Consider the following 57,671-nt stretch of genomic DNA (forward strand, 5'->3'; position numbering starts at 1 on the left):
CTAATTTAGGCAACAACGCCAGCGTAAAGCGTTGATCTTCGAGTATGTTGGCTTGATTGGTGTGTTTGTCGGTTATGGTTTGGTGCAAAGCGCGGCGGCACTTTACGTGATCGATCACCTGTTCTTTGCATTGGCGCTGGCGATCAAAACTTACTTCCAGAAAATCGCAGACCCGGCAGACATGGCATCAACTGCTGGTGTCTCTTTCACCATCAATCATATTGCAGCGGTCGCTATTCCAGTGGTGTTTGGTGTGATTTGGTTGTCTTCTCCTGCAACGGTTTTCTATATTGGTGCAGTGATGGCCGTGGTTTCTCTAGCGCTATCTTTAAACATTCCGAAGAAACCTGAAGAGGGCAACGAAGTGCGAATGTTTAGCTGGCGTTTATGTGGGATATGTATATCTAATCCGCAAAATAGGTTTCACGCGGATCAGTTTCTTACGGTTTTTAATTCGGTACGCAGCTTGAAGATTCCCTTTGGTGCTTTGGTTAGCAGGATGCCGCAAAGTAGAGGAATCATCATTACAAGTGACTGTTCAGATAGAACCTCACCATTGATGTAACAAGAGATCAGTAGTGCAACCACAGGGAAAATTAGGAAGCAGATAGATGCTTGGAAAGGTGTCGAAACCTGACCTAATTTAAAGTAAGCAACAATGCCGCCAACACTCGCCACAAAGCCTAGGTAAACCACAGCAGAGATTGAATCCCAAGTGAAAGATTCAATATTCACGTTTTCACCTATAGCTGAAACAGCGAACAAGAATAGAGCTGCAATTAAGCTTGGTACGGCGTTGTAGGTCAGTACTTCAATACCTTTGCAGTGCTTTTGAACCAGCACATACATCACTGCGTGAATCGCAACAGCAAGGCCTAAGCAAACCGTGCCAATTAGGTAGTCATCGCCACCCATCTGCATTTCATTACCAAGGATTAGACATAGGCTCACAACAGCAGCGATCAACCCGAATATCTGGTGCTTCGCTAGTCGTAGACCTAAGAATAAGCCAGACATCAACATCACAGCCACAGGCATGTTGGCGAAGATGATCGACGCTAAACCTGAAGAGATGTATTGCTCGCCATAGATCATCAACGTAAACGGAATCGCGAAATACATCAACGCAACAATAAGCAGCCATTGGCGCTTACCTTTAGGGAACAGCAGTGGTTGGTTGAAGACTTTCGCCAATACTGCAAGCAGAGGTGCTGCAAGTAAAAAGCGCAACGCAGTAGCAAAAATAGGTGGGATAGAATGCAATGCTACTTCCATAGCGAACCAAGTGGTTCCCCAAATTAAGCAAACAGAGACAAAAAGCAAAATAGTTAGCGACTTCGAATTCATGGTGACTACTCATTAATAATTATTTTAAATCATAGGCTTGTAGCGCCTTAATGACGTGGCACAGTATAGAAAGGTAGTCGGAGAAAGGTTTTGTCTTTTTATCTATAATTTGAGTTTTTTGTGGAAATTAAATCTCTAGGATGATTATGTTATAGAAAATAAATTCGCTTTAGATAGTTAAAGTAAAGTCATTGTTCTTTGTGAGGTTTAATTTAACTTAAGGAATGGTCAACTCAACGAGTATGGCTGTTGGGTTATTGCTGTTAGCGTAGCAACAAAAAACGCGCCCTCAATGAGGCGCGTTTTTGAACAATACGTTTAAGAGGCTGCGTCTACTGCGTAACAGGCTTGACTTGTTTGGATTGTCTTACCGCAAGGATAAGTTGTGGTAGCAGTGACATCACTATCATGCCGGTCATTAGTGAGTATTGTACTGCAGTGAATGATTCACCCATCAACACCATACCGGTCACGATGCCAGCTACTGGGTTTGCGATGCCACCGAAGGTGAAATCAACCACCGACATACGTTGTAGCAACCACACATACATGCCGTAACCCAGCGCTGTGTTTAGGCCAATCACCCACACGAGTCCCATAGCATTACGAGTATCGAAATGAGTCACGGCATTAACATAAGGCTGCGGGTCGATGAATGCATGAACGCCAGACGCGACAGACAAAATCGTACCACCCAGAATCAACTGCCACGTTAATACCTTCCACCAGTGCATGCGGTTACCCAGTGACTTGGTAATGCTGCTGCCGATGACAATACACATTATTGCGGCGAACATTGCGCCTAAACCGATTGGGTTCAGAGCAATTTGGCTTGGGTTAAACAGTATCCACGCTAAGGTGATCAAGCCAATACCCGAAAGGGCTTGAATCAGATGCGGGCGCTGTTTTTTCACTACCCAGTGGAAGATCATCGCGAACACTGGCACAGAGATCATACCCACACCAGAGATTGCCGAAGGCAGCGTTAGCGCCATCACGAAGATCAAGCCAAAGAAGGTCGCGATATTGATAAGGCCCAGTGTGAAAATGATTTGCCACTCGCCTTTTTTAGGCAGTGTTGGTTTTACTGCTAGCAATAACAAACCAGCAGGTAACGCACGCAAAGCACCCAATAATAATGGTGGCCACTCCTGTAGCGTAAATTGCGTCACTGCATAGGTTGTTCCCCAAAAGAACGCGGGGATCATTGCTAATAATATGTTCATTTAAAATATCTTTACGTTAAGATAACTATTGTGTGAACTGTATACTGAGAACTAGTGGTTGTAAAGTATCTTTATGTTAAACTAGTTTGAAGTAATCAGACTAACAACGGAGCGAGATTGCAAATGGATGCTATCGACCGCGTAGTAGAGCAATGGGCAAAGGAAAAGCCCGAACTAGATACTGAGCCTATGGCAATGATGGGTCGGATTATGCGTATTGCCAAGTATATGGAGACGCAAGTTGCCGAGCTTCATAAAAAATACGACATGAAGCTGGGTGAGTTTGATGTGCTGGCGACGTTGCGACGTTCTGGGAAGCCTTACCGACTGACGCCATCTGAACTGATTGGATCCATGATGCTGACATCTGGCGCGATGACCAATCGCCTTGATAAGCTAGAAGCGAAAGGGCTGATCAGTCGTGAGCACAGTAAAGAAGACAGACGCAGCGTGAGTGTTCAGTTAACAAAAGATGGTCTTATTCTTATTGACCAAATGATGACTGAGCATGTTGAAACGCAGAAGAAGCTTGTGAAATCTCTGTCTGCGAGCCAGAAGAAAAATACTAACCAGCTGCTGAAAACATGGTTGAGTGCGTACGAGTAGTTTTTCTGATCTTCCTTTAGATTCAATAAAAAACCGAAGCTTAATCGCTTCGGTTTTTTTGTGCTTGTTTAAGAACTTCAAGTACAGCGAATTGGCGAGTTAAGCTTGCAGCATCTCGTCACTGAACAGTTCTGCGCAGCCAATGCCGTTGATGGCGCAGCTTTCATCGATGTCTGAGATGTCACCGCTGACCCCGATAGCACCCAATACCGTTTTATCCTTGTCTCGAATCAGTAGCCCCCCTGGTACTGGCACCATGTTTCCGTGTGCGAGCACGTTTACGGCGGAGATGAATGCTGGTCGGTTGTCAGCATCTTGGGCGAGTTTTCTAGAGGAACAACCCAGTGCGAGTGCCCCCCACGCTTTAGCGATCGCGATGTCTGGTCGCATCATGCTAGAGCCGTCTTGACGTTGCAGAGAAATCAGCTTGCCACCGCTGTCTAAGACGGCGACCGTCAAAGGTTCTGTGTGGATCTTGTTTCCTGCTTTTAAGGTGCCATCAATGATGGTTAACGCTTGTTGTAGAGTCAAACTTCCCATGTTATCTCCTAGTTTTTCAAGGGGCCGTGTACCAAGCTAAGTCAGCCAATCATTACGCTTGTTGTGAATATCATTGACTGATTCAGCTCGGTACAAGAGTCCTAACTGGACTCTTGTAATAGCCCATAGCTGGGTAAAGTTAGGAAGGCAGCGAACTCTTCGGCTGTAGAAAGTTGATAGAAAAGATCAGCTGTCTCTTCAAATCGACCTGCTGCATAGCGCGAGTCTCCGACTTCATGTTTTATGGTGTCTAGCTCTTGGTAAAGCCAAGAGTGGAATAGTGATTTGGTAAAGGTTTGGCCATCATCGAGTGTTACCCCGTGGTGGATCCATTGCCAAATATTGGCTCTTGAGATCTCTGCGGTGGCGGCATCTTCCATAAGGCCGTAGATAGGTACACAGCCGTAGCCTTGAATCCAAGCTTCGATGTAATACAGCGCAATGCGTATATTCTTACGTACTCCTGCTTCGTCGCGACTGCCTTCACAAGGCTTTAGCAACGTGTCGGCATTGATCACATGCTCCGGGCTTTGAAAATCCATTTGGTTTACTTTGCCATCTAAGTGCTTATCGAATATCGACATTGCCAAATCAACCAGTGCAGGGTGCGCGACCCATGTGCCATCGTGTCCGTTTTGAGATTCTCTCTGTTTGTCTTCAATGACTTTGGCCGTCACTCGCGCCATTTCTTGCGGGTCTTTTGCTGGAATAAAGGCTGACATCCCACCCATTGCTAATGCGCCACGAGCGTGACAAGTGCGCACCAACAGTTGGCTATAGGCGTTGAGGAATTCTTGATCCATGCCGATCCCGTGGCGGTCTGGCAAGATGCGGTCTTTATGGTTTTTCAGCGTTTTGATGTAGCTGAAGATGTAATCCCAACGGCCACAGTTCATCGCTACGATATGATCACGCATGGCGTATAAGATCTCTTCCATTTGGAATACGGCTGGCAGAGTTTCAATCAACACGGTCGCACGAATGGTGCCTTTGGGTACGTGGAAATAGTTTTCGGTGAAGCTGAAAATATCGTCCCACCACTGTGCTTCTTCCATGCTCTCAAGCTTGGGAATGTAGTAGTAAACCCCTAAACCTTGTTGTGCTCGTGATTGATAGTTATGGAAAAAGTACAAGGCGAAGTCCATCAAGCAACCGCCGATAGGCTGATTGTTGAATTGGATGGATTGCTCAGGAAGGTGGATCCCTCGTGGGCGTGCGATCAGCAGTGCAGGATCGTCGTTTAATTGGTAACGCTTCTGCTTATTCTCATCGAAATAACTAATGGTGCCAAGGTTGGCGTCTCTTAGGTTGATTTGCCCTTCGACCATATTGGCCCAAGTCGGGGAAGACGCATCTTCAAAGCAGCACATGAAGACTTTCGCGCCTGAGTTTAGCGCGTTGATCACCATCTTTCTTTCGATAGGTCCGGTGATCTCTACTCGGCGATCCAGTAGCTCTGGTGGCGGTGTCGCCACTTTCCACTCTTTATTCTGGCGAATGGAAATGGTGTCTTTTCTGAAATTGGGTAACTCACCCTCGTCATATTGAGCTTGTTTTACGTCGCGGTCACTTAGCAGGGCATGACGGCGATCTCCAAACTTATTGACGAGAGCTTCTAAGAATTTTAATGCATCTTTAGACAAGATCTCTTTGTACTCGGAGTTGTCCATCTTCCCAAGTACCTGCATACACAGCACATCTTTTCTCTCTTTCACGTCATTCATCATTGCTTGTCTCCTTTACACAATACGATGTCATTTTGTATACAAAATTCTCTTTTTAAGGATATTTATATGGTAGAAATTGTAAACAAGCAAACGGTATTTAACATTTATTTATCATTTGATCTTTTTGTAATTTATTTTCACGTAAAGATATTTTATGTAAAGCAATGAATTGTAAGCTTTTCAGGGTAGGTGCGTACTTAATGTGATGGGTTGATGTAACAAAATTGTTTCATTCTGGGGTTGATAAATAGCGAGGATGGTTCATAGTACACAAAAGTTAGTTTAATTGTATACAATCTGAACTGGAGGTTCGAATGGCAATTATGAAAGCGATTGAAGCAGCGGTAGAAGTGCTTAAACGTGAAGGCGTAGACATCGTATTTGGTGTTCCCGGCGCAGCAATAAACCCTATGTATGCGGCTATGAAAAAACTCGGAGGAATCGACCACGTCTTAGCTCGTCATGTAGAGGGTGCATCTCATATGGCTGAAGGGTACACGCGTACCAATCAAGGCAATCTAGGTGTGTGTATTGGTACTTCTGGTCCTGCGGGAACGGACATGATCACGGGTCTTTATTCTGCGTCTGCAGATTCGATTCCAATTCTATGCATCACAGGCCAAGCGCCACGTGCTCGTCTTCACAAAGAAGATTTCCAAGCGGTCGACATTGAATCTATCGCTAAGCCTGTGACTAAGTGGGCAACCACGGTACTGGAACCTGCTCAAGTGCCACGCGCATTTCAAAAAGCCTTTCATTTAATGCGTTCGGGTCGTCCGGGTCCAATCCTGATTGATCTACCGATTGATGTTCAGTTGGCTGAGATTGAATTTGATATCGATACCTATGAACCGCTAGAACCTTATAAGCCACAAGCGACACGCGCGCAGGTTGAGAAAGCGTTAACCATGATGTCTCAATCGGAAAAACCGCTGATTGTATCCGGTGGTGGCGTGATTAACGCTGGCGCATCTGAATTGTTGCAACAGTTTGCCGAGATCACTGGTGTTCCTGTGATCCCAACCTTAATGGGGTGGGGTTCTATCCCTGATGACCACGAGTTAATGGCAGGTATGGTGGGGCTACAAACCTCTCACCGTTACGGTAATGAAACCATGCTTAATTCTGATTTCGTGTTTGGTGTGGGTAACCGCTGGGCTAACCGTCATACCGGTTCTGTGGATGTTTATACCGAAGGCCGCAAGTTCGTACACGTCGACATTGAACCGACGCAAATTGGACGCGTGTTCTGTCCTGATTTAGGCATTGTCTCTGATGCGAAAGCAGCACTAGAGCTAATGGTTGAAGTGGCGCAAGAGTGGCGTGATGCTGGCAAGCTGCCGAACCGAAATGCTTGGGCAAGTGAGTGTCAGGAACGCAAGTCGACCATGCTGCGTAAAACTAATTTCGATGAAGCGCCAATGAAACCGATGCGTGTTTATGAAGAGATGAACAAGGCATTTGGTCGTGACACTTGTTATGTGAGCACCATTGGTTTGTCGCAAATTGCTGCCGCTCAGTTCCTGCATGTTTATAAGCCGCGTAACTGGATCAACTGTGGTCAAGCTGGCCCATTGGGTTGGACAACACCAGCCGCATTGGGTGTACGAGCGGCCGATCCAAATCGCGATATTGTCGCTATCTCTGGTGACTATGATTTCCAATTCATGATTGAAGAACTGGCCGTCGGCGCGCAATTCAATCTGCCATACATCCATGTGTTGGTGAACAACTCGTATCTAGGTTTGATTCGCCAAGCACAGCGCCAATTTGATATCGACTATTGTGTACAACTGGCGTTCGATAACCAGAATGCACCAGAGCTTGAAGGCTACGGTGTTGACCATGTTGCCGTTGTTGAAGGCCTAGGTTGTAAGGCAATTCGAGTTCGTGAACCAGAGCAAATTGCGGCAGCGTTTGAGCAAGCCAAAGAGCTGATGAACAAGCACAAGGTGCCAGTGGTCGTTGAGCTGATTCTTGAGCGAGTAACCAACATTGCGATGGGCGTAGAGATCAATGCCATCAACGAATTTGAGCCACTTGCCGAAAGCCGCGGCGATGCCCCAACAGCGTTAGCGTACAAGTAATCATTAAGTAATGTGTATCCGTAGAGCTGAGGTTTAGCTCTACGGAAAGTCTCCAATAGAGCGAGGCTTACTAAGCAACCGTAGCTCCACCAAATAACCGTTGCTTCACTAAACAGTCATAGTTTCACCAAATAAAGAATAAGGACAGAGTCATGGCAAAATTTGCAGCAAACTTGTCAATGTTATTCACGGAAGTTGATTTTATGGACCGCTTTGAAGCTGCCGCAGAAGCGGGCTTTCAAGGTGTCGAATATCTTTTCCCTTACGCCTTTGATGCTCAGGCAATCAAAGAAAAACTCGATGCTAATAACCTAGAGCAAGTGCTATTCAACCTGCCCGCGGGTGATTGGGACGCTGGCGACCGTGGTATCGCGGTCGACCCTGCACGAGTTGAAGAGTTTCAAGCGGGCGTACCTAAAGCCATCGCTTACGCAAAAGCACTGGGTTGTACTCAAGTGAATTGCTTGGCCGGGATTGTTCCGCAAGGTGTGACCCAACAAGATGCGCAATCGGCGTTTGTGATTAACCTGCATTACGCGGCGAACGCGCTAGCAGCAGAAGGCATCAGCTTAGTGATAGAAGCGATCAATACACGCGATATTCCGGGCTTCTTCTTGAGCACGACTGAGCAAGCCAAAGCGATCATCAAAGAGGTAGGGAGCGATAACCTTTCTATCCAATACGATATTTATCACATGCAAATTATGGAAGGCGATCTCACGCCGACCATGCAACAGAACATTGGTCAAATCGCACACGTGCAACTGGCGGATAATCCAGGCCGACACGAACCGGGTACCGGCGAAATCAATTACCCGTTCGTGCTCAACTATCTTGATGAGCTTGGCTATCAAGGCTGGGTTGGCTGCGAATACAAACCAAAAACAACGACGACAGAAGGCCTTGGTTGGCTGCACCAGTACCGTTAATTGCGTCTGGTAACCCTCAAACGTTAAGGAGAACAACATGTCTAAAATTGCATTTATCGGAACTGGCATCATGGGTAAACCTATGGCGAGTAACCTTCAAAAAGCAGGTCACGATTTGATTCTGTCGGATCACTTTAATGCAGCACCTGCCAATCTTGTGGCAGCGGGTGCAACGGTCTGTCATTCACCCGCGGAAGCGGCTGAAGCAGCAGACATCGTTATCTTAATGGTGCCGAATACACCACAAGTTGAAGATGTCCTGTTTGGTGACAACGGTGTTGAGAAAGGGCTAACAGCGGGCGGTGCAGCTGGAAAACTGGTTATCGACATGAGTTCGATCTCGCCAATCGCGACCAAAGCAATCGCAGCGCGAATCAACGAAGGCGGGGCGTCATACCTTGATGCACCGGTATCAGGTGGCGAAGTAGGCGCGATTAATGCGGCGCTGACTATCATGGTTGGCGGTGAGCAAGAAGCCTTTGATAAAGCACGACCTCTGTTCGAAATCATGGGTAAGAACATTACGCTAGTAGGCGACAACGGTGCGGGTCAAACCTGTAAGGTCGCAAATCAAATCATCGTTGCTCTGAATATCGAAGCCGTGTCTGAGGCGTTAGTATTTGCTTCAAAAGCTGGTGCTGATCCAGCACGTGTACGTCAGGCTCTATTGGGCGGCTTTGCTAACTCTAAGATCTTGGAAGTGCATGGCGAGCGCATGGTTGAAGGTACATTTGATCCTGGATTTAGAATCTCGCTTCACCAGAAAGACCTGAATCTTGCGCTAACGGGCGCACAAGAATTAGGTGTCGCACTACCGAATACGGCTAACGCTCAAGAGCTATTTGGCGAGTGCGCCGAAATGGGCGGTGAAGGTTGGGACCACTCTGCGCTTATCCAAGCGATTGAGAAACGTTCTGACCACTCGATTCGTTAATTAATTAGGGCTGCTATCGATTCGTAGCCCAACAGTTTCAAACAGTTTGTTTATAAATCGCGTAGTTTCGTCTCCTTTTATACGCGTTCCTGATACGAGGCAGAGGCTGAAGTTGTTCCTTTCCAACTTGATCTTAGCAGGCACCCTTTGGCCTTGTATCGGGGTTCTTTTTTTCTCCGTCAACTAAGGAGTGGCTGATGGACATTGATGCTAAGCAGTTTCTACAAACCCTTTTCTCAAGTGCTGTTAATCAGGCGCTACCTAAAAATCACATCGAACCTTTTCTTCCTCAAGACATTTTTTATCGCTCTGCTAATCAAGCCGGGCGTACTGTGGTGATAGGAGCAGGTAAAGCGGCCGCGTCAATGGCAGCAGAGCTTGAAGCGGTTTGGCAGGCAAAAAAACAACAAGACCTAGCACTGCGTGATCTTGAAGGCTTAGTCGTGACCCGCTACGAACACACCGCACCTTGCGAACACATTGAGGTGATTGAAGCAGCGCACCCCGTGCCAGATGCGATGGGCTTAGAAGTAAGCCAACGTATGCTGCAATTGGTGAGTGGCTTGAGCGCAGACGACACGGTTATTTGTCTATTGTCGGGTGGCGGCTCTGCACTATTAAGCTTACCCGGTGGTGACATCAGCCTAGCAGAGAAGCAACAAATCAATAAGGCGCTGCTTAAATCAGGCGCCGCCATTGATGAGATGAACTGCGTTCGCAAGCATTTATCTTCGATAAAAGGCGGTCGACTTGCTAAAGCGGCGTATCCTGCAAGGGTTGTGTCACTGGCGATTTCTGATGTGCCGGGCGATGACATTAGTGTGATTGCATCGGGCCCAACCGTACCCGACACCACCACGCGTTTTGATGCGATGGCCATTTTAGAACGTTATCAAATAGAAACACCACGCTCGGCATTTGAATGGCTAAATAATCCAGAATCAGAGACGGTTAAACCAGATGACGTATGTTGGAAGAACGCCGAGCACCATATTATCGCGACACCAATGTCGGCATTGGAATCCGCTGCTGCAGAAGCTGAAGGCTTAGGCATTCCGGCTTATGTGTTGAGTGATTGTATAGAGGGAGAAGCGCGAGATGTTGCGAAAGTTCACGCTGCGTTGGCTAAGCAAGTGGCCAATCGCAAGCACCCATTTGAGACGCCTTGCGTGATACTTTCCGGTGGCGAAACCACGGTAACCGTTAAAGGGAATGGTCGCGGTGGGCGTAACTGTGAGTTCTTGTTGAGCTTGTATAACGAGCTTAAAGGCCAAGACAACATATTTGCATTGGCTGCTGATACCGACGGGATTGATGGTGTTGAAGACAATGCGGGAGCATGGATCGCGCCTCAAACATGGCAACTAGGTTCGAGCCTGTCGCTTAAAGCGCAAGACTATCTCGATGCGAACAACAGCTACGATTTTTTCAAGCAAGTCGATGTGCTTCTAACCACGGGGCCAACGCTGACCAATGTGAATGACTTCCGCGCGATATTGATTCTTTAACTTGAACAGTTCAAAAACACGGTATGGAATGGTCGCTTCTTAACAAATAGAGCGACCATTTTATTGTTATCAATGCGGTGACCTTGAGTTCTGAGATTATCTTCTGGACTAATGAAGCACGTTGATTACTATGATTTTAGTAACGAGCTGTAAAGGATGCAATATGTCTAGGATCAGACAAAAGAATCAAGATTTAATCATCGAAGTCGCGTGTGAACAATTCGCCACTCATGGTTATGCCGCAACAAAAATGGCTGATATCGCAAAAGCGGCCGACATTCCCAAACCCAACGTCTTCTACTATTTCAGCTCAAAAGATAAGCTCTACAACGCTGTGCTTGAAACCGTCACTCAGCCTTTACTAGAAGCGTCTCGTCCGATTGAAGAGTTGAGCGATCCTGTTGAAGCCTTGTCTCAATATATTCAAACCAAGCTGATCATTTCTCGCGACCATCCACATGCTTCTAAGGTATTTGCCAATGAAGTGATGTCTGGCGCTAAAGTATTGCCGAAAGAGATTGGTGACGAGCTGTATAAGCAATCCCAGATGATTCTTGATAAGTTCTCGACATGGTCGGCGCAGGGCCTAATGGACGATGTTCCCGCTCATCACCTGATGTTTACCATCTGGGCGGCAACTCAAACCTACGCCGATTTTGGCTGGCAGATTTGCAGCGTGATGCAGAAGGACCAACTCGATGATAAAGACTATGCCGATGCCGCTCAGTTCATCACACAGTTAGTGATTAAAGGCTGTGGTGTGAAAAGCTAATGTTGTTTGAACGTTTATCTAGGTGTGTGAGTGACTATAAGCACAGAACCTCTTTTGTGACCTGTTGTGCAATAACTCATTTATCTTGAATTCGGTTCGATTAGGTATGCCATTTTATTTAAATGACAGGTTATAGTATCGCGAAAATTGGCGGCACTTACTCTTCTGAAAAGCGAAAAGCTGGAAACTTATAGATGAAGCCGCTAACAATATTACACGCACAACATTAAGGTTTAGCAATGACGCTTAAAAGCTTGGCATGCACCATCAGCGCAGTTCTGCTTGCAGGTTGCGGTTCAACGGTCGCGACGCAAACATACAACGCTGATCTGATCATCACCAACGGACAGGTTCTCACCATCAATTCAGAAATGGATGTGATTGAAGATGGTGTTGTTGTAGTGAAAAACGACCAGATCATCGCAGTCGGTACCGAGGATTTAATGACTCAATATCGCGCAGAAAAAGTGATTGATGCTCAAGATGGAATCGTCATGCCGGGTATGGTGAACGCGCACAACCATTTACCGATGATCGCGTTTCGTGGCTTAGGGGAAGAGGGTATTTCGAATCGTCTGTTCGCTTACTTCTTCCCTCTAGAAGCCGAAAAGCTAAGCCGTGAACTGATTTACAACGCAACCAAGCTTGGCTCTATCGAACTAGCACAAAGCGGTGTAACCACTTATGCCGATATGTATTACCACATGGATGAAATGGCCAAGGCGACCAAAGAAGTCGGCTTACGCGCTGTGCTCGGCGAAACCGTGATTAAGTTCCCAGTGGTCGATGCCAAAGAACCTTACGGCGGCATTGAATACGCCAAAGGCTTTATCGAACAATACAAAAACGATGAGCTAATCACGCCTGCTTATGCGCCACATGCGGTGTACACCGTGAGCAAAGATAAGCTGCAAGAAATCAACAAGCTGTCTGCTCAATACGATGTGCCGGTGCTGATTCACGTTGCTGAATTCCCAAATGAAGAGAAACGCATCAAAGATGAAACTAAGGCAACATCGCCAGTCGAATACATGGATGAAATTGGTGTGCTGGACGAGCGCGTAGTCATTGCTCACGGTATCCATCTTTCGGAGAACGATCAAAAGCTTCTAAAGCAAGCTGACGCAGGGATCTCATACAACCCAATGGCGAACGCTAAAGGTGCAACTGGCATCGCACCAGCATGGGATATGTACCGTGCTGACATGCGAGTAGGCTTAGGAACAGATGGCCCAATGAGCTCTAACCAAGTCGATATCATGCGCACATTAAGCTACGCAGCGAACATGCAACGTTTAAAGCATTCTGACCGCACTATCATGATTCCTGAGCAAGTTATCGAGATGGCGACATTAGGTGGCGCGAAAGCCCTACACATGGAAGATCAAATCGGTTCTCTTGAAGCGGGTAAGAAGGCAGACATCGTGATTGTAGAGACAACATCAGCGAACATGATGCCAAATTACGACCCTTACGCGACCTTGGTTTACCAAGCGAACCCAAGCAACATCGACACGACGATTGTGAACGGCCAAATCGTAATGGAAAACCGTGTAATGCAAACCGTTCAACTGGATGAAATCCGCCAAAGCGTCGATGAGTTTGAAACAGATATCAAAGCCTTTGCCAAAGAGCTTTCTAAGAAGGCGATTAAGTCGAAGAGCTTGATGGATTAAGATGTAAATCGGTTTCTAAAAATCGAACTGAATGAACAAGGCCGACATCATGTCGGCCTTTTTGTTTTCGCTTTTCTAGTTGGCGTGTACCTAGTTATTCATCGCCAGTTTACCTAGCTTCATTGCAGCTGCATGGTGGCGGTGCATTAGTTGTTCCATGTCTACGCCAATCACAGCGCCATCGTTCACTCGCCACTTACCTGCAACCATCACTTTATCCGCTTGTTGAGCACCACAAAGTAGTAATGCGGCCAGTGGGTCGTGGCTGCCAGAAAAACGAATATCATCGAGCTTGAACATCGCGATATCGGCTTGTTTGCCAACCTCTAGTGTACCAATGTCGGTTCTGCCCATTGCCGCGGCAGAACCGGATGTCGCCCAGCGCAATGCATCAAAGTGTGAAACGTTGGCGGAACCATACTGCAGGCGCTGTAGATACATCGCCATGCGTACTTCGGCAATCATATTTGAGCCGTCATTAGAGGCAGAACCATCCACACCTAGCCCGACTTTTACGCCTGCTGCTTCTAGATCGTTGTTTTTACAAATACCGGAAGCCAACATCATATTGGAAGTTGGGCAGTGACTGATACCAATACCTGCTTTACCCAAACGTTTGATCTCTTCTGGATTGAAGTGAATACCATGAGCGAGCCAAGTGCGCTCGTTCAGCCAACCCACATCTTCTAGGTAATCAACTGGGCGCAAGCCAAACTTCTCTATACAGAAGTCTTCTTCATCGAGCGTTTCGCATAGGTGCGTGTGCATCATGACGTTTTCACGCTCACTGATCTTGGCGGTCTCTTTCATCAGGTCGGTAGTGACTGAGAACGGCGAACAAGGTGCGAGCGCGATTTGAATCATCGCCCCTTCATCACGCTGGTGGTAATCACGAATCAAGCGCTGGCTGTCATCAATGATGGTTTGTTCGGTTTGAATGGTGTGTCTTGGTGGCAATCCACCCTCATCTTCCCCTAGGCTCATGGAACCTCGGGTAAATATCGCTCTAACGCCCAGTTTCTCTGCGGCCTCGACTTGCAAATCAATAGCGTGCTCAAGCCCGTCTGGTAGCAAGTAATGGTGATCGGAAGCAGTGGTACAGCCCGACATCATCAGCTCAACCAGAGCAAGCTCTGTTGCGAGGCTCATCATCTCCGAATCGAGGTTGGCCCAAACTGGGTAGAGGCTTTGTAGCCAATGGAAGAGTTCTTTATTGAGTGCGCCGGGGTAGGCTCGCGTTAGGGTTTGATAGAAGTGGTGGTGCGCATTGATAAGCCCAGGAGTCACAACATGACGAGAGGCGTCGACGCTGTAATCTACGGGTAAGGTAGGCTCTTTGTGTTTGCCAACCAGTTCAATGATTTTATTACCTTTTATGACGATTCCGCCTTCTGCATCAGCCTGCGAGCCAGTGTAGATTGCGAGAGGATTCTTAATCCAGATGGTTTCCATTCATAGTAGTCCTTAGCCATCTCAGCCTTTTCAGGGAAGAGGGTCTTTATTTGGTATTTGTTGTTGAAAGATAAATTCAAATCAAGGGCGATGAGACATTCACTGTTATCGTTACGCCCGTGATTCTACGGAAATCGGTTTTACGCTCGTTAGCGATTTATCTAGTTCGTTTTTGGCTCAGGGTTATCTGATGCCGTTTGAACTTCAGTTTCTGTTGTTGCTTGTTGAATTTCTAATTGCTCGTTTGAGTGTAGTTCTTCTTCTGCTTGTTCTTTCATTTCTAGCTCAACTTGCGCTTGGCTTTCGGTCAGTGCTTCTTGCTCTTCTGCTCGTGAAGACTTTGGTAAAACAAGGTTCAATAGCACCGTCATGATAGTACCGGTAGTGATGCCTGAGTGAAGAAAGTTCGCTAGATCATGCGGCAAGTGTTGCAGCAATCTTGGTTCGAAGGTGACGGCTAAGCCAGACGCTAAACCTACACAGATTACTAAGGCATTTCGCTTGGTGTCTGCGGCCTTGATCAACATGCGGATACCCGCGTAAGCAATCATCCCGAACATCACAAAGCCCACACCACCCAAAACAGGTTTCGGAATCGTGACGGCAATAGCGGCTAATTTCGGGAATAAACCACCTAAAATTAACAAACCACCGGTTGCAGCTACTACATAGCGACTTGCTACACCTGTGATACCCACAATACCGACGTTTTGGCTGAATGACGCCAGTGGCATCGCTGTTAAAATCGAAGACAAGGTACTACCAAGACCATCGCCTAGCAGTCCACGTTTTAGATCTTTACCGCTGACTTGGGTTTGGCAGTTGTTGCCAAGCGCCATGAAGTCACCGGTTGCTTCAGCGATAACCACGATGTACACCAAGCTCATGCTGATGATGGCACTAGCAGAAAACGTAAAGCCATACTTAAATGGTTCTGGGCCACCGACCCAAGCAGCAGAGCTGATCTGCTCAAGATCGACCATGCCGAGTGACAGCGCCACAATGTAACCGCCTGCTAGGCCAATCACGATAGCGGAGGCCGCAACCGCGCCTTTACAGTAAACCGATACGCCAATCACTATCCCCAAAGAGACCAGTGCGAGAAACAGTTTAGGTAGAGTGGCGAATTGTTCCGTGTTGGCAGGAGAATCGCCAACCCAGTTCATGGCAACCGGTAAAATGGTTAAGCCGATTAGGGTAACCACCACACCACTTACCACGGTCGGGAACAGCTTGCGAACCTTGTCCATGTAGAAGCTGGCACCAATTACCACGAATGAGCCGATAAGTGCTGAGCCCATGATAGCGGCGACACCACCTTCGTTACCGATGGAAATAGCCACACCTAAAAAGGCAAAGCTTGAGCCCATTACAACAGGCAGTCGAATACCAACAGGGCCAAAACCGAGACATTGCGCGACAGTCACAATACCAGAAGCCAATAGCGCCGCATTGATCAGTGAAACGATCTCTGTGTTAGGTAGGCCGATAGAAGCACCGACAATAAGCGGGACAGCGACGATGCCACCAATCGAGGCGAGCATGTGTTGTAAAGCAAGTAGAAGGGTTAGCCCATGGGGCGGTCTTTCATTAAGGGTGTACAGAAGTTTCATTTGATATTCCTCTGCCTGCGTTTCCGTTTACAGGCGATTGGCGGTCAAATAATGACTTCTACAAACTGCGTAGGGTCATAAAAAAGTGCACTGAATCGGTAGGGTTTCTGCTCTCTCGTCATCAATGCAATTAGCTTTCTTAAAAATCATGTTGTTGCTTGGCTTGCGAACCAGCCAAGCAACGTTGTGAGCAATCAAGAAATGACTGCTCAGGAGCTTTAGGGTTAACCGATGAACACTAGCTTGGCGATGAAGATAGCCGCTAGGAAGTACATCGAGATAGACACATCTTTGGTTTTACCTGTCGCCAACTTAAGCACTGTGTAGGTAATGAAACCCAGTGCGATACCGTTCGCGATAGAGAAGGTCAGTGGCATCATTAGTGCGGTAATCGCGGCTGGAGCACCGTTAGTGAAGTCTTTCCAATCGACGTGCTGCATGCTGCTCATCATCACGAATGCGACGTAAATAAGAGCACCAGACGTTGCGTAAGCGGGGATCATGCCTGCAAGCGGTGATAGGAAAATTGCCGCTAAGAACAACACACCAACCACGATTGCTGAAAGACCTGTACGTGCGCCTGCTGCAACACCGGCTGCACTCTCTACATAACTGGTTACTGGCGGACAGCCTACACACGCACCTGCCACGCTTGAAATACTGTCGGCTTTCAGTGCTTTGCTTAGGCCTTCAATCTTGCCGGTTTCAGGGTTAGTGAGGTTTGCACGCTCAGCTACGCCCATCAAGGTACCAGCCGTATCGAACATGTTTACAAAAAGGAAAGCCAAGATAACGCTGATCATCGATACATTCAGTGCACCTGCGATATCCATTGCCATAAAGGTAGGCGCTAGGCTTGGTGGTGCAGCGAAGAAGCCATCGTAGTGAACTAAGCCAAGCATCATGCCGACGAGTGTTACACTCAAAATACCGATAAGTACCGCACCAAACACTTTACGTTCACTCAGAACCGCAATGATCAAGAATGCAATAGCAGCGAGCAGAGCTTCTGGTTTGGTGAAGTCACCCAATGAAACCAAAGTTGCTGGGTTTTCGACGACGATACCCGCTGTTTTTAAGCCAATGAGACCTAAGAACAAACCAACACCTGCAGTCATGGAATAGCGCAAGCTCTCAGGAATACTCTCGATGATCCATTGGCGGACTTTGTAAAAGCTCATCCCGACGAACAAGATACCGGAGATAAACACCGCACCTAGCGCGACTTCCCAGCTGTAGCCCATTTCGCTTACTACCGTGAATGAGAAGAAGGCATTCAAGCCCATGCCCGGTGCAAGGCCGACAGGCCAGTTCGCAAATAGTCCCATTAACAAACAACCGATCGCAGCACCAATACAGGTTGCGACGAATACCGCCCCTGCATCCATACCCGATGCGGCCATAATTTGTGGGTTAACGAAGATGATGTAAGCCATGGTTGCGAAGGTGGTGACACCGCCGACCAACTCATTTTTTACGCTGCTTCCGTGTGCCTTAATCTTAAAGAGTTTCTCTAAAATTCCGTTGTTCGCATCTTGGTTGAGTATTTCTGTTTTACTCTCACTCATGTCTGCAAGTCCTTTTATGTTGTGATCCATTTATTGAATACAGCGAGATTTCAATATTAAGTTTTAAGATTTTTCCTAGCTCTAACTCGTTATGAATAAGCTTTTCGTGGCTCATTTTTTAACTGTTAACGTTGTTAGTATTTTTATGTGAGCGTGCTTAATGAGCGCGCATCTTTTTAGATGCACGCATGAATCTGTTTATTATTGGGTGATAGAGCCTAGATCGGGATTCTAAGCATCGGGACTAACTGCCCCGATAGGTTGAGAAACTGTAAGGCGAGACGAGAAGAGGAACGTGATAATGCGCTTCTGGATCATCTAGACCAAAGCGAATAACCACATCGTCTAGGAAAGGCACGCCATCCAATTCCACGCCTTTACTTCTGTAGTAATCGGCTACGTAAAACACCAATTGATATTTCCCCGGTCGGAAATCATTCCCTGCCAGAATCGGCGCATCGGTTCGGCCATCGGAGTTAGTAATTACCGTCGCCAACTTTTCTGTTGAGTCTTCATTGACCTTATAAAGCTCTACCTTGATCTCTGCACCCGGTAAGCCGTGAGTTGTGTCTAATACGTGTGTTGTTAATCTTCCCATAGTCCTTTAATAGCGCTTTTGGCGCTCCTCTGTTCCGTGGTTTATCTGTCTGTTTCGACCTTGCAAAGAACGCAACTGGTCACTTTGTTATCACTAACTATGTACGAACTGTACACAATTAGTAAAGCTAATTGTTGGAAAAATGTTAACTATTGTGTCGTTTTTTCTGACTTTATAGATCTTGATTATCGTTTTTTGGTGAGTTTTTGTTTTATTAAGTTGTTGTTTTTAATTTTAAATAGTGCGTAAATTTAACTTGAATAACAAAATCTTTACATTGAGATAAATAATTGTATACAATAAATGTACAGGGGTAAGGTTGCTCTGTTTATCGAGAATCCATTTGGTTGAATCATTTGGTGACTTACTTAAAGAGCGGCTAAGCCAACCACTTATGTTAGGAGTACTTGGATGAATAAGGATTATTCAAGAAATTTGATCGGTTACGGAGTTAACCCTCCAAACCCTCAATGGCCAGGTAATGCGCGCGTCGCGGTTTCTTTTGTATTGAACTATGAAGAGGGCGGTGAGCGTTGTTTGTTACATGGAGACGACGAGTCTGAAGCTTTTCTTTCAGAGATCCCGTCAGCACAGCCGATCAAAGGCGAACGTCACATGAGCATGGAGTCCATCTATGAATATGGTAGCCGTGCGGGTGTATGGCGTGTTCTTCGCTTGTTCGATGAATATGAAATCCCACTGACCGTCTTTGCGGTTGCAATGGCGATTGAGCGTCATCCTGACGTTGCTAAAGCCATGGTCGAAGCGGGGCACGAAATCTGTAGCCACGGTTATCGCTGGATAGACTATCAATACATTGATGAGTCTGAAGAGCGCGACCACATGACCAAAGCGATCGAGATCATCCAACAAGTGACGGGTCAACGCCCAAAAGGTTGGTACACAGGTCGAACTGGGCCAAATACGCGTCGCTTGGTTGCAGAAGAGGGCGGTTTTCTTTATGACTCAGATGCCTATGATGATGACCTGCCTTATTGGCACACCGAGACTGGTCATCCGCAATTGGTGATCCCTTATACACTTGATGTGAACGACATGCGTTTTTCAACGGCGCAAGGCTTTAACTCTGGTGAGCAGTTCTTCCAATATCTGAAAGACACGTTTGACACCCTTTATATGGAAGGCGAAACCGCACCGAAAATGATGTCGGTTGGGTTGCATTGTCGTCTGATTGGTCGCCCCGGTCGTATTGCTGCATTAAGACGTTTCTTAGATTACGTAAAACAGCACGACAGCGTGTGGTTATGTCGTCGAATCGATATCGCCAACCACTGGCACCAACATCATCCATATCAACCAAATAACGCTAATCATCAACAGCAAAAGTAGCAGTGAAGCAAGGAGGCTTAACGTGACTGAATTTCGATCTTGCCAACCAACAACCATGAACCGCGATACCTTTGTCGCGCACTTTGCTGATGTGTACGAACACAGCCCATGGGTTGCTGAAGCGGTTTATGACCAAGGTTTGAATGCCGAAGATGATCATATCGAGAATCTTCATCTAAAAATGGCATCAACCTTGTTAAATGCCGACCAAGGCAAACAGTTGGCTTTGATCAATGCTCACCCAGATTTAGCGGGCAGAGCAGCAGTAAACGGCGAACTCACCGAGTCGTCGACCAAAGAACAAGCGGGGGCGGGCATCGACCAGTGCAGCGCCGAAGAATTTGAAAAATTCACTTCTTACAACAACAGCTACAAAAGTCGCTTCAATTTCCCTTTTATCATGGCGGTGAAGGGAGCCAATCGTTACCAAATTCTTGAGTCGTTCGAGATGCGATTAGGAAATGATAGTGAAACTGAGTTTGCTACGGCGATTCAAGAGATCAATAAGATCGCGATGTTTCGTCTCTGGGATATGTAAGTTAACGGAGTTAACAGCTATCTCAGCCCAGTCTTAGTGCCTAAAGGTTTGATTTGTAAAAACATAAGCCACTAAGTTCTCATTTTATTATTACTTGATTAATTTCATAGGATTACACGGAAATGACCCATAAATTTGAACAGTACATAAACCTTGCAGACGAAAAACTCGGCGCAGAAGCTATCTTCGCAACAGACGATTTTTTCGCCGATAAAAGTCGTCTACTCAGCCACGCAGCACCAGAGTGGAAAGACGACTTATATGACGACAACGGCAAGTGGATGGACGGCTGGGAAAGCAGACGTAAACGCGGCGAAGGTTACGACTACTGTGTCGTTCGCCTTGGTCTAGCTGGCACCATTGCTGGCGTTGATATTGATACCTCATTCTTCACAGGTAACTTCCCACCTTCGGCATCAATCGACGCGTGTTATTCACCACAAGGTGAGCCAACAGATTCAACAGAGTGGCAAGAAATTCTGCCTTCAATGGCACTACAGGGTGATCATCATCATCTTGAAGACATCGAAAGTGACCAAGTATTTACGCACCTACGTTTGAACATCTACCCAGACGGCGGTGTCGCACGTCTACGTGTTTATGGCCGACCAAGCGTGGATTGGGACGCAATAGATTCTCAGCAACAAGTTGACCTAGCAGCCGTTGAACACGGTGGCCGAGCACTCGCATGTAGCGATGAGCACTACGGTAACAAAGCCAACATCTTAGGCCCAGGCCGTGGTGAAAACATGGGTGATGGCTGGGAAACAGCACGTCGTCGCACACCGGGTAACGATTGGGTAATCGTGGCATTAGGCCACCCAGGTAATATCGAACGTATCGTTGTGGATACGGCACACTTCAAAGGTAACTACCCAGACAGCTGCTCAATCCAAGCGGCTTACGTGAAAGGTGGCACCGACGACCAAGTGGAAACACAAAGCCTATTTTGGCGTGAACTGTTGCCAGCACAAAAGCTGCAAGCGCATGAGATTCACGAATTCATTTCTGAGGTAAACGACCTTGGTGCGATTACCCACGTACGTGCAAACATATTCCCAGATGGTGGTATCAGCCGTTTGCGTCTGTTTGGTACGAAAGCGAAATAGGTAAGGAAATGAGTATGAGTAATGGAATACGTCGTTTATCTATCGAACCGTTAACCAAGCAGGCTTTTGCAGAGTTTGGGGATGTTATCGAGTCCGATAATAGTGATTTCTTCATGATCAACAGTGGATCAACACGTCGCTACCACAAGCTAGCGACAACGGATGTGCAAGACCAAGACGGAGAAGCCATCATCAGCATCTTCCAAGCCACACCGTTGAGCTACCCACTGACCATCAAAATGTTAGAGCGTCATCCACTTGGCTCTCAGGCATTCATTCCATTACTTGGTCAACCCTATTTAATTGTTGTTGCGCCAAAAGGCGACGATCCTACATTAGCCAATAGCCGAGCTTTCTTGAGCAACGGTCGTCAAGGAGTGAACTATCACAAAGGGGTGTGGCATCACCCAGTTCTCGCCCTCACCGAGCAAGACCAGTTCTTGATCGTCGATAGAGGCGGCGAAGGACACAACTGTGACGAAGTTTATTTCGACAGCGACCGAGTGGCGTTGCATTTGGACGATCTGCCAACGGACGACAATAAGGAAGATCAACGCTTAGCTAAAGCGTTGTGATACAGGAGTTTATTATGGATCCGCATATTACAGAATGGTTGAATCTAGCAATACGCTGGGCTCACATGATTGTTGGTGTTGCGTGGATAGGCGCATCATTTTACTTTGTTTGGTTAGAGAACAACCTTAACCGAGTAAACCCAAAAACGGGCCTTTCAGGCGACTTATGGGCAATTCACGGCGGTGGTATTTATCACCTAGAAAAGTACAAACTTGCGCCACCAGAGATGCCAGAGCACCTGCACTGGTTTAAATGGGAAGCTTACTTCACGTGGATCACAGGTGTGTGTCTACTGGGTGTGGTCTACTACCTCAACGCTGAAATCTACCTGATTGCACCGGGCTCTGGTCTTGATTCAACAACGGCAATCGCGATTGGTATTGGTTCATTCGTTGCTGGTTGGTTTATCTACGACTTACTGTGTGACTCGCCTTTAGGTAAAACCCCCGTGTTGCTTGGCGTTGTGCTGTTTTTGCTGCTCGTCGCTGCGACGTACGGCCTAACTCAAGTGTTCAGTGGCCGTGGTGCTTACATTCATGTGGGTGCAATCATTGGTACCATCATGGTGGGTAACGTATTCCGCGTTATCATGCCTGCACAACGTAACTTGGTGAAAGCGATTGAAGAGAAGCGCGAACCGGATCCGGCATTGCCAGCGAAAGGTCTACTGCGTTCTCGTCACAACAACTACATGACCCTGCCAGTGCTGTTCATCATGATCAGTAACCACTTCCCAAGCACTTATGGCTCGGAATACAACTGGCTGATCCTTGCTGGGCTAGCGATTTTCAGTATCTTGGTGCGCCACTACTTCAATACCCGTCACGGTAGTCAGAAGTTTGCATGGACAGTGCCAGTCGCGGCATTGGGTATGATCACGCTTGCGTTTGTTACTTCACCTTACGCGAAAAAGCAGATGAATCCGGTTGTACAAGCGCCAGTGGTTCAAGAAGTGCAAGTAAGCGCGACTGAATCAGCGACAGAAGAACTTGCTGCAAACGACACCGCTTCAACGACTAGTTCTCAGGCCGCACCAGCAGACCACGCAATGCAAACGGCTAGCGCAGGTGTAAGCTTTGAAACCATTAACAAAGTCATTCAAGAGCGCTGTTCTGTGTGTCATTCATCAACCCCGAGCCACGCCGCTTTTGCTGCTGCGCCAGCCGGTGTGATGTTTGATACCCCTGAAGAGATTAAAGCCAACGTCCCAAGGATTGTTGCTCAAACCGTAACAACCAAGGTGATGCCGCTCGGCAACATGACTCAAATGACCGACGAAGAACGCGCACTCATCGGCACTTGGGTAGAGCAAGGCGCTACGCTTCAATAATCATACTTTGTAATAAAAGTACTCAGCATCCTTTACCTAAGAGCATGAGTCTTAGGTGAGGCTTGGGGAGAGTTTGGTTTACGGGCACGCGCCAAACTCATCCCACCCTGTTTCCCCGGTTCCTATAACCGGGGCTTTTTGTTGTTTTTGGACAAAGGCATATTAGAAACTTTATTAGTATGCATCCTTAATAGTTTTATGAACCCACCGACGTGAGTTCGATATTTGCGTTACATGACATATTTAGTTGCATATAAATTGTTGTTGGTCATGAAATTTAGGCTGTATGTTTGGTATGTGTATGTTCTGAAAGGAAAGCTTGTTGAAATTCAAAGCTTTTGATTGCGAATATTCACAAAGAACTAGTTAGATACCCAAGTATAAATTTCATAAAAAATAAGGAAATATAGTAATGAAATCAGTTTTTTCGTTCGACTCAATGTTAACTCCTAAGTTAGTTACTGGCCTATATTGGTTGTTGTTGCTAATCGCTGTAGTTTCAGGACTAGCAACCATGTTTGGAGGATATGGAGGCGTAACATTTGAGAAGTTTATTCTTGGTGCGTTTACGATATTAGGCGGCGCTATAGGTGCGAGAATTTGGTGTGAATTGATGATAGTTATCTTCAAAATTAATGAAAACCTGCAGTCTCTAAAGGACTTAAAAGGCGAGACTGAAGCCTAGTATTCAGATGCGTGACAGCTAACACTTCGATGTTAGCTGTCTAACATGCCGAAGCTGCAATTCACTATGTTGCGCCTGTTGGTGAGAAAGAAGACTCTGTGAATCATTGCATGTCGATAGTAAGTACTTACGTTTAAACTGATTCATTGCGTGCGCAGTCCTGTATAAGGTTCTTGATATGAATCTCTACCCATGGCATTTTTAGTCCAAATTGACTTTACTTAGGACAAAAAATGGAAGACTTGATAGTCGCGTATTTTAGGGCATTGAGCTCATTCTTTAGGTATCTGTTTCAGTCGATCTTGATTGAGTTCATTGGTTACGGAGCTGGCTGGATAGTCTGTAAAGTATTCACACTAGGGCGCTTTCCCCCATTGATTCCAACCGACAAAGAGCGAACCAGAATCTCTTATATCGGAGCTATTAGTATCGTGTTGCTTCTGTTAGCAATTGGTGTCTTCAATAGTTTGTGATTCGGAGTGAAGATATATGAAATTTTACCCTGCGGAACAATACCAAGCGGCTTGCAACGAGCTGTTTGTCCGATACGAACGTGACATCAAAAAGCTAATCCTTAATGCGAGAGTTGAGCACGTAGGCGCATCTTCTATTCCATCTGCAGTATCTAAAGGCGACTTGGATATATTCGTCGGTATTGAATCGAGTGAACTTGAGTACGCCATTGAACAACTCACAACACTCGGCTTCAATGAGAAACTCGATACCTTAAGAACGCCGGAACTGTGCATGTTGGAGTCTACATCAGGACATGACGTGGCCTTGCAAGTAGTTGCCAATGGTTCTGAGTTCGAATGTTTTCTAAGGTTTCGTGACAAGCTACGTGCGAATCCGGCATTAGTGGAGCAATACAACACCCTCAAAATGTCTTGTGAAGGTTGGCCACAAGATGAATACCGCGAAAAGAAGTCGGCTTTTATCGAGCATGTGTTGGCTTTGAAATAACAACAAGTTTCGATTGGATATTATTCATCCAAATCCTAACTTTTTGTGCTGTTTTTACTTTCCTCTTACACTCTTTTCAAATATCGAATTTAGTATCAAATTTCTCTTTGTTATACAGGCAAGTCTCTCATTATGAAGAACTTCTTTGATAGCGAACTCATGCTCTCTAGCTCTTTGAATTTCGTTTTGCTATCGCTTGGGCTAACGCTCCTTTTTCATCTTCCGATTTGGTGTGGGTTCAACTTGAGCCGACGAAAATGGAAGCTCATGGATTATTTATGGCCGTTCTTGGCGGGTATCGGGATGCTGGGTGCGGTGTCTGAGATTCGTGCGAAAGTAGCGGGCGATTGGGTTGAAACCGAACAAACCAGAGCGGTGGCGATTTTAGAATCGGTTCAGCAGTTTTCTTTGGATAAGCTGCGAAGTGATACCTGCACAGGTCAACCATCTTTGGATAATCACGCTCAGCACCATGAAGCGTGTTTGTGGTATTTGAATACGGCGATCACGTTCAAAGACGTTGATTTCACCTTGTTACCCAACGCATCGGATTTTACAGTTCCTGCGCCTAGTGTATCGCTGGTGGAAAGTGATGCCGTGTGGGTGGATGGTATGCTGAGTCAGTATGAGATGCAGAAAAACCAATACATAAAAACCAGAGAAGCGCAGGTGAAGCAGCCATTAGAAAGCCTCTTCTGGTATGTGAGTCCTTACTTAGTCTGTTTCGCTATTGCTCTGCGCCTTACTAAAGTGACGGCAGAGCTTAAACTGGATAAGTGCGTAAACAATTAACTCGACATAGACAGAGCGAACGACAGCAAGATAGGCAAGGTAACCACACTTAGGAAGTTGCCGAACAACACCATAGACGCGACTTTAGGCGGCTCGACATTGAACCGTTCAGCGAACAGGTAGTTCATCACGGCAGGTGGCAGCATGGTGAACAGCACCATCATTTGTAGGTGCAGCGTTGGCAGCGGGATAAAGAAGTAGATGATGGCGAAGGCGATGGCACCAGTAAACAGCGATTGAGCCGTACACAGCAAGCCAACTTTGAGTCCGCTTAGCTTCAAGTTCACCATTTGCGAACCCAACGACAACAGCATAATTGGGACAGCAGCTTGTCCAAGCAGTGAAGTGGCTTCGTAGATTGGATTCCATACTGCAATGCCAGACAGGTTGAGCGTCATCGCTAATGCTGCGGCTAAGAATATCGGCATCTTGAGGATCTGTTTGATCGGATTACCTTCGCTTAGTAGCGCTAAACCGACACTAATGTGCACGCATGCCGATACCACAAACAGCAATACCGCAGGGGCTAATGCACTCTCACCAAAGGTATAGGTGAACAGGGGAATGGCCAGGTTGCCACTGTTGCGGAACATATGTGGCGGCGCCCAAGCTTTGAAGTTGAGCTTAAAGATCTTACAGATTGGTATCATCAATAAAGCGGGCACCAACACCGCGACCAAAGAGGCGGTGATGAGTGGCAGTTGTTCGGTGTCGAGAGGCATGGTGGTCAGCGAGGCAAACACTAGCGCAGGAATACACACATCCATGTTGATGCGATTGATCGGTTTGAAATCGGGCTTGAGCCAACGACCCACCGCAAAGCCAGCACTGGCTAAAGCAAAAACGGGAAACAGAATGCTGACGACCTGTTCGAACATAGAATTCCTTTCTAGATTGAGTGCTTCCATTTAGCTGAGAAACGAATGTTTTAGAGAGACGCTAAAGTGAAGTATGAAGTCGATATGTATAAACATTAACCTATCAATATAATGACTTGGCGTCACCGAAGATCGTTGTTTGTGAACGGTTAATTTATATTTCTTTGAATGAAGCACAAAAAAGACCAGTGGCATCAGCAACTGCTCTTTCAAGGCTAGATAAATCTGGACGGATTTTTAATTAACGACGGCTGTCGCTGTCTAGCGATTGTTACTCGGTTTTCAGTCTAGCTAACGAGCTTTTGATAATCTTTGAAATTCACATCGTAGGCTTTCTCGCCGTAGATGTAAGTCTCGCTGACGGTTCTGTCGTCACCCAAGCTCATCAATACAAACAGCTTCTCTTCAAGCTTGGTGGTTTGTTCCATTCTAAAGCGCATCAGCTGAGTAGCGTGTAGATCCAACACCACGAAATCCGCTTCTTTGCCGACTTCCAAGTTACCAATCTTGTCTTCTAAATGCAGCGAACGTGCGCCGCCTAGTGTTGCCAAGAACAGCGACTTAGCTGGGTGCAGCTTCTTATGCTGTAACTGCATGATCTTGTACGCTTCACTCATTGTTTGCAGGATTGAGAAGCTGGTGCCTGCGCCTACATCAGTACCCATACCAACACGAATGCCGTGCTCTTCCATTTCTGGTAATCGGAATAAACCTGAGCCTAAGAACAGGTTAGAGGTCGGGCAGAAAGCAATGGCAGATTCCGTGTCGGCTAGGCGCTTACATTCGCAATCAGACAAGTGAATGCCATGGGCGAAAACCGAACGTTTGTGCAGTAGGCCATAGTGGTCATACACATCCAAATAGCTGTCGCGCTCTGGGAACAGTTCTTTTACCCATTCAATCTCTTTCTCGTTTTCAGAAAGGTGCGTGTGTATATACACATCTGGGTACTCTTCTAGCAATTTACCAACGGTAGCCAATTGTTCTGGTGTACTGGTTGGCGCGAAGCGAGGCGTTACGGCATAGTGCAAACGACCACGCTTGTGCCACTTTTCGATTAACTCTTTTGAGTCTGCATAGCCAGATTCTGGTGTGTCGGTGAGGTAATCAGGCGCGTTGCGATCCATCAGAACCTTACCCGCGATCATACGTAGGTTACGCTTCTCGGCTTCTTCAAAGAATACGTTAACCGACTCTTTGTGTACCGTGCCAAATACGAGTGCAGTGGTGGTGCCGTTGCTTGCCAATTCGTCTAGGAATAGCTTCGCCACTTTGTGTGCGTAAACTGGGTTTTTGAAGCGCTTTTCTTCTGGGAAGGTGTAGTTCTCTAACCAATCAAGAAGCTGCTCACCGTAAGACGCGATCATCCCTGTTTGAGGGTAGTGGATGTGCGTATCAATAAAGCCAGAGGTGATCAGCTTGTCTTTGTATTGTTTTACTTCGAGTGTTTTAGGTTGGCGAGCTAATACCTCATCGGCATGGCCTAAGTCGACGACATGGCCGTTCTCAACCACTAAAACACCGTCTTCAAAATAGTCGTAAGACTCATCGATGCCGACATCTTTTGGGTCGGCGACGCTGTGTAAAATACTGGCGCGATAAGCTTTGCGTTGCGTTGTCATGTTTACTTCCTTTTAATGACTTCAGCGACGTTATGGCCACTGAAGCTTTGCGACTTTTATTAGGCGATCTTCTCTTCCAATGGTGGTTCGCCTACGTCGCTTGGTTGACTGTGTTGATCGGTCAAATCCTGATTTCGATATTGTTTGGTTGGGCGCTTTTGTTCAAGTGCTTGGCCTTGATAGTGTGCGATCAGTTCACCCGCAACCGACACCGCAATTTCGGCAGGGTGTTTACCATTCACAGCGCTAATACCAATTGGGCAAATCATGGTTTCAATTTGCTCTTGGCTATAGCCGCGTTGCTCTAAGCGGAAGTCGAACTTCTTGCGCTTAGTGAGTGATCCAATCATGCCGAAGTAACGGCTGTCTTCACGGTCGATGATGGCCTTAGTTAGGTCAAAATCGAGCTGGTGGTTGTGCGACATTACAAGGTAATAGCTGTTCGGTGGCATGTGTTTCACCTCGCCTACTGGGTCGTCTGAAACAAGCTTTTTCACACCGTGTGGCAGTGTTTCAGGGAACACTTCTTCACGTTCATCAATCCAGGTCACACGGAAGGGCAGAGTCGCGACAATGTGCAGCAGCGCTTTGGCAACGTGCCCAGCGCCAAACAGCACAAGGTGATTCTGCTGAGTGCCAATCGGCTCAAAGCTTAACGTTGCCATTCCGCCACAACACTGGCCTAAACGAGCACCGAGGTTGAAGCGTTCCACTTTGAGTGATTTCTCGCTGGCAATCAGCATCTCGCGAGCCATTTTAGTGGCCACATGTTCAAGATGACCACCACCAATCGTAGCGATGATTCGGTCACGAGTGACAAGCATTTTGGTGCCCGCATCGCGTGGAACGGAACCTCTGTCTTCGAGCACCGTCACCATCACACACGGTTCGTAGTTCTCTTCCAGTTTTGCCAGTTCGTGAATCCAATTATCCTTAAACATATGTCCTCCTAAATCCCTTCTATACTTCCCAAGCTATCATGAGCCTTATTAAGCCGTTTCTGATTGAGCATCGACCGAAGTCGGAGCCGTTTCAGTGACTTCTTGAATAGCCATCAGAATACGCTCTGGTGTCGCAGGTGTGTTGAGCTTAGGAATCGCGCCATCGACGGCTACATAGCTAATGGCGTCTTTCAGTGCGCTCCATACCGACATACCCAACATGAAAGGCGGTTCACCCACGGCTTTCGAGTTGAAGACGGTGTCTTCTGGATTGTTGCGGTTTTCTAAAAGGTGCGTTCTGAAATCAATTGGCATATCAGCTATCGCTGGAATTTTGTAACTTGCAGGGCCATTGGTCATCAAGCGGCCTTGCTGGTTCCAAACCAACTCTTCCGTGGTTAACCAGCCGACACCTTGTACGAAGCCACCTTCGACTTGGCCGATATCAATCGCAGGGTTCAATGAAGCGCCTACGTCATGCAGAATATCGACACGCAGAATCTTGTTCTCGCCAGTCAGGGTATCGATGATGACTTCTGAACAAGAAGCACCATAGGCGTAGTAGTAGAACGGACGACCACGCGCCTTCTCGTGGTCGTAATAGATCTTCGGAGTGCGATAGAAGCCAGTGCTTGATAGCGAGATTTGGTTGAACCAAGCCAGTTCAACAAATGAGTTGAAGGTCATGATCTCATCGCGGATCTGCACCATGCCGTTTTTAAACACCACTTCTTCAGGCCACACTTTGAAGTGCGAAGAAGCGAAGTCGATCAGGCGCTGCTTAATGGTTATTGCGGCGTTTTGCGCGGCCTTACCGTTGAGGTCGGCGCCCGATGAGGCTGCGGTTGGTGATGTGTTCGGAACTTTGTCTGTGTTTGTAGCGGTGATCTGTATACGTTCGACATCGACTTGGAACTCCTGTGCAACGATTTGTGCCACTTTGATGTTCAAGCCTTGCCCCATTTCCGTACCACCGTGATTCAAATGAATACTGCCATCAGTGTAGATATGGATAAGCGCACCTGCTTGGTTCAAGAAAGTCGCAGTAAACGAGATGCCGAATTTCACCGGTGTGATAGCAAGACCTTTCTTCAAGATAGGGCTCTGCTTGTTGAACTCGGCAATGTCTTTACGACGTGCGTGATAGTCACTGCTGCGTTCAAGCTGTTCGGTTATCTCAGGTAAAAAGTTGTCTTCAACGGTTTGGTAGTAATGGGTCACGTTACGGCCTTCTTCGCCGTAGTAGTTCGCCTTACGTACTTCCAAAGGATCTTTTTTCAGGTAACGCGCAATCTCGTCCATGATGTGTTCAATCGTCATCATGCCTTGTGGACCACCAAAGCCACGATACGCAGTGTTCGATGCTGTGTTGGTTTTGCATCGGTGACCGACCACAGTTGCATCGCCTAAGTAATAAGCGTTGTCTGAGTGGAACATTGCGCGGTCTACGATAGAACTTGATAAGTCTGGTGAGTAACCACAGTTACCTGCAACGGTAATGTCGGCACCTTGAATCACACCATTGTCGTCAAAACCAACTGTGTATTGATTGTAGAACGGGTGGCGTTTACCGGTTTGCTGCATGTCTTCATTACGCAGCAGACGCATTTTGGTCGGTCGGCCTGTAAGGTGGGCAATCACCGCAGCCATACAGGCTGGAGAGGCTGCTTGAGTCTCTTTACCACCGAAACCACCACCCATACGACGCATATCAATCACGACTTTGTGCATCGGCACGCCAATCACTTCCGCAACCAGCTTTTGAACTTCGGTCGGGTTCTGTGTAGAGGTGTAGACGATCATGCCGCCGTCTTCGGTTGGCATTACACTACTGATTTGCGTTTCTAGGTAGAAGTGTTCTTGGCCACCGATCTCTAGGTCACCAGAGATCACGTGTTTCGCTTTTTTCAGTGCTGCTTTTGAGTCACCACGCTGTTGAGTGTGGCTTTCTGTTACGAAGTGCTCTTTTGCCAGCGCTTCTTTCACATCAAGAATGGCTGGTAGCTCTTCGTATTCAATAACGGCTGCGTGCGCGGCTTTGCGTGCGGTTTCTAGATCGTTAGCTGCCACAGCAATCACCGGTTGGCCGTAGTATTCTACTTTGCCATCGGCAAGCAGTGGGTCGCCCGGTAGGATTGCACCAATGTCCAATTCACCTGGTACGTCTTTGGCTTGAATGGCAATCGCCACGCCTTCAAATTCGTAACACGGTGATAGGTCTATTTTGGTGATGTTGGCGTGTGCTTGAGTGCTCAGGCGTGCGTAGACGTGCAGCTGATTTGGGAACTCTAGGCGGTCGTCAATGTATACCGCTTCGCCCGTGACTTGCTTGGCTGCACTGTCGTGTTTTACGCTTTTACCTACGCCAGTTTTTAGGTCTTGTTTTGCAATGGTAACCATCTCTTCGTGGGTCATCGCATTGCTCTTGTGAACAGAGGAATTTGATTTAGACATAAGACGTTACCCTTGTTTCGATTTGGTTGTTTTTGTTCTGCTGTTCAATGAAGTAACGACGCAACATATTGGCTGCCGACAATGAACGGTATTCTTGGCTGGCACGGAAATCAGATAGCGGCTCAAAGTCGTTATACAGTTCCTGCATCGCTAACTTAATATTAGCGTCTGTCCATGGTTTGCCTAATAACGTATTTTCACAACGCGCCGCGCGCTTAGGTGTTGCAGCCATACCGCCGAAAGCGATACGAGCGTAAGAAACCTTGCCGTCTTCGATTTGAATATCAAACGCACCACACACCGCAGAGATGTCGTCGTCTAAACGTTTAGACAGTTTGTAAGCTCGGAAGCTGTCGTTAGTTGGCTTAGGAATGATGATCTGTTCAATGAACTCACTCTCTTTTTGCGCCGTCACTTTGTAGCTGATGAAGTAATCTTCAATCGGCATGGTGCGTGACTCGTCACCGCAACGAAGTTTGATCTTTGCGTTAAGGGCAATCAGCAGAGGAGGGGTGTCACCGATAGGCGAAGCATTCGCTACATTACCGCCGATGGTGCCTTGGTTACGCACTTGCAGTGAAGCAAAGCGATGCAGCAGTTCACCAAAATCTGGGTAGTGTTTTTTCAATAGTGAGTAAGAATCACTGATAGGCAGGTTGGCACCAATGATTAGATCGGTGTCGGTCTCTTCACATACCTTCATGTCTTCAACAAGGTTCACGCTGATCAGTGTTTCAATCTCACGATGGAATTGCGTCACTTCCAGCGCTAAATCCGTACCGCCAGCAACCAGCTTAGCGTTCGGGTGGGCTTGAAAAAGCTTGGCCAACTCATCGGTGCTTTTTGGGGAAAAAGCGGTGAGGTGACCAAGGCGTAAGTTGGCCTCAGTGTCTTGAATGCTTTCTAGCTTCTTGATGGTGTTGCGTTCAAGTTCAGCAAATTGGTCGATCAAAGGTTGGTCTGTTGAAAGTGACATCGCAGCATCAACAATTGGTCGGTAGCCTGTACAACGACATAGGTTACCCGCCAGTGATTCCATGACGTCTTCTTTGCTCGCATCGGGTTTGTTTTTGCCTAGGGCAAACATCGACATGATGAAGCCCGGCGTGCAGTAACCACACTGTGAACCGTGAAAATCAACCACCGCTTTTTGCACTGGGTGCAATGAGCGATCTCGATTTTGCAGATCTTCTACTGTGATCAGTTGCTTGCCATGCAGCGCTGAAACGAACGTAAGGCAAGAGTTCACCGAGCGGTATTGCAGTTGTCCATCAACCACTTCACCCAGAACTACCGTACATGCGCCACAGTCGCCCGACCCACAACCTTCTTTTGTACCCGTCTTATTTATCTTGGTACGAAGGTAGTTGAGCACTGTCATATTTGGCGACAGATTATCTTCGCGTCTTATTTCCTGATTGAGCAAAAAAGTAATCAAGAGACCTCCTTGTAAATCGACATATTTCCATGTGTATTCTTTTTGACTTCTAGGTCAATAATTATCCATCCTGACCCTTCGGTCAACTATTTATTTACAAAAATGCAACAAAGATGGCTTGTCGTGAATTGTGTACAATTTAATTTTGGTCATAGTCGTATGTTTTATAAGGGTTTGGATTGAGATTGAACAGTTTTATGGTGTGAATGAATGGATAGCTATGTATACAAGATAAAGACAAGATTTATGGCACTGTTGGGAGTGATTCTGTAGAGGCTAAGATCGTTGTTGAGGCTAGAATAGACAGTGTTTTAGATGGATGTGAGCCGATCGTCGTCTTTATTTTTAGGTGAGAGGGCATAAAAAAGAGAAGCAAACGCAGGGGCTTACTTTTCTCCAATTTTGTTAACGAAAAGCTGTTAACAAAAAGTTGTTAACAGATGGTTATCAATCGTTTGTTGAATCGTCTATGACTTACTCTTAAGCAGATCTGAGAACACGACATGCAGATCACTAGAAGCTGTGCTGCTGTCTAGGTTGAGCTTCGAACGAATATGGCTTAGGTGTTCTTGCATCAACTCTACGGCTTGTTGTTCATTGCCTGACTCTATCGCATCCAGTAAGCCTGAGTGTTCGTCTAGAGAACAGTTCGAGTGGTTGCCCGTTTCGTACTGAGCGATCAGCAGTGAAGTTTGCGATACCAAGCTGCGTTGGAAAGCCAGCAGTGGCGCGTTCTCTGCCATTTCAGCCAATTTGATGTGGAACTCACCAGATAAACGTAAGCCAGAACCATAGTCACCTTGGTCAAAGGCGCAGTTCTCTTTCGCGACCAGTTTTCTACACTCGTCGATTTGGGCTTTGGTTGCGTTTTTCACCGCTAGCTCAGTGATAGCAATTTCCATCACTTCACGTGCTTTAAATATCTGCTTGGCTTCGTCTACTGTTGGGGCTGCAATCACAGCACCTCGGTTAGGACGGATCACCACAACTTGTTCTAAGGAGAGGCGCAGCAAGGCACGGCGGATAATAGTACGGCTAACGCCAAAGATTTCTGCTAGTGCTTCTTCGCTTAATTTGGTGGCTGGTGGCAGCCTTTGTTCTAGTATCGCGTCGAAGATATGGCAGTAAACAACATCGTCTTGAGTCTGGCCTGTTACTTTCGTTTTTACACCTTTGGAGACAGAGTTTTTGAGAGCTGTCATAGAGATAAGGGCCCTTGTTTAGTCGAGTTGGGTTGGTCGAGAATAATTCATGAGTGTTACTCTATATTGTATACATTTATCTATACAATGCCACCGGATGAAAGTGCGATGCACGCTTATTTGTTAATGACTTATAACATTTAGTTTGCAGTGAACTGCGTGCGTTCTAAAGCTTTAAGTCATTCTTATTGAACTAGACGCGATTATCGCCACAGCTGTAGGCGACGATCTGGCTTATTTCGCTCAGGGTACGACCTGATTGCTGCCGCCACTCGTTGAAAGCCTTACTTGCCGCGACTTGTGCTCGCTTGGTGTTACGACCGCTATCAACCACGTCTGTGCTGCGTAGGTGTGCTTCAACATCTGATGACAAGATGAAGGTATCTTTACCCATTTGGCGCAGAGTGTAGGCACCAGTGTTACCGCCTAATCGCTTGCCGTGTTTCTTCAGATAATCCCAAAGTTCAGTGATACGTTCTGATGGCCAGTCGGCAACCATTTGTGAGAAGGAATCCGCCTCACGCTTAGCATTGTGGATCATGGTGGCATTGGCAGGGATGGTCATCACCTTAGTGAGGTGGCGAATAATGCGCGGGTCTTGCGCTTTTTGTTCCCACATTTCATTCGGCAGCATCAGCATTTTTTCGATATTGAATTCAAAGAACACTTCTTCAAATTGCGGCCATTTCTTCCTCACTACATTCCATGAAATACCACACTGGAATACTTTTTCAGTAAAGGCGGCTAGCCAACGATCGTCGGTGATTTGTGATAGCTCGGCTTGTGAAAGGGGCGCACGAATAATTTTTTCGAGTTCGGCCGCTCCGCCTTTGCGGTGAGCTGCACGTTGGTAAATAGTATCGAATTTTTCTTGGGTCATGAAGGTTCCAAATTACATCTGTGTATCTTGAGTATGTAGCCAATGCTTAATGATATGGGGTCAAATCTAGTAATTAAAACGAACTAGCTAAGCTTTAATTCCATTTGATATAGAGGCCAGGTTTTGCCATTGAATTCTTTGAACTTGGGTTCTTTGTCGACCACTTGAAAGCCAGCTTTGTCGTAGCAACGTTTTGCTCCGATATTCTGTTGAAAGACCGCCAAGCTGATGGTGGTGACATCAGGGATTTGTTTCGCAGCGTCTAATGCACTTTCTATCATGGATTGCCCAAACCCTTTGCCTCGTTGGTTTGGGTGAATGGCCACTCGGCAGAATCGAAGTTCACTGTCTGACATACGTTGAAACTCCATAAACCCGATCAGTTCTGAGTTATTGCCGTTCGAATTCAGTTCAGAGAGAGCACTAGACTCAGAGAAGGTATATAGCTCAACTTGAGGCTCTTGAGAGCGTTCGATGATGGAGGCGGCTTCTAACGGCCAACCAAAGGTTCGTCCGCCCCACAGTACATAGTCTTCGAGTGATGTGAACCAAGTGACGATCTCATTGGCATCGGAGGCTTTAAAGCGGTTTATTTCCATATCCTTGTCTCTTCCTTATCGCGTGTCTCTTTTTCTAAACCGCTAAACTTCCGTGCCCAACTGCTCAAGAAAGCCACGCATGTAATCGGTGCGCTTGTTGGCTTCTAACTTGGCTGATTCTGTATTCATGGTTTCTGCTAGCTTAAACAGCTTCACGTAGAAGTGGTCGACGCTGTAATGCTTGTCATCTAAGTCACGATGTTCAGCGAACGGGTCTTCGTGGTTATACAGCTCAGCATTAAAGCTCTGACCCACATACAAGCAGCGAGCGATGCCAATTGCTCCGAGCGAATCAAGGCGATCGGCATCTTGGACTATCTGAGCTTCTAAGGTTTCAGGTGTGATGTTGGCGCTGTAGCTGTGCGTGACAATGGCATGATGGATCTCATCAAGATAGGACGCGGGATAGTCGATAGATTTGAGGAAAGAGATCGCCTTGTCTGCTGCCATTTGCGAGCTTTTGGCTCTGTCTGGATGGTTCTTAGGAAAGGTGAAACAATCATGAAGGTAAGCGGCGGGTAAAACGACTTCAAGCTTAGCCTGTTCTTGAGCACACAAAGCCTTAGCGGTTTTGACTACGCGCTTAATGTGGCTAATGTCGTGTGCTGCATCTTGTGTCATTTCTCGTTGTGCAAAATCAAGCAGTTGGTCTTCAAACTTTTCCTTCACGCGTCTCTTTCTCCCTATGTAGACGTTAGCAATCTTGTTGATCACCTAGCATTTATTTCACATCGACTTTAACAGTTTCAAGCGCGAGTTTTTATCTTTTATAAAAGGAATACCAACAAAAAAACCGACTCTGTGAGTCGGCTTAATAGAGGGGCTTGTCTACGTTGATAAAAGCATTATCAACGGCAGTCAGAGCTTAAGCTGCAGCTTGTTGAAGCTGCGCTAACACATGATGCAGTGACGGGCTGATCGTGTGACCAAGCGCTTTAACTTCTTCGCAAGGCTCAACCAAATCTGGAATTTGGAAGCTGATCATGTTCGCTGCCATTGATGCACGAATACCGTTGTTTGAGTCTTCAAACGCTAGGCAGGTTTCAGGTGCAACACCTAAGCGTTCTGCCGCGAGTAAGTAGATCTCTGGGTGAGGCTTGCCGTGAGTCACTTCGCAGCCTGTGCTTAATGAGGTGAAGTACGAATCTAGGCCAGCCAGCTCAAGCTTCTTCTTTGCGATATCAAGCTGAGTGGAGGTCGCCACCGCGATTGGAATGTCATTCGATTTTAGCCATTCAAGCAGCTCAATCACGCCATCTTTTACTGGGATTGCTTGGTTTTTAACAATTGCACTGTAGCGGGTGCGCCATTCATTATTCAGCGCTGGGTAATCTAGCCCTTCACCGTAACCGTTTCGAAAAATCTGTTCGATGGTTTTTGCATTACAACCAATGATGCCTAGGTAGACATCTTGCAAAAACGGAACACCTTGCGCGTGACATGCTTCTTCAAAAACCTGCATACAAAGTCGCTCGGTGTCGAGCAGCAGTCCATCCATATCAAAAATAGCAGCTTGAAAATTCATATACGTGGTTCTTTCTGTGTTGTCGTCGTGAGGGCGGGTATTTTGACATAGTGTCTAGTGATAGGCGAGTCAACGTTCAGTAAGAATATATCCAATCGGCTCGGCAATATGCTTCTGAATGACTTTAAATGTGATTGATTGTGGTTGGAATAATATCGTTCAGTTATGAGCCTGATATTTTATAGGCCATCCAGATCTAACAGAAACAATTATGATTATTCCACATAACAAATCTAGCTTGTGCGTCTGGCTTCTTATTACATTTCATAAACTTACAGGTCGGTTTACGTGACCATAATCTTATAAAAAACAATTACCGGGAGCCTGCAATCATAGTGTGACCAAGCAATAAGTAAATGGCTGAGCTTAGGGAGAAAATAACATTAGTCCACATTTTTAGCAGGGTTGCTTATGTTGTATTTTGAGTTTCTATTTTTATTAGTCGTCCTTTATATCGGATCTCGGTATGGCGGTATTGGCTTAGGTGTTGTTTCGGGTATTGGTTTGGTTATCGAGGTGTTTGTCTTCAAGATGCCACCAACCTCTCCACCTGTCACCGTAATGCTGATCATCCTCGCCGTTGTTACTTGTGCTTCGATTCTCGAAGCGGCAGGTGGCTTGAAATACATGCTGCAAGTGGCGGAAAGGGTGCTAAGAAAGAACCCAAAACGCGTTACCCTGATAGCTCCGTTCGTGACTTACTCGATGACTTTCCTATTGGGTACTGGCCACGCGGTTTACTCTATCATGCCGATCATTGGCGATGTCGCACTGAAGAACGGGATTCGTCCTGAGCGTCCAATGGCAGCTGCGTCTGTCGCGTCTCAACTAGCTATTACCGCATCACCAATTTCAGCCGCTGTGGTGTACTACCTCGCGCAGCTTTCTGATATTCAACACTCTATTACACTGCTTTCCATTTTGATGGTGACGGTTCCTGCAACGCTGTTTGGTACGTTTTTGCTTTCTTTGTACAGCCTGAAACGCGGCAAAGAACTGAACGACGATCCTGAATACCAAGCTCGTCTAAAAGATCCTGAGTGGAAAAAGCGTATCGAAAGCACTACTGCGACGTCTTTGGATGAAGTACTGCCAACTTCGGCTCGTAATGCGGTATTGATTTTCCTATTGTCGATTGTCGTGATTGTTATCGTGGCGATGGTGCCTGAGATCAGAACCATCGTAGACGGCGACAAGCCAATCAAGATGTCGGTGATCATCCAAATGATGATGCTCTGTTTCGGCGGTATCATCTTGCTGGCAACTAAAACTGACCCACGTGATGTGCCAAACGGCGTGGTATTCAAATCGGGTATGGTGGCAGCGATTGCTATCTTTGGTATCGCATGGATGTCGGATACTTACTTCCAATACGCAATGCCTCAGTTCAAGTCTGGCATCGTAGAAATGGTAACTAACTACCCATGGACGTTTGCACTAGCGCTATTCATTGTATCGGTTGTGGTGAACTCGCAAGCCGCTACTGCACGTATGATGCTGCCTGTTGGTCTTGGCTTAGGACTAGACCCAGCCCTGCTTATCGGCTTGATGCCAGCGGTTTACGGCTACTTCTTCATCCCTAACTACCCATCAGATATCGCAACGGTGAACTTCGATGTGTCTGGCACTACCAAGATTGGTAAGTGGTACTTCAACCACTCATTCATGTCGGTTGGTTTGATCGGTGTAGTAGGCGCATGTTGCTTAGGCTACGCACTGGCACAGATTTTTATCGCTTAATTGTCGCTTAATCGACTAGCGAGATAAGAAACGAGAAACAGCGCCTATTGAGGCGCTGTTTTTGTTTCTGACGCTTGAAAAGGTATGTGAATTAAGTAAAAGGCAATTTAGATCAAAATATTAGCTAATATTATTAGTTGCAAGTGGGGTAGTGGTGATATAACGCTATTTTTGTGAGACGAAGAGGCACTAATGATTACTAACTTTGAGCAATTAGAGCAAGATATGGCATCCACTCCATCGTTTGATGGTCAGTTAGCTAAACTGGTCCACCTCAAGAACAGCAATGGAATGAGTGTATCCTTCATGGATATTGGAGCTACTTGGCTGAGTTGTTCTATGCCAGTGAATGAAGTAGCTCGAGAGGTGTTACTTCGCTCACCCAATATGGCTGAACATATGGAGCAGAGCTCTTATTTTGGTGCGATTGTTGGACGTTTTGCAAACCGTATCGCTAAAGGCCAATTCGAACTTGAAGGGAAGCGCTACCAACTCGGGGTTAATAATGGTGAAAACTCATTACATGGTGGAGTAGAGGGCTTTGATAAAAAGCGTTGGAGCATTGTTGAACAAAGTGCACAAAAGGTAGTGTTTACTCTTCATATCAAAGATGGTGATCAAGGGTATCCGGGTAATCTTGGTGTCAAAGTTACCTATTCTCTAACGGATGACAACCAAGTATCTATTTCTTATGAAGCCAATACTGATAAGACTTGCCCCGTTAACTTAACCAATCATGCTTACTTTAATTTGGCTGGTGAGGCTTCTGGTTCGAAAAGCTTGGATCATGTATTGCAGTTGAGTTCAGGCCATTATTTACCAACAGATCAAGGCTTAATACCAACGGGAGAAATAAAGGCGGTTGAGGATACGAGTTTTGATTTTTCAAACGCAAAGCTCATTGGGCGGGATTTTCTGACTGAGTCGGACCAGAAAATGGCTGGTGGTTATGATCATGCTTTTGTGCTTCAGCCTGAAGTGACCGATGGAGAGTCGGTTGCAGCGGTTCTGGTTGCACCTGCCAAAGAAGTCGTGATGAAGGTAAAAACGACGAAGCCTGCTATTCAGTTTTATTCGGGTAACTTTCTAGCAGGGACGCCTGGTAAGAGTAAAAATTATGAGTTGTACGATGGTCTTTGCTTAGAAACCCAATATTTTCCAGATGGTCCTAATAAGCCAGAATGGGGACCTAACCGCGGGCTCCTGAAGTCTGGAGAGCTTTATCAACATCAGACGGTTTATCAGTTTAAGTTTTAGGCCCTAACTATTGGTGGGCTATGTGCCCACCTTATCCGATGGTGTTGAGGATGTACGAATAATCAATTCTCCTTCCACTTTTCGTCTACTGGATAACAAAGGCTGAGCCTCAATTTGCGCCATTAAGGACTCAATCGCTAGCTTGCCCATATCTGAGTAAGGTAATTCAACGGATGTTAACGCAGGAAAACTTTCCGATGCGATTTGTTGGTTATCGTAGCCAACGATCGCGACATCTTGAGGGATCTTAAGCCCTAGTTCAGCCAGTGCTTGATAGCACCCCATCGCCATGTAATCACTGCCACAAAAGATAGCTTCTGGTGGTTGAGCTAACTTAAACAAAGCTAATGTCTGCTGATGTGCTTCTTTTAATGACCAGTTGGCCTCTGCTAAGTAATTGCTGTTCGGGACAATATCGGCATCAATTAGTGCCTGACGGTAGCCTTCACTGCGTTGTTGGCTCGCAAGCATCCAGTTTTCGCCTGTGAGCATAGCAATACGACAATAGCCTTGTTGGATAAGGTGAGAGACCGCTTTGTAAGCACCGATCATATCGGCAGGTAAAATGCTTGGTGCATCGCTATTGCTTTCGTTTGTGCAGTTTAGGAGCACGGTTGGCAGAGGCGTATTGACCCGTTGTTGTTCAAGTTCACGAGTCATGCTCGATGCGTACACCAAGCCTGCATAATCTCCGCTGTTGATTTCCACTTCAATTTTGCTCGCTAGCACTTCATCGTGGCTGTAATTGAAGATCACTAAAATAAAGTCGTTCGCCCAAGCCTCTTCACGCGCTGAGTTTATAGCATCAATAAAAGGGTCATAACTCGATAACCCGTTGACAACCAGTGCTATTTTATTAGGTCGACCCAGCGCATGAGCGACTTTCTTATTTTTGTAGCCAAGTGATTCGGCGGTATCGAGCACTTTACTTTTTGTGGTGTCTGCAATTTTTACAGACGTTGAACCATTAAGTACCAGTGATACCGTTGATTGAGACACACCTGCCGCTGCAGCAATGTCACTCATAGTGATTTTTTTAGCCATCGTAAATTTCAACTCAACTTAGTTAGCTAAAGATATTAGCTAATTATCAGCTTTCGATCACCTGTTAAAGATGGGGATCACAAAAAGTAGTCCGAGCAGTCTGATAGTTGTGATTGCTCACTCGTTTTTAATCTTAGATAGTAGCGATAAAAATGCAGCTCATTATATTAGCTAATATTATTAGTTAATAATTTAGTTTCAAGGTGAGTAAGATGAAAAGATGGTCTGAAGACAAAGCGTGGCAATGGCAACAACAACATGGATGGTTACGTGGATTTAATTACTTACCAAGGACGGCTGTAAACTGGAACGAAATGTGGCAAGCAGACTCATTTTCACCAGAAATAATGGAACAAGAGTTGGCTTGGGCGAGAGAGGTTGGCTACAACACGCTGCGTACCAATTTGCCTTTCATTGTGTGGCAAGTCGACCGCCAAGGACTGCATGAGCGCATTGATCATTTCTTAGATATTTGTGAACGAAACCAGATTAAGGTAATGATGACCCCAATGGATGATTGTGGATTCTCCGGTGACCATCCGTATCTAGGTCAACAAAAAGCCCCCGTCCCTGACCTGCATAATAGCCAAGCTGCGGCCAGCCCAGGTCGTAATGTTGTTATGGATAAGTCACAGTGGGGTGACGTTGAAACTTACATCCGTGACATTATCTCGACTTATAAAAACGACCCGCGTATTGCGATTTGGGATCTGTACAACGAGCCTACCAACCGTATGATTTTTACCACCAATGGTGAGCTAGCTTACGATGAAGAAATGGAGACGTTCAGCCACGAGTTGATGGAAAAAGCGTTTGAGTGGGCGCGCGATGTGAACCCGACTCAGCCCCTAACGGTGGGTGCATGGCATTGCCCTAGTATTCTCGACCGTAGTTTGCCTATTTTTGAGCATCCAACCGATCGCCGAGCGATGGAGCTATCGGACATTATCACTTTCCATGCTTATCTTCCGTTGGATTTGTTCCATGAAGCGCTGAAAGTTGTGCAAGCGCACAATCGCCCGATGATGTGTACCGAGTGGTTAGCACGTCATGCACAATCTTCCTTACATGAACAGCTGCCAATTTTTAAAGATAAGAATATTGGCTGCTATCAATGGGGATTAGTGAAAGGTAAAACACAAACGCACCTTCCTTGGCCTGAAATTAAACGCAATGACGTTAACTATGCCAGTCAGTGGTTCCACGATCTGCTTGATGAGCAAGGACAGCCATATGATGCAAGCGAAGTACAGTTGATTCAAACACTCGCAGAGGTGGAATAACTGTCATTTAGCCGGCCTAGAGAAAAAGGTCGGCTTCTAAACTAGAATTAAATCAATCGAGACGTGAACAATGACTACTATAAAAAATAGACTGAACAATAGAGAGCTGATTTCTTATTTCGGTTATGGCGTGGGCCAATGCTTTAGTTTTGGCTTGGTTGGCTCGTTCATCTTGTACTTCTACACCGATATTCTAGGTATTTCGCCGATTGCTGCGAGTACCATATTTCTTATTGCACGAGTGTGGGATGCTGTTAATGATCCGTTGATTGCTGGCTATATGGATACGTTAGAATCTCGCTTCGGTAAGTTCCGTCCCTACATGTTGTTTACTCCGTTTTTGATTGTATTGGTGACCATCGCTGCCTTCTATAATATCGATGCGGACATGTCGACTAAAGTGATGTATGCGGGTATCACTTATATTCTGTGGGGTACCCTTTACACCATCTCTGACGTGCCATTTTGGTCAATGTCGTCGGTGATGACTGATGAGCCTCAAGAGCGTGCCAAAGCAGCAACGTGTGCCATGTTAGGTGTTAATGCTGGTATTGGCGCAACGCTAGTTATTTTTCCTAAATTAAGCGCATTTTTTGCTGATGGTCGTGCTGATCAAGGTTACTTACCTGCTGTTATCGTATTGATGGTGGCAGGTCTGCTGTTTATGCTGAACGGTTTCTACAATACCAAAGAGCGTATTTCGACGGCGAGCTGTGAAAAAGTAACACTGAAAGATACTTTTCAAGCGGTACGTAAAAACAAGCCATTATTCTTCATCTTGGCTGCATTCTTTATGAATGTGTTCTTCAATCTAGTTAATGGTTTATACATTTTCTTTTTCACCTACAACATGGGCGATGCAGGTTTAGTTTCATTGATTGGTACTATCACTTTAGTCAGTGCTATCGCGTGTTTAGCGACGCCAATCCTAACTAAACGTTTCAAGAAGAGAGATATCTTTATTGCGCTATGTGTGTTGGAAATTATCGCACGTGTTGGTTTTTATCTAACAGGTTATGACAACACAACGGTGGTGATGATGTGGCTGGCAGTAGTAACGGGGCTCTTTATGATGACTAACCCGCTTATTTCAGCGATGATTGCAGATACCGTTGAATACTCTTACTACCATAGTGGTAAGCGTACAGCAGCGATAACTTTCTCTGGCCAAACATTTACAGGTAAATTATCCGTTGCGGTAGCAGGTGGTTTAACAGGTCTGATCCTGACAACTATTGGTTATGTTCCAAATGCGGACCAAACAGAAACAGCATTGAATGGCATGTTCTTTTGTATTGCTTTACTGCCGGCTTTAGGGGCTTTGGTACGTATATTTATTATGTCTCGTTATACCTTTACTGAAGACCAGCATGCAATTTTACGCGAAAAACTTGAGCGTGGTGAGTTTGCTGAAGGGGTTGTTGATAAGTCAGGAATTACGCACAAAGCGACGTCTTAGTTGTTGAGGTTATTACCACTCATTGCATCCTAGAAAACAGCGCCTAAATTGGCGCTGTTTTTGTTTTAACAGGTTTCGTTTATTAGCTTTTAAATGAACTATTAACGTGGCTCAAAAGCCAAAGACTGAATCGCTTCTTCAATCGTCAGGAAGTGGATCTTCATCAGGCACACTTCGGCTTTCTGGAACTCATGATTTCGTATCAGCTTAGTCACGCTTTCTACTGAATACTGCTCAGTTCGTTTCGCTAGCGACAGTTGATTTGAGTTCGATTGCAGCGAGTAGCTGTCGCCTTCAGAATCGATGAGGTAATCATCTTCGCCCAAGATCATGTCTGAGCATTCTGCCTGAAAATCGTTCTCGGATGCGACGTAAATAAGCTCATCATCACCGTCGAGTTTTACCAAAGATGGCCAACTGATCATTACTGCCCTTTCTATGTGCTGCTTACTGCTTTTAATAGTGGTGACGACAAGCAATTATATAAAAGTTATCGTCATCTGCTTTATACACGAATCGATTCTTGTCATCGATTCGTCTTGACCAAAAGCTAGACAGGTTGCCGACTAGTGGCTCCGGCTTTCCAATCCCTTCAAAGGGCGTTCTTTTGGCGGCTTCAATCAACTTATTTAGTTTCTTGAGCGTTTTCTTGTCTTGGGTTTGCCAGTATAGGTAATCTTCCCAAGCATTATCTGTAAATACAATCTTTCGATCATTCGTCATTATTCAATTCTCGAACGGTTGTATTTCCGGTTTCGAGTTGAGCAATGGATTCAGCCAATCTTTCAGCGTTTTTAGGCGAGCTCATTAGGTACAAGGTTTCTTGCATTGAATTAAAATGATCAAGAGACATTACCACGGCATCTTCTGAATCTCGTCTGGTTATTACCGTAACATCAGAATCGTCTACTACTCTATCGAGCACAGACTTAAGGCTATTTCTGGCCTCAGTAAAAGAAACAATATTCATCACTTATTTACCCTGTTGTTTTTGGATATGTTTAATCTTTCTATATACACAGAATAGTTAATCATTCATGAATTAACTATTCTACATGTTCCGCTTGTTGTACATGTTATATCAGAGCTTACACATGATCAACTTATGGTACATGTCATTCATTGTAAATATGCAGAGAGTTACTGACTCAAAATGCTATTTACTCAAAGATCGGCCTAATGGTGCGAAGTAACCTTGCAGGGCTTGGTATATCTGTTCTCGGTGCGCCATATCAGGATACACGGGGTACATATCAGGCTTGGTTGTGCCATCGACTAGATAAGCGTTCTTGATCTCTGAACAGGATTCAATCACCGACTCAAAAGCTCGCGCCATCATCTCTGTGGGCAAGGAGAAGTAACGAGCAGACATCGCTTTGTCGGCAATAACGCTGCGCGCCACGTAATCGTGTTTATCTAAGTTGTTGTCGCTGAGCAATGTGGCGTCAAACAGAGACATCAAACTTTCGTTTAATGGATGAGGTCTTACTTTTCTATCGTGTAACCAACAATCACTGGCGAACAAAATGTGTTTTCGAGGGCCTGAGGTATCACCAATTTCAAACGCCTTTTCAGCAATGTAGTGGTCAAACGCATGCCAGAACTCATGCGCTAACGCACCTGCCCCTGCGTTTTTAGCGAGGGCTAATTCTCTTTGGTTTGGCGCGTAGTGTGCTTGTACACCCTTTCTGCCACCACTGCCGAACGCTAAGCCTAATGTGCCACGCAAGCCAATTGCTTCTGGTGGCAAAGCCAAGATGTAAGCCAAATCTGCTAGCGAATCGAATATCAGATTCGCAGCGAGCTCTTTCTCTTCTTTTGTTACCCAAGCGCCCACACGAATGCTGCCCATACCGAAGGTCTGTTTGATGTCCATGAAAGACACCTGATCGCCATGTCGGTAGTCTGGGCCTTCGCGCGTTTTGTATTTAAAGTGAGTTAACTTCAAAAGGGTCCTTGGAAACAGACGTAAGAATGAATAGTGTGCTCAGTGAGATGCGCCTGTGTGAGATGCATCTCTTGGAATTAAAGGACGTTAGCACTTTTGATAGCAAATTGCCGAACAAAATTAGTTTAGATTGAGTTCGAAAGCTTCCCATGAAGTTGGGTTACCTTCACGAGTGAGTGGAAAGAGTGGCTGTTGTGGTTTTGCATAGCTTAATCGGTGCAGTCTTTGAGTTACGTGGTAGCTATCAAGCCCTGATACCGTGACCAAATCCAACGCTTCTAAATCAAGGTAGCCATCCGGCATCACGGCGCGTTTGGGTGCGTGAATCGTTATAACTTCACCGATCAACATTTGCGTTTGATTGCTTTCGATTGTTATCTGTTCTTTGAACGCTAACCCTATCTTTAAACTGCTCTCCAAGACGAAGGGAGCGGGGAATGTGTCGTCATAATAGGCCGTTAAGCCGACCGCGTTGAATTCTGAGACTGGTTTAGGGTAGCGAGCCGAGGTTTGATGGGCCTTTTTAACAAAGTCAGCACCAATGCTGTTAACGGTGAAGTACTTAGTTTCTAGGATGTTTTCTAGCGTATGACGTCGGCTTTTATCTGGGCGAACAATAAAACCAAGCAGCGCGGGATCAGACCCTAGGTGAATGACAGAGCTCACTATCGCAAGGTTTTCAAGCCCCTGTTTATCACAAGTACCAATTAGGTTGGCGCTTTTAAATCCAGATAGGGAGTTAACCAAACGAATGCGGTGGCGCGGGTCCATTGTTTGGATATCTTGTTTAGAAAGGGTCATGTCCTTCATATCTTCTCTTCTTCTAATTTATTGTTATCTTCGAGCATGCTCACTAACGGACTTATATGTACGAAGAATCCGCTTTTATCGATCAAAGAGCGCTTATTGGCCGTGGGCAGTTTGTCTCTTTTATCTCTGCTACAGCACAATGAACGAGATCCTTTGCATAGATTTACGTACGTTGACGTCCCTTTACATCACAGGAGCTAAAGTAATGATGTCGTCTTTATGAGTGTTAACAAATGAAAACAGTCCGCAATATCATTTGGGCAATGATTGCCACAATGTCAGCCTTTTGGTTTGCGATGGAACCGCAATTATTCACTTCAAGCGATGTCTTTGAATGGCGCTCAGCCATGATTCAGTACTCAGGTATTTTGTCTCTGGTGTTAATGTCCATCACAATGATCTTGGCGATGCGTTTGCCTATGGTTGAGAATTGGCTGAAAGGTATGGATAAAGCATATCGAGTCCATAAATGGCTCGGTATCGGTGGTGTTGCACTGGGTGTGACACACTGGTTGTGGTACCAAATACCTAAGTCATTGGTGGTGTCAGGTGTGTTAGATAAGCCTGTTCGACACGATGGTTCAGGGCCGCAAGCTGTTTTGACTGGATGGGAGTTATGGGTCAATGAATTACGCGGTATTGCTCAGAGTATTGGCGAGTGGGGCTTCTACTTGTTGCTCATTTTACTGGTGGCGTCACTATGGGCGGCAGTGAAGTACAAACCGTTTAAATTGTCGCACCGTCTGATGTCGGTTGCGTACCTGTTTATCGCTTTCCACTCAGTAATCCTGCTTAAACGAGCGTATTGGGGAGAACCTATTTATTATCTAACTGTGGCATTTGCTTTGGCTGGGTCTATCGCAGCGATTTACAGTTTGTTGGGCTTGGTTGGGCGTCGTAATCGTCACTCAGCGACGATTATCTCGACTCGCTATTTTCCACAAGCTGAAGTGATGGAGCTGGTGTTAAAACCGGAGGCATCTTGGCAAGGTCACAAAGCTGGGCAGTTTGCGTACTTGCGTTTCGGTAATGAAGACCCGCATCCGTTTACCATTGTTTCTGGCAGTGATGATCCAGAGCTGCGCTTTTTGATCAAAGAGCTGGGTGATTTTACTAATGGCCTATATGAACGAGTGAAAGCGGGCGATGCGGTTACGGTTGAAGGACCCTATGGTCGACTTTATTTTGACCTAAGCAAGCCACAAATTTGGATTGCTGGTGGTGTCGGGATAGCGTCGTTTTTTGCAACACTTGAAGCGCTCAAAACAGAACGAGATCATCCTCGTATTCAACTGTTTTATTGTACTCGCGGTGTTGATAAGCAATTAATCGATGAGTTGTGGCACCTAGCACACGCGGTTGGTGTGAAGTTGACCGTGATAGATACCTTGCACTCACCGCGGCTAAACGCCGGAAGAATTGTCAATCAATGTGGCGACCTCAACGAGTACGAGATGTATTTCTGCGGGCCGGAGTTGTTCTCTACATCACTGAAAAAAGAATTAGACACCTATCAATTTGATATTGAAAAGCACTACCACGAAGAGCTGTTTGTGATGCGTTAAAGCCAACTATTGGAGCTGTGATTGTTAAATTAGTCAATCGGCACAGTGTAAAAAGGCGTAAAGTCACTCAATTTGTTATTGCAGCGGTTTGCTATTGAGCGATACCATATAGGGCTGTTTCTTTGGTAAAGATGTAATTATGTCAGATGAAAAACTCGCACTCGAATGGATGCGCCAACAAGCTCATAAAGTTGACCCATACGTTATCGATCCATCGTTTGATGAATGCGTTGAGTTGCTTGATCCTGCCTTCAAGAAAGGCAAGAGTGTTGCTCAACTCAAGTATCTGTTATCAGAAGCAGATCGCCGAGCGGGCGCGGCAGAACGTAAGCATGCGGCTTTAAAATACGCCAAAGAGAAAAGCCCAAATGCTGGTCAAATCTTGCGACTGCAAAGCAAGCTTCAACAAGTTCAGTTGGCTCTCAAGCTTGCCACTGGCGATAACAATATGACCATATCTCAGTTCTGTGCGGAGTACGATGTCTCTAAGCGTGACGGCAATACGGCATGGAATGAAAAGTTGGTGGAGCAGGGTAAGAGAAAGTAGTCTTTTAAACGCTTTATTCTTCTATAAACTGTCACGTTAGTTAATGTCATACACTTTTCAAAAAACGACCTATTGTTATCAATGAACGCCTTTCTAAAGCCTGAAAAATCGCTTCTCAGGCTTTAATTTTTATAGCCAACCTGTTGCATTTTTTAGCGCCTTTCCTAATTCTCGTACTGGATTTTCTCTCTATTTTTCTGAGATATCTAATGTGCGTGATACACTATTTTTCGCCCATTAATCAATTTCACTTGTGACAAAGTTATCAGAATTATGCATTTTCGGTAACGTTCCCGAAATTATCGATCTATCATCCACTCAGATACAAAAGTGAAGTAATCAACACGACTGATTTCTATTTCTTCTTCGATATAGAGCTTATACATCAAAAGTATAAGCCGAAATGTGCTTACGAATTGTTTTGGGAACGTTTGCAAACAATCCAAAACAATTAACGTGAGAACATCAGAATGAAACGACACATTTTAGCGGTTGCTGTAACAATGGGGCTAATGACTACATCGGTATTAGCAAGTGAAGACGTTGCAGCATTAGAGCAACGTATTAATGAATTAGAACAAAGGGTTGCACAAACAGAGCAGGTCTCTACCGAGGCCAATGAAAAGGCTTCTTCGTTTGAGTTTCACGGCTATGCTCGCTCTGGGTTATTGATCAACGACGACCTAAACGGCGCGACAGGTACTGGTCCTTACATGACAGCGGCGGGTGCCATTGGAGCTCCAATTGGACGTCTTGGTGTTGAAGATGATCATTACGTTGAAGCGAACTTGATTCATAAGCGATTTGCAGACGATGGCTCTAGTGCTTTGTTTCGCATCATGTTGGCCGACAGTACTGAGACAAATAACGAGTGGACTGCCAGCGAAAGCCAGTTGAATGTGCGACAAGTGTATTCAGAACTGAACCGTCTGAGCATGTTCTCTGAATCTGAAGCGTTTTCTGAAGCAACGTTTTGGGCGGGTAAACGATTCGATCGCGACAACTTTGATATTCACTTTTTCGATTCGGATATTGTCTTCTTATCAGGTACTGGTGCGGGCGTTTATGACGTTCAGATGAGCGACAACTGGAAAGCGAATTTCTCTATTTATGGCCGAGATTTTGGTGAGATTGATAGCTCGTCAACAGATGTAGAAAACTACATTGCAACCATGAATAACCGTATTGGCCAATGGCAAGTGATGTTGAGCGGTATGACATCAGCAGACAACGATAGCCGCCTAAATGGCGCAGCTGAAAGCGGTGTACACGCAATGTTTGCGTACCATGGAGACAACTTCTTTGGTCTGAGCGAAGGCTTCTCTAAAACGGGTATGTTAGTGGGTAGTGGCCTAGGTGCAGAGCTAAAAGGCATCGGTTCAAATGGTGATCTACTGGATGACGCGAAAGCCGTTCGCCTGTTTAGCTACGGTGTCACTCGCATTGGCGACAACTGGCGCTTAGCACCTGCATTAATGGCAGAGCATAGCCAAGACCGTTTGAAGAAGAATGACGAGTTCACATGGGCTTCTTTAAACGTTCGATTAGCTCAAGAGTTCACAGAGAACTTTGAGATGGTTTACGAAGGTTCATTGCAATACATGGATTTAGACAACTCGACAGAGCAAGCGAGCGGCGGTTTCTACAAAGCGACAGTTGCACCAACACTGAAGCTTTCAACTAGCACTGGTTTCTTTGATAGGCCTGAACTGCGTTTCGCTGTGAGCTATGTGGATTGGAGTGAAGACCTGAATGGTTACTCGATTAGCACTGAAGCAGATGCTGCAACGATGGGAGAGGGCGGCGAGGTTCTGTTTGCACTGCAGATGGAAACTTGGTTCTAATTGCTTGATATATCGTTTAGATAGAGAGTGTTACTCATGATGTGATAGTCGCATCACCAAATGCCAACCTTATCGTTTCAACTCGAAGGTTGGCATTTTTTATCTTGGGATAACCTGATCTCTGAAATAAATCGCTAGCAAGACTCTCGGTCAATAGTGGTGAAGGTCAACACCATCTTGCTCATTTCAAAGCCTTTTTTCTCAATACGGTCGAGTAGCAGCTTGGCTCCATTTTCTCCCGCTTTATCAAACGCATAGTTAAACGTAGACAGCGTTGGTGTGCATACTGAAGCAAGTTCATCATCACCCACGCCGAGTACCAAGACATCCTTTCCTGGAACGAGGCCCGCTTCTTGAATTGCTCTGATCGCACCGATTGCGATACGGTCAGTGGCGCAGAATAGGCCGTCGAGCTTGGTGTGCTCCTTGAGATACTGCTTCGCCAGTTGGTAACCTGATTCTATGGTGAAGTCGCCACGGGCGTGAAATTGCAGTGTGAGGTCGTTAAATTGAAGCGATTGAGCGAAGCCTTCCGATCTCATCTTATCAACCGCAATATCATCACCTTGCACACCGATGAATCCCATATGCTTACAAGCTTTCGCTATGAGGCGATTACCCGCTTCAAACCCTACGCGAGTGTCGTCGTGCACAATGCTTGGGATGTTAAACATTGACCCGTCTTGACCAACCAATACCACGGGTACGGCAGAGCTTTGAATCGCTTTGACTAATTGGTTGTCGAGGTGGGTCGCGTACAGGATGATACCTTCAACACGCCTCTGGTTAAATATCTGAATATATTCAAGTTCTTTATGGTGTGTTTGGTGTGTGCTCGCTAATAATACATGCTTGCCCGCTTGCTCTAAGACGGCGGTTAAACCATCGACACCCTGAGAGGTGGCATGGGAAGAAACCCTAGGAACAATCACGCCAACCAGGTTGGTTTTTTGGGACTTTAAGTCTTTAGCGACTTGGTTTGGGAGATAGCCACACTCTTCAACTGCTTTACGCACCTTCACCTTGGTCGCGTCTTTTACGCCATACTCATCATTGATTACTCTTGAAACCGTCGACTTGGAAACTCCAGCGAGACGAGCGACATCATGAAGACTAGCCATTATTCATTATCCAATTGTAATTTTAGTTTTGGGATTGTTTGCAAACAGAGCATCAAATTTACCTGTTATTAGGGGATTTTAACCCTGTCTTCTTATCCTAGGGAGATAATTTGAAGATCATTCTCACACTATTGAGCAGTTATCTTTGATCATTTGTTATTTCTAGGCAAAAATTTGTTTTGCAAACGTTCCCGAAAATTCAAAAGCTCAAATGATAATCCAATGGGGTATGTAATGAATTATCCAAAAATAGCAAAAGAGCTGCTTTCTCTATTAGGTGGTAAAAGTAATATCACCGCACTCGCACACTGCGCGACTCGTCTGCGTCTTGCGGTTGCAGACCAAGATAAAATTGATGAACAGGCGATTGATAACCTAGAAGGGGTTAAGGGCCAGTTTAAAGTGGCAGGTCAATATCAGATCATCTTTGGCTCAGGCATCGTAAACCAAGTTTATGCTGAGTTGGCTAAGCTGACTGAAATGACGGAAATGTCGACCAACGATGTGGCGTCTGCAGGTGCTGACAACCAAAATATCCTGCAACGCGCGGTGAAAGGCCTGTCTGATATTTTTGTACCAATCATTCCGGCGATTGTTGCTGGTGGTTTGTTGATGGGTATCTACAACCTATTGACGGCTCAAGGCTTATTCATTGATGGCAAATCTTTAATCGACGCTAATCCGGGTTTGACCGACTTAGCAAACATGATCAATACATTTGCTAATGCTCCTTTTGTGTACTTACCTATTTTATTAGCATTTTCAGCGAGTAAGAAGTTTGGTGGTAACCCATACCTTGGCGCGGCTTTAGGTATGTTGATGGTTCACCCAGACTTGCTTAACGGCTGGGGCTTCGGTGGCGCATCAGTGTCGGGCAGCATTCCGGTTTGGAACATTTTAGGTTTCGAAATCGAGAAAGTAGGCTATCAAGGTTCAGTACTACCCGTTCTTGTTTCTGCGTTTATTCTAGCGAAAGTTGAGCTTGGGCTGCGTAAAGTTATTCCTTCGGTTCTGGATAACTTGCTAACGCCGCTATTGGCGATTTTCATAACTGGTTTGTTAACATTCACGATTGTTGGTCCATTTACTCGTGATATCGGCTTCCTGCTTGGTGACGGCCTAAATTGGTTATACAACAGTGCTGGCTTCATTGGCGGTGCGGTGTTTGGTTTGATTTATGCGCCGTTTGTTATTACTGGTATGCACCATAGCTTTATTGCTATTGAAACTCAGCTGCTTGCGGATATCGCAACGACTGGCGGTACGTTCATCTTCCCTATCGCGGCGATGTCTAACGTGTCACAAGGTGCAGCGGCACTGGCGGTTGGTTTCATGAGTAAAGATAAGAAAATGAAAGGTATCGCGATTCCTTCTGGTGTGACTGGCTTGCTTGGTATTACTGAACCTGCAATGTTCGGTGTGAACTTGAAGCTTCGCTATCCATTCATTGCTGCGGTTTGTGCCGCTGCGATTTCAAGCGCGTTTATCACGATGTTCAATGTGAAAGCACAAGCACTGGGTGCGGCGGGTATTCCTGGCATCATCTCAATATCACCAGAAAAGATTGGCTACTACGTGGTAGGTATGATTATCGCGTTCGTGACTGCCTTTGCTCTGACCGTTGTTTTAGGTCTGCGCGAGCGTAGCAAGCAAAACATTAAAGCAACAGCTTAACGTTTCTCCCTAGAAGTGAAGCCCCCCTTTTCACTTCATTTCCTAAGCTTTGGGGTGCTAGCTAGGTGATTTGGCTTAGCTAGCCTTTTTATATTTTTACATGACAGCGTGAAGTGTCACCTTGCTTTTGGTTGCTACTGCTTTCGATTGCCATCGCTTTCGGTTGTCATGATTTTCAGTTTTAAGGTAAGAAAGATGAATCAAGTTTGGGTAACTGGAGACGCCGCCGTCGACCTCATTCCGGAGACTGACGCGACATTATTGAAATGTCCGGGCGGTGCGCCTGCTAATGTCGCGGTAGCGATTTCTCGCCTTTTAGGCAAAAGCGCATTTTTTGGCCGAGTGGGTAACGATCCGTTTGGCACTTTTATGGAAGTGACTCTGCAAAAGGAAGGTGTGAATACCGAGCGTTTGGTGAAGGACCCTGAACAACGCACGTCAACCGTGGTGGTCGATCTTGATGACCAAGGCGAGCGTAGCTTTACGTTTATGGTTAAGCCAAGTGCCGACCAGTTTATGTCTGTTGAAGACATTCCCGAATTTAAGAAAAACGAGTGGCTACACGTCTGCTCGATCTCTTTGGCTAATGAACCAAGCCGAAGCAGTACCTTCGAAGCGATCCGACGTATGAAAGCCGCGGGCGGTTACATCAGCTTCGATCCAAACCTTCGTGATGAAGTGTGGCAAAACCCATCTGAAATTAAGTCTGTGGTCATGAAAGCGGTTGAATTGGCTGATGTGGTTAAATTCTCAGAAGAAGAACTGGATTTCTTAACCGATTCAACTTCGATGGAACAAGGTTTGGCTAACATTGCAGATCTTAACAACACGCTTGTTCTGGTTACGCAGGGCGCGAAAGGCGTTTGGCGAGTATTTGAAAACCAAGGTGTGTTGATTTCAGGTCGCTCAGTGACGCCAGTGGATACCACGGGTGCAGGCGATGCTTTTGTTGGCGGTTTGCTTGCAAAGCTTTCTCAAGATGATGAGTGGAACAATCAACAAGTCGTCGATTCTGCAATTCAGTGGGCGAATGGGTGTGGTGCACTGGCGACCACGCAAAAAGGCGCAATGACCGCACTTCCAACGCAAGAAGCTCTTACTCAGTTTATTCAAAAAGACTCTTCAAATATGAATGCCGTAGAGGAGAGTGTATGAGTTTGAACTCGAACTGGACAGTAGAGCAAAGATATCGCCGTATAGAAGATATTTCTCTAGAGAGTATTGATGCAATGGTAGAGCTTCGCAAACAAGACTCTGGCTATCCAAGCTACCATATTGCGCCTAAGTTTGGTCTGCTTAATGATCCGAATGGTCTGTGTTTCTTTAATGGTGAACACCACCTATTTTACCAATGGACGCCAGTTGGCCCCGTCCATGGTATGAAGTACTGGTACCACCTTTCTACCAAAGACTTCGTTCATTTCGAAGACCACGGCATTGGCTTGCACCCAGACCAAGATTACGACTCTCACGGTGTTTACTCTGGTGGTGCATTGGTTGAAAACGACAATGCATTGTTGTTTTTTACAGGTAACAAGCGCGACGGAAATTGGTTGCGAGTGCCAACTCAATGTTTTGCCAAGATGACTGCTGACGGCAAAATAGAAAAGCACGGCGTGGTTATCGAAAACGATCACTACACCGAACATTTCCGCGACCCAAAAGTGTGGAAACAGGGCGGCGATTATCTGATGGTTGTGGGTGCTCAAACGCCTCAAAATACTGGCTCTATGGCGCTATATTGCAGCCGAGACCTGATGAATTGGCAGCACAAAGGTCCAATTCAAACTCGTTACAACAACCTTGGCTATATGTGGGAATGCCCAGATTTCTTTGAAATAGAGAATCAGTCGGTGATGCTGTTTTCTCCACAAGGTGTGTCTAGCGAAAATCCATACGATTTCAAAAATATCTACTCGGTGGCTTATATCGTCGGTGACCGCCTAAATCTCGATTCGGTAGAACTGGAAAACCACCAAGATATTGCGCAGCCAGATTATGGCTTCGATTTCTATGCACCACAGACTTATTTAGATGATACAGGCCGCCGTATTCTGATTGCTTGGATTGGTCTGCCTGAGATTGATACACCATCTAATGAGTATCAGTGGGCGGGCATGTTGTCGTTACCACGCGAACTTCAAATCCAAGATGGCTATCTTGTTCAGTCTGCTTTACCTGAATTGAAAGCGCTACAGGGTGAAGCTGTGGTGGTTGAAAATGCTCTTGAATTGGATACAACCAGCTTCATGGTTGAGCTCGAAACGGATACTGACGAGTTTGAGTTTACACTTACTAACGTTGCGGGTGATAACATCGTATTCAGTGCTACAGAAAAGGAGTTCATGCTTGATCGCAGTAAGATGTCTCAGCTCTACGCGGAAGAGTTTGGCTCAGTGAGAAAAGCACCGAGGTTGAGCACCAAGCAAATCATCGAGGTTTATGTTGATAAGTCAGTGATCGAAATCTTTATCAATGGCGGTAAGCACACAATGACCAGCCGTTTCTTCATTGATGACTTGAGTTCATTGTCGATGACTGGTGACGTGAACACCGTTTATCACTCGATGAACCCAATTAAAGGGTTGGACAACTAACCTCCGCTTATCTCCATCAAGAAAGCCGCTGATCATCAACAGCGGCTTTTGTTTGGTCTGCGACATCACTATTGTGCTAACTCTTTGACCTTGTCCATTCCCCGTAGCCCTGAATCTCAAGTCCATTTAGAACAAACAACCAACGCTAAGGTCGAATGTTATTGAAACTGACCTTCTGCGTTCCGTCATCTTTATTCAATAGCTCCACCACATCGCCTTGATAGTAATACGGTTCCATTGGCATCTCGCTGTTGGTCGGCCTTGCGTAATGCAATATTGCTGGCTTCGCGTCAACTTGCTGAGCGAACAAATAGCCAATCAGCGCATGTTCAAACTGGTGATAACCGTTGCCCCAATGGAAAGCTTTGGTGCGTTTTGGGTCAAGCCCGACACCACCGTATTTATGGTCGACCCATACATCATGAAAGGTCGGTAGGGTGTATTGCAGGACGTCTTTCATTGAACCATCGACAAGCGAAACCGTCATGGCTGCTTGATCAAGCTCCGCCCACTCCCATGATGAAGCCCACTCACTGTGCGGTCTGCTTTGCCAGCCCGTGATATCTTGCCCTTGCCACATTTTCTGAAGTCGCTCACCAAAGTAGTTAGATACATTGGCAAAGTCTTTCTGATATTGCGCCTGATCCAGAGTGTGTTTCATACCGTCTAAACCAAACTCCGACCATTCAGAGTTATTCAATGTTTGGCCTGTAAGGTAAGTCATCCAATACGCTTTGATGGTGTGTCCAAAATCATTGTGATTAGCATTCGGCATCATCGCTGCTTTATCGTGAATTGCACCGTAGAAGCGTTGTTCATCTTCAGAATGGTATTGGTCAATCATGGCTTGCGTGAGCCAGTTTAAGTCATCAAGCCATTTTGATTTGATGGGCTCTTTGAGCAGAGGAGCGACTAACAACAGGTAGCCGTTTATTTGATCAAGTTGCGCAACCAGTTCACGTCGTTTTGCACTGCCATCTTCACCGTCGGCGAGTACCCAAGCAAGACCGCTGTTGTCGCTAAGTCGATATTTATCAAAGATAAAAGCTTGTTGGGCGATGAGTGCTTCTTCTACCTTTTTGTCTTGGGTCAGGTAGTAGTACATGGCAAGGCCAACTAATGCATACGCTTGATCTTGAGAAGTACGCTGCTGCCAATTCTGGCCTACTTTTCCCTCTTTTGTGTAGCCGATAAAGCCGCCGTTTTGCTTATCTTCTAGCTGATCAATGATGTAGTAGGCTCCTTGCTTGGCAAGCGCTAAAGCCTGCTTATCGCCACTAAGGTGGTAGAGCACGCCATAGGCATAAGTTTGACGTG

Annotated in this window: 52 protein-coding genes and 2 pseudogenes (1 of these 54 running past the window's edge); 28 read left to right on the forward strand and 26 right to left on the reverse strand. The window is 46.0% G+C overall.

Annotation, left to right across the window (positions count from 1 at the left end; all coding sequences use genetic code 11):
• Window positions 1-19: 19 nt before the first annotated feature.
• Window positions 20-385 (forward strand): annotated as a pseudogene (locus AB4583_RS09660) (MFS transporter); the annotation flags it as partial.
• 47 nt (window positions 386-432) lie between these two features.
• On the opposite strand, the gene AB4583_RS09665 reads toward AB4583_RS09660, so the two are convergent.
• Both AB4583_RS09665 and AB4583_RS09670 read right to left on the reverse strand, forming a co-directional pair.
• On the reverse strand, window positions 433-1,347 hold the full coding sequence (locus AB4583_RS09665; protein WP_017061581.1) for a DMT family transporter: 915 nt from the start codon (window positions 1,345-1,347) through the stop codon (window positions 433-435).
• A 332-nt stretch (window positions 1,348-1,679) separates the two neighbouring features.
• A complete protein-coding gene (locus AB4583_RS09670) occupies window positions 1,680-2,573 on the reverse strand; it encodes a DMT family transporter (RefSeq protein ID WP_017071977.1) in 894 nt (297 codons plus the stop codon).
• 123 nt (window positions 2,574-2,696) lie between these two features.
• Between AB4583_RS09670 and AB4583_RS09675 the strand changes: the two genes are divergently transcribed.
• Complete coding sequence (locus tag AB4583_RS09675) at window positions 2,697-3,179, forward strand: MarR family winged helix-turn-helix transcriptional regulator (protein WP_136982344.1); 483 nt, start codon at window positions 2,697-2,699, stop codon at window positions 3,177-3,179.
• A gap of 99 nt (window positions 3,180-3,278) precedes the next feature.
• On the opposite strand, the gene AB4583_RS09680 is transcribed toward AB4583_RS09675, so the two are convergent.
• Both AB4583_RS09680 and aceB read right to left on the reverse strand, forming a co-directional pair.
• Window positions 3,279-3,719 carry a heme-binding protein gene (locus AB4583_RS09680; RefSeq protein ID WP_008220964.1) on the reverse strand — a complete coding sequence of 147 codons (441 nt, stop codon included), beginning with the start codon at window positions 3,717-3,719 and terminating at the stop codon, window positions 3,279-3,281.
• Window positions 3,720-3,820: 101 nt separating this feature from the next.
• Window positions 3,821-5,446 (reverse strand): malate synthase A, encoded by a 1,626-nt coding sequence (gene aceB / locus AB4583_RS09685; protein WP_372117155.1) that lies wholly within the window; start codon window positions 5,444-5,446, stop codon window positions 3,821-3,823.
• Between the two features lie 314 nt (window positions 5,447-5,760).
• On the opposite strand from aceB, the gene gcl reads away from it, so the two are divergent.
• The 6 genes from gcl to AB4583_RS09715 all read left to right on the forward strand — a co-directional run bounded on the left by gcl (window position 5,761) and on the right by AB4583_RS09715 (window position 13,352).
• A complete protein-coding gene (gcl, locus tag AB4583_RS09690; RefSeq protein WP_372117157.1) occupies window positions 5,761-7,533 on the forward strand; it encodes a glyoxylate carboligase in 1,773 nt (590 codons plus the stop codon).
• A gap of 152 nt (window positions 7,534-7,685) precedes the next feature.
• A complete protein-coding gene (hyi, locus tag AB4583_RS09695) occupies window positions 7,686-8,462 on the forward strand; it encodes a hydroxypyruvate isomerase (protein WP_372117158.1) in 777 nt (258 codons plus the stop codon).
• A 37-nt stretch (window positions 8,463-8,499) separates the two neighbouring features.
• Window positions 8,500-9,396 (forward strand): 2-hydroxy-3-oxopropionate reductase, encoded by an 897-nt coding sequence (locus tag AB4583_RS09700; RefSeq protein ID WP_372117160.1) that lies wholly within the window; start codon window positions 8,500-8,502, stop codon window positions 9,394-9,396.
• A 197-nt stretch (window positions 9,397-9,593) separates the two neighbouring features.
• Window positions 9,594-10,904 (forward strand): glycerate kinase, encoded by a 1,311-nt coding sequence (locus AB4583_RS09705; RefSeq protein WP_372117162.1) that lies wholly within the window; start codon window positions 9,594-9,596, stop codon window positions 10,902-10,904.
• A gap of 163 nt (window positions 10,905-11,067) precedes the next feature.
• Entirely contained in the window at window positions 11,068-11,676 is a 609-nt protein-coding gene (locus AB4583_RS09710) for a TetR/AcrR family transcriptional regulator (protein ID WP_102332259.1), read from the forward strand.
• Between the two features lie 239 nt (window positions 11,677-11,915).
• Window positions 11,916-13,352: an amidohydrolase gene (locus tag AB4583_RS09715; protein ID WP_136982323.1), complete on the forward strand. Its 1,437-nt coding sequence runs from the start codon at window positions 11,916-11,918 to the stop codon at window positions 13,350-13,352.
• Between the two features lie 90 nt (window positions 13,353-13,442).
• On the opposite strand, the gene AB4583_RS09720 is transcribed toward AB4583_RS09715, so the two are convergent.
• From AB4583_RS09720 to uraH, 4 genes are all read right to left on the reverse strand, one after another.
• Entirely contained in the window at window positions 13,443-14,804 is a 1,362-nt protein-coding gene (locus AB4583_RS09720) for an 8-oxoguanine deaminase (RefSeq protein ID WP_017067339.1), read from the reverse strand.
• Between the two features lie 161 nt (window positions 14,805-14,965).
• Entirely contained in the window at window positions 14,966-16,417 is a 1,452-nt protein-coding gene (locus AB4583_RS09725) for a nucleobase:cation symporter-2 family protein (RefSeq protein ID WP_372117164.1), read from the reverse strand.
• A gap of 224 nt (window positions 16,418-16,641) precedes the next feature.
• The gene (locus AB4583_RS09730; protein WP_017065002.1) at window positions 16,642-17,985 is read right to left on the reverse strand and encodes an NCS2 family permease; all 1,344 of its coding nucleotides are present in this window, start codon (window positions 17,983-17,985) and stop codon (window positions 16,642-16,644) included.
• A 244-nt stretch (window positions 17,986-18,229) separates the two neighbouring features.
• Window positions 18,230-18,583 (reverse strand): hydroxyisourate hydrolase, encoded by a 354-nt coding sequence (gene uraH, locus AB4583_RS09735; protein WP_017083063.1) that lies wholly within the window; start codon window positions 18,581-18,583, stop codon window positions 18,230-18,232.
• Window positions 18,584-18,994: 411 nt separating this feature from the next.
• On the opposite strand from uraH, the gene puuE reads away from it, so the two are divergent.
• From puuE to AB4583_RS09785, 10 genes and pseudogenes are all read left to right on the forward strand, one after another.
• Window positions 18,995-19,933, forward strand: a complete 939-nt coding sequence (puuE, locus tag AB4583_RS09740; protein WP_017069065.1) for an allantoinase PuuE — start codon at window positions 18,995-18,997, stop codon at window positions 19,931-19,933.
• A gap of 22 nt (window positions 19,934-19,955) precedes the next feature.
• Complete coding sequence (gene uraD / locus AB4583_RS09745) at window positions 19,956-20,471, forward strand: 2-oxo-4-hydroxy-4-carboxy-5-ureidoimidazoline decarboxylase (RefSeq protein ID WP_017061596.1); 516 nt, start codon at window positions 19,956-19,958, stop codon at window positions 20,469-20,471.
• Window positions 20,472-20,593: 122 nt separating this feature from the next.
• Window positions 20,594-21,580 carry an allantoicase gene (gene alc / locus AB4583_RS09750; protein ID WP_017069066.1) on the forward strand — a complete coding sequence of 329 codons (987 nt, stop codon included), beginning with the start codon at window positions 20,594-20,596 and terminating at the stop codon, window positions 21,578-21,580.
• 14 nt (window positions 21,581-21,594) lie between these two features.
• Window positions 21,595-22,155, forward strand: a complete 561-nt coding sequence (locus tag AB4583_RS09755; protein ID WP_017069067.1) for an ureidoglycolate lyase — start codon at window positions 21,595-21,597, stop codon at window positions 22,153-22,155.
• A gap of 14 nt (window positions 22,156-22,169) precedes the next feature.
• Entirely contained in the window at window positions 22,170-23,486 is a 1,317-nt protein-coding gene (locus tag AB4583_RS09760) for a urate hydroxylase PuuD (protein ID WP_372117169.1), read from the forward strand.
• 412 nt (window positions 23,487-23,898) lie between these two features.
• Window positions 23,899-24,171 (forward strand): DUF4282 domain-containing protein, encoded by a 273-nt coding sequence (locus tag AB4583_RS09765; protein ID WP_017064999.1) that lies wholly within the window; start codon window positions 23,899-23,901, stop codon window positions 24,169-24,171.
• Window positions 24,172-24,218: 47 nt separating this feature from the next.
• Window positions 24,219-24,308: pseudogene (locus AB4583_RS09770) on the forward strand (AraC family transcriptional regulator); the annotation flags it as partial.
• Between the two features lie 96 nt (window positions 24,309-24,404).
• A complete protein-coding gene (locus AB4583_RS09775) occupies window positions 24,405-24,644 on the forward strand; it encodes a hypothetical protein (RefSeq protein WP_017064998.1) in 240 nt (79 codons plus the stop codon).
• A 16-nt stretch (window positions 24,645-24,660) separates the two neighbouring features.
• Window positions 24,661-25,134, forward strand: coding sequence for a GrpB family protein (locus AB4583_RS09780; protein WP_372117172.1), 474 nt, complete (start codon window positions 24,661-24,663; stop codon window positions 25,132-25,134).
• A 267-nt stretch (window positions 25,135-25,401) separates the two neighbouring features.
• Window positions 25,402-25,926, forward strand: a complete 525-nt coding sequence (locus tag AB4583_RS09785) for a hypothetical protein (protein WP_102320850.1) — start codon at window positions 25,402-25,404, stop codon at window positions 25,924-25,926.
• On the opposite strand, the gene AB4583_RS09790 is transcribed toward AB4583_RS09785, so the two are convergent.
• The 10 genes from AB4583_RS09790 to AB4583_RS09835 all read right to left on the reverse strand — a co-directional run bounded on the left by AB4583_RS09790 (window position 25,923) and on the right by AB4583_RS09835 (window position 37,465).
• Window positions 25,923-26,804: an AEC family transporter gene (locus AB4583_RS09790; RefSeq protein ID WP_004732869.1), complete on the reverse strand. Its 882-nt coding sequence runs from the start codon at window positions 26,802-26,804 to the stop codon at window positions 25,923-25,925. The genes AB4583_RS09785 and AB4583_RS09790 overlap by 4 nt on opposite strands.
• A 287-nt stretch (window positions 26,805-27,091) precedes the next feature.
• The gene (guaD, locus tag AB4583_RS09795; RefSeq protein WP_372117174.1) at window positions 27,092-28,426 is read right to left on the reverse strand and encodes a guanine deaminase; all 1,335 of its coding nucleotides are present in this window, start codon (window positions 28,424-28,426) and stop codon (window positions 27,092-27,094) included.
• Between the two features lie 59 nt (window positions 28,427-28,485).
• Window positions 28,486-29,367, reverse strand: coding sequence for a xanthine dehydrogenase accessory protein XdhC (xdhC, locus tag AB4583_RS09800; protein ID WP_372117176.1), 882 nt, complete (start codon window positions 29,365-29,367; stop codon window positions 28,486-28,488).
• A 48-nt stretch (window positions 29,368-29,415) separates the two neighbouring features.
• Window positions 29,416-31,821 (reverse strand): xanthine dehydrogenase molybdopterin binding subunit, encoded by a 2,406-nt coding sequence (xdhB, locus tag AB4583_RS09805; protein WP_372117177.1) that lies wholly within the window; start codon window positions 31,819-31,821, stop codon window positions 29,416-29,418.
• Window positions 31,814-33,259 carry a xanthine dehydrogenase small subunit gene (xdhA, locus tag AB4583_RS09810; protein ID WP_032549154.1) on the reverse strand — a complete coding sequence of 482 codons (1,446 nt, stop codon included), beginning with the start codon at window positions 33,257-33,259 and terminating at the stop codon, window positions 31,814-31,816. Before xdhA ends, xdhB begins: the two co-directional genes overlap by 8 nt.
• A 467-nt stretch (window positions 33,260-33,726) precedes the next feature.
• The gene (locus tag AB4583_RS09815; protein WP_108185319.1) at window positions 33,727-34,461 is read right to left on the reverse strand and encodes a GntR family transcriptional regulator; all 735 of its coding nucleotides are present in this window, start codon (window positions 34,459-34,461) and stop codon (window positions 33,727-33,729) included.
• Between the two features lie 193 nt (window positions 34,462-34,654).
• Complete coding sequence (locus AB4583_RS09820; protein WP_372117180.1) at window positions 34,655-35,341, reverse strand: DNA-3-methyladenine glycosylase I; 687 nt, start codon at window positions 35,339-35,341, stop codon at window positions 34,655-34,657.
• A gap of 83 nt (window positions 35,342-35,424) precedes the next feature.
• Window positions 35,425-35,940, reverse strand: coding sequence for an N-acetyltransferase (locus AB4583_RS09825; RefSeq protein WP_102320853.1), 516 nt, complete (start codon window positions 35,938-35,940; stop codon window positions 35,425-35,427).
• A 42-nt stretch (window positions 35,941-35,982) separates the two neighbouring features.
• A complete protein-coding gene (locus tag AB4583_RS09830) occupies window positions 35,983-36,609 on the reverse strand; it encodes an HD domain-containing protein (protein WP_017069080.1) in 627 nt (208 codons plus the stop codon).
• A 196-nt stretch (window positions 36,610-36,805) separates the two neighbouring features.
• On the reverse strand, window positions 36,806-37,465 hold the full coding sequence (locus tag AB4583_RS09835) for an HAD family phosphatase (RefSeq protein WP_010432777.1): 660 nt from the start codon (window positions 37,463-37,465) through the stop codon (window positions 36,806-36,808).
• Between the two features lie 411 nt (window positions 37,466-37,876).
• Between AB4583_RS09835 and AB4583_RS09840 the strand changes: the two genes are divergently transcribed.
• Window positions 37,877-39,205 carry an anaerobic C4-dicarboxylate transporter gene (locus tag AB4583_RS09840; RefSeq protein WP_010432780.1) on the forward strand — a complete coding sequence of 443 codons (1,329 nt, stop codon included), beginning with the start codon at window positions 37,877-37,879 and terminating at the stop codon, window positions 39,203-39,205.
• Between the two features lie 192 nt (window positions 39,206-39,397).
• Entirely contained in the window at window positions 39,398-40,462 is a 1,065-nt protein-coding gene (gene galM / locus AB4583_RS09845; RefSeq protein ID WP_017069082.1) for a galactose-1-epimerase, read from the forward strand.
• 18 nt (window positions 40,463-40,480) lie between these two features.
• On the opposite strand, the gene AB4583_RS09850 is transcribed toward galM, so the two are convergent.
• The gene (locus AB4583_RS09850) at window positions 40,481-41,506 is read right to left on the reverse strand and encodes a LacI family DNA-binding transcriptional regulator (RefSeq protein WP_017064985.1); all 1,026 of its coding nucleotides are present in this window, start codon (window positions 41,504-41,506) and stop codon (window positions 40,481-40,483) included.
• A 212-nt stretch (window positions 41,507-41,718) separates the two neighbouring features.
• On the opposite strand from AB4583_RS09850, the gene AB4583_RS09855 reads away from it, so the two are divergent.
• Together AB4583_RS09855 and AB4583_RS09860 are read left to right on the forward strand one after the other, a co-directional pair.
• Window positions 41,719-42,789, forward strand: a complete 1,071-nt coding sequence (locus tag AB4583_RS09855) for a cellulase family glycosylhydrolase (protein WP_017064984.1) — start codon at window positions 41,719-41,721, stop codon at window positions 42,787-42,789.
• Between the two features lie 70 nt (window positions 42,790-42,859).
• On the forward strand, window positions 42,860-44,248 hold the full coding sequence (locus tag AB4583_RS09860) for an MFS transporter (RefSeq protein ID WP_017069083.1): 1,389 nt from the start codon (window positions 42,860-42,862) through the stop codon (window positions 44,246-44,248).
• Between the two features lie 101 nt (window positions 44,249-44,349).
• Here the strand turns inward: AB4583_RS09860 and AB4583_RS09865 are convergent, their stop codons facing one another.
• The 5 genes from AB4583_RS09865 to AB4583_RS09885 form a co-directional block, all read right to left on the reverse strand.
• Window positions 44,350-44,673 carry a DUF4144 domain-containing protein gene (locus AB4583_RS09865; protein WP_372117182.1) on the reverse strand — a complete coding sequence of 108 codons (324 nt, stop codon included), beginning with the start codon at window positions 44,671-44,673 and terminating at the stop codon, window positions 44,350-44,352.
• Between the two features lie 31 nt (window positions 44,674-44,704).
• A complete protein-coding gene (locus AB4583_RS09870; protein ID WP_372117183.1) occupies window positions 44,705-44,971 on the reverse strand; it encodes a Txe/YoeB family addiction module toxin in 267 nt (88 codons plus the stop codon).
• Window positions 44,961-45,218, reverse strand: coding sequence for a type II toxin-antitoxin system Phd/YefM family antitoxin (locus tag AB4583_RS09875; RefSeq protein ID WP_017069755.1), 258 nt, complete (start codon window positions 45,216-45,218; stop codon window positions 44,961-44,963). Before AB4583_RS09875 ends, AB4583_RS09870 begins: the two co-directional genes overlap by 11 nt.
• Before the next feature lie 186 nt (window positions 45,219-45,404).
• Window positions 45,405-46,196 (reverse strand): CLCA_X family protein, encoded by a 792-nt coding sequence (locus AB4583_RS09880; RefSeq protein ID WP_372117185.1) that lies wholly within the window; start codon window positions 46,194-46,196, stop codon window positions 45,405-45,407.
• Between the two features lie 120 nt (window positions 46,197-46,316).
• Complete coding sequence (locus AB4583_RS09885; RefSeq protein WP_017061618.1) at window positions 46,317-47,006, reverse strand: flavin reductase family protein; 690 nt, start codon at window positions 47,004-47,006, stop codon at window positions 46,317-46,319.
• A gap of 233 nt (window positions 47,007-47,239) precedes the next feature.
• Between AB4583_RS09885 and AB4583_RS09890 the strand changes: the two genes are divergently transcribed.
• The 3 genes from AB4583_RS09890 to AB4583_RS09900 all read left to right on the forward strand — a co-directional run bounded on the left by AB4583_RS09890 (window position 47,240) and on the right by AB4583_RS09900 (window position 50,962).
• On the forward strand, window positions 47,240-48,571 hold the full coding sequence (locus AB4583_RS09890; protein ID WP_372117187.1) for a ferric reductase-like transmembrane domain-containing protein: 1,332 nt from the start codon (window positions 47,240-47,242) through the stop codon (window positions 48,569-48,571).
• Between the two features lie 139 nt (window positions 48,572-48,710).
• Window positions 48,711-49,118, forward strand: coding sequence for a hypothetical protein (locus AB4583_RS09895; protein ID WP_017054885.1), 408 nt, complete (start codon window positions 48,711-48,713; stop codon window positions 49,116-49,118).
• 470 nt (window positions 49,119-49,588) lie between these two features.
• Complete coding sequence (locus AB4583_RS09900) at window positions 49,589-50,962, forward strand: carbohydrate porin (protein WP_102320859.1); 1,374 nt, start codon at window positions 49,589-49,591, stop codon at window positions 50,960-50,962.
• A gap of 134 nt (window positions 50,963-51,096) precedes the next feature.
• Here the strand turns inward: AB4583_RS09900 and AB4583_RS09905 are convergent, their stop codons facing one another.
• Complete coding sequence (locus AB4583_RS09905) at window positions 51,097-52,083, reverse strand: LacI family DNA-binding transcriptional regulator (RefSeq protein WP_137002180.1); 987 nt, start codon at window positions 52,081-52,083, stop codon at window positions 51,097-51,099.
• A gap of 234 nt (window positions 52,084-52,317) precedes the next feature.
• Between AB4583_RS09905 and AB4583_RS09910 the strand changes: the two genes are divergently transcribed.
• The 3 genes from AB4583_RS09910 to AB4583_RS09920 all read left to right on the forward strand — a co-directional run bounded on the left by AB4583_RS09910 (window position 52,318) and on the right by AB4583_RS09920 (window position 56,354).
• The gene (locus AB4583_RS09910) at window positions 52,318-53,757 is read left to right on the forward strand and encodes a sucrose-specific PTS transporter subunit IIBC (RefSeq protein WP_017064972.1); all 1,440 of its coding nucleotides are present in this window, start codon (window positions 52,318-52,320) and stop codon (window positions 53,755-53,757) included.
• Between the two features lie 195 nt (window positions 53,758-53,952).
• Entirely contained in the window at window positions 53,953-54,912 is a 960-nt protein-coding gene (locus tag AB4583_RS09915; protein WP_372117190.1) for an aminoimidazole riboside kinase, read from the forward strand.
• Window positions 54,909-56,354, forward strand: coding sequence for a sucrose-6-phosphate hydrolase (locus AB4583_RS09920; protein ID WP_102320860.1), 1,446 nt, complete (start codon window positions 54,909-54,911; stop codon window positions 56,352-56,354). Before AB4583_RS09915 ends, AB4583_RS09920 begins: the two co-directional genes overlap by 4 nt.
• Before the next feature lie 145 nt (window positions 56,355-56,499).
• Here the strand turns inward: AB4583_RS09920 and AB4583_RS09925 are convergent, their stop codons facing one another.
• Window positions 56,500-57,671 carry the 3' portion of an N-acylglucosamine 2-epimerase gene (locus AB4583_RS09925; RefSeq protein WP_372117192.1) on the reverse strand. Its footprint extends 271 nt past the window's final position, so the window shows 1,172 of its 1,443 coding nt (coding positions 272-1,443); its start codon lies off the right edge, out of view; it ends in the stop codon at window positions 56,500-56,502.

The sequence above is a fragment of the Vibrio sp. 10N.222.49.C12 genome (assembly GCF_041475025.1).
GTDB classification, from domain to species: Bacteria; Pseudomonadota; Gammaproteobacteria; order Enterobacterales; family Vibrionaceae; genus Vibrio; species Vibrio crassostreae_C.

Coding starts and splice junctions, on each gene's coding strand:
- AB4583_RS09910 (WP_017064972.1), top strand. CDS start 52,318: ATGAATTATCCAAAAATAGCAAAAGAGCTGCTTTCTCTATTAGGTGGT.
- aceB (WP_372117155.1), bottom strand. CDS start 5,446: ATGATGAATGACGTGAAAGAGAGAAAAGATGTGCTGTGTATGCAGGTA.
- AB4583_RS09900 (WP_102320859.1), top strand. CDS start 49,589: ATGAAACGACACATTTTAGCGGTTGCTGTAACAATGGGGCTAATGACT.
- AB4583_RS09895 (WP_017054885.1), top strand. CDS start 48,711: ATGTCAGATGAAAAACTCGCACTCGAATGGATGCGCCAACAAGCTCAT.
- AB4583_RS09855 (WP_017064984.1), top strand. CDS start 41,719: ATGAAAAGATGGTCTGAAGACAAAGCGTGGCAATGGCAACAACAACAT.
- AB4583_RS09760 (WP_372117169.1), top strand. CDS start 22,170: ATGGATCCGCATATTACAGAATGGTTGAATCTAGCAATACGCTGGGCT.
- AB4583_RS09835 (WP_010432777.1), bottom strand. CDS start 37,465: ATGAATTTTCAAGCTGCTATTTTTGATATGGATGGACTGCTGCTCGAC.
- xdhC (WP_372117176.1), bottom strand. CDS start 29,367: ATGTTTAAGGATAATTGGATTCACGAACTGGCAAAACTGGAAGAGAAC.
- AB4583_RS09665 (WP_017061581.1), bottom strand. CDS start 1,347: ATGAATTCGAAGTCGCTAACTATTTTGCTTTTTGTCTCTGTTTGCTTA.
- AB4583_RS09785 (WP_102320850.1), top strand. CDS start 25,402: ATGGATTATTTATGGCCGTTCTTGGCGGGTATCGGGATGCTGGGTGCG.
- AB4583_RS09875 (WP_017069755.1), bottom strand. CDS start 45,218: ATGAATATTGTTTCTTTTACTGAGGCCAGAAATAGCCTTAAGTCTGTG.
- AB4583_RS09920 (WP_102320860.1), top strand. CDS start 54,909: ATGAGTTTGAACTCGAACTGGACAGTAGAGCAAAGATATCGCCGTATA.
- uraH (WP_017083063.1), bottom strand. CDS start 18,583: ATGGGAAGATTAACAACACACGTATTAGACACAACTCACGGCTTACCG.
- AB4583_RS09775 (WP_017064998.1), top strand. CDS start 24,405: ATGGAAGACTTGATAGTCGCGTATTTTAGGGCATTGAGCTCATTCTTT.
- AB4583_RS09720 (WP_017067339.1), bottom strand. CDS start 14,804: ATGGAAACCATCTGGATTAAGAATCCTCTCGCAATCTACACTGGCTCG.
- AB4583_RS09915 (WP_372117190.1), top strand. CDS start 53,953: ATGAATCAAGTTTGGGTAACTGGAGACGCCGCCGTCGACCTCATTCCG.
- AB4583_RS09820 (WP_372117180.1), bottom strand. CDS start 35,341: ATGACCCAAGAAAAATTCGATACTATTTACCAACGTGCAGCTCACCGC.
- AB4583_RS09780 (WP_372117172.1), top strand. CDS start 24,661: ATGAAATTTTACCCTGCGGAACAATACCAAGCGGCTTGCAACGAGCTG.
- AB4583_RS09870 (WP_372117183.1), bottom strand. CDS start 44,971: ATGACGAATGATCGAAAGATTGTATTTACAGATAATGCTTGGGAAGAT.
- galM (WP_017069082.1), top strand. CDS start 39,398: ATGATTACTAACTTTGAGCAATTAGAGCAAGATATGGCATCCACTCCA.
- AB4583_RS09860 (WP_017069083.1), top strand. CDS start 42,860: ATGACTACTATAAAAAATAGACTGAACAATAGAGAGCTGATTTCTTAT.
- gcl (WP_372117157.1), top strand. CDS start 5,761: ATGGCAATTATGAAAGCGATTGAAGCAGCGGTAGAAGTGCTTAAACGT.
- puuE (WP_017069065.1), top strand. CDS start 18,995: ATGAATAAGGATTATTCAAGAAATTTGATCGGTTACGGAGTTAACCCT.
- AB4583_RS09730 (WP_017065002.1), bottom strand. CDS start 17,985: ATGAGTGAGAGTAAAACAGAAATACTCAACCAAGATGCGAACAACGGA.
- AB4583_RS09700 (WP_372117160.1), top strand. CDS start 8,500: ATGTCTAAAATTGCATTTATCGGAACTGGCATCATGGGTAAACCTATG.
- guaD (WP_372117174.1), bottom strand. CDS start 28,426: ATGACAACGCAACGCAAAGCTTATCGCGCCAGTATTTTACACAGCGTC.
- AB4583_RS09680 (WP_008220964.1), bottom strand. CDS start 3,719: ATGGGAAGTTTGACTCTACAACAAGCGTTAACCATCATTGATGGCACC.
- AB4583_RS09790 (WP_004732869.1), bottom strand. CDS start 26,804: ATGTTCGAACAGGTCGTCAGCATTCTGTTTCCCGTTTTTGCTTTAGCC.
- AB4583_RS09710 (WP_102332259.1), top strand. CDS start 11,068: ATGTCTAGGATCAGACAAAAGAATCAAGATTTAATCATCGAAGTCGCG.
- xdhB (WP_372117177.1), bottom strand. CDS start 31,821: ATGTCTAAATCAAATTCCTCTGTTCACAAGAGCAATGCGATGACCCAC.
- AB4583_RS09825 (WP_102320853.1), bottom strand. CDS start 35,940: ATGGAAATAAACCGCTTTAAAGCCTCCGATGCCAATGAGATCGTCACT.
- AB4583_RS09670 (WP_017071977.1), bottom strand. CDS start 2,573: ATGAACATATTATTAGCAATGATCCCCGCGTTCTTTTGGGGAACAACC.
- AB4583_RS09675 (WP_136982344.1), top strand. CDS start 2,697: ATGGATGCTATCGACCGCGTAGTAGAGCAATGGGCAAAGGAAAAGCCC.
- AB4583_RS09715 (WP_136982323.1), top strand. CDS start 11,916: ATGACGCTTAAAAGCTTGGCATGCACCATCAGCGCAGTTCTGCTTGCA.
- hyi (WP_372117158.1), top strand. CDS start 7,686: ATGGCAAAATTTGCAGCAAACTTGTCAATGTTATTCACGGAAGTTGAT.
- AB4583_RS09905 (WP_137002180.1), bottom strand. CDS start 52,083: ATGGCTAGTCTTCATGATGTCGCTCGTCTCGCTGGAGTTTCCAAGTCG.
- AB4583_RS09765 (WP_017064999.1), top strand. CDS start 23,899: ATGAAATCAGTTTTTTCGTTCGACTCAATGTTAACTCCTAAGTTAGTT.
- AB4583_RS09725 (WP_372117164.1), bottom strand. CDS start 16,417: ATGAAACTTCTGTACACCCTTAATGAAAGACCGCCCCATGGGCTAACC.
- AB4583_RS09885 (WP_017061618.1), bottom strand. CDS start 47,006: ATGAAGGACATGACCCTTTCTAAACAAGATATCCAAACAATGGACCCG.
- AB4583_RS09890 (WP_372117187.1), top strand. CDS start 47,240: ATGAAAACAGTCCGCAATATCATTTGGGCAATGATTGCCACAATGTCA.
- alc (WP_017069066.1), top strand. CDS start 20,594: ATGACCCATAAATTTGAACAGTACATAAACCTTGCAGACGAAAAACTC.
- AB4583_RS09705 (WP_372117162.1), top strand. CDS start 9,594: ATGGACATTGATGCTAAGCAGTTTCTACAAACCCTTTTCTCAAGTGCT.
- AB4583_RS09840 (WP_010432780.1), top strand. CDS start 37,877: ATGTTGTATTTTGAGTTTCTATTTTTATTAGTCGTCCTTTATATCGGA.
- AB4583_RS09865 (WP_372117182.1), bottom strand. CDS start 44,673: ATGATCAGTTGGCCATCTTTGGTAAAACTCGACGGTGATGATGAGCTT.
- AB4583_RS09850 (WP_017064985.1), bottom strand. CDS start 41,506: ATGGCTAAAAAAATCACTATGAGTGACATTGCTGCAGCGGCAGGTGTG.
- AB4583_RS09755 (WP_017069067.1), top strand. CDS start 21,595: ATGAGTAATGGAATACGTCGTTTATCTATCGAACCGTTAACCAAGCAG.
- AB4583_RS09815 (WP_108185319.1), bottom strand. CDS start 34,461: ATGACAGCTCTCAAAAACTCTGTCTCCAAAGGTGTAAAAACGAAAGTA.